Origin of the sequence: Streptomyces sp. NPDC002680 (assembly GCF_042889145.1) — a bacterium.
GTDB classification, from domain to species: Bacteria; Actinomycetota; Actinomycetes; order Streptomycetales; family Streptomycetaceae; genus Streptomyces; species Streptomyces adonidis.
Genome location: NZ_JBIAQP010000006.1, coordinates 169293 through 226297, shown reverse-complemented (window position 1 = coordinate 226297; position 57005 = coordinate 169293). Strand labels below are relative to the sequence as shown.

Here is a 57005-nt window from a genome sequence, read left to right as displayed (position 1 = left end):
CCGCGTAGGGACCGGCCAGTGCCTCGGTGAACAGCCGGGCACGGGCGCCCAGACCGACCACGGCGGCGCGGCGGCGTGCGGTGTCGGACATCATGCGGGTCTCCATTCGGTGGGGCGAACGAGGAGGCGTACTCGGCTACACAGCTGCCCACATGCGTGTACTGACCAACCGGTAACCTGCCGGACATGACTTCTGCCGCCCTTGAGCCGCTCGCCGTCCGACGCTGCAACGGTCCGCTCAACTCCCTGCACGGGGCGCACTACTTCTCTCCCGATCTGGGCCGGGAGCTGGGCACTCTCGGGATCACCCATCCCCATGCCGTCAATCTCGCCGCACGGTCGGCGGCGCTGGGGCCGGTCGGGGCCGGCGCGGTGACGGCGGCTTTCTACAACTACAAGCACGACCTCGTGTCCCGGCACGTGCCCGCGGTGTGGTCGATCGCCGCCCCCGCCGACGTCCTCGCGGCACGCGCGCGTGCCGTCGACGCGACGCTTCGGCGGCTGCTGGGCGAGGAGGCCGTGGCGTCCGCGGAGATGGCGGAGGCCGCTCAACTCGCGCTGCGCGCCGCCGAGGCCTGCGGGCGCGGCGCCCGGCCGCTCTACTCGGCCCACGCCGACCTCGCGGTCCCGGACGAGCCGCACCTGGCGTTCTGGCACGCGGCGACCCTGCTGCGCGAGCACCGGGGCGACGGGCACCTGGCCGCGCTGATGTCCGCGGGCCTCGACGGCCTGGAGGCGATGGTGACCCACACCGCCACGGGCAAGGGTCTGACACCGAAGTGGGCGACGACCACCCGTGGCTGGACCCAGGACGACTGGAACGCGGCGACGACCCGTCTGCGGGAGCGCGGGCTGCTGGACGGCGCCACCGGCGAACTCACCGAGCGGGGCGTCGCGCTCCGCGAGGACATCGAGCAGGCGACCGACCGCCTGGACCGGGCCCCGTACGAACACCTGGGCGCGGAGGGCGTGGCACGCCTGACGATCCTGGGGGTGACGTTCGCCAAGGCCGCGGTCGTCGCGGGGGCGTTTCCGAGGGATCTGCTCGGCAAGGGGTGACGCGACCGGCCGTCCTCTCCCTGGGTACCTTGCGCAGGCCCGCACTCGGCTGAGCCCCGGACTGATGCCAGTCCGGCGCCCACGAAATCCCGTCGCGCCGGTCACCAGGCACTGGTCAAGGGCGTCTCAGCCGGGCGCCGGGCCCTTCTCGACGGCGGCGGGAAAGAGGCGCTGTACGGCGGCGACGACAGCGGCCCGCCGGGCTGCCAGGGAGGGGTCGCGGACCCGGTCGCCGGCCGCCTCGACAAGATCGAGCTGGCTGGGCCAGGCCATGGCGATCTGGTTGACGAAGACGAGGATGTCGATGGGCTCCCAGGAGGGATCCAGCTGGCCGGCCTCCTGAGCCCTGTGGAGTTGTTCGACCTTGCGGCGGACGGTCTCCCGGGTGGCGAGGTCGGCGGGGTCGCCCGCCATCTCCATCCGGCCCCAGCTCATGAGCCGGAAGCGGTCGGGGTGTCGGATGAAGTAGTCGTGCACCCGCCCGGCGTACTCGGGCAGGTCGGTGGGGTCGAGGCGGGTCGCCTCGGCCACCGCCGCCATCTCCTGCTCGGAGACGAACCCGTACAGCTCCTCCTTGCTGCGGAAGTACGCGTAGAGGCGTTCCGAACTGGTCCTCGCGGCCTTGGCGATACGGGTGATCCGCGCACCGGCGATCCCGTACCGGGCGAACTCGGCCCTCGCCGCGGTGACGATGCGGTCGCGGGTCGAGTCCGCGCTGGTCGAAGGGCTCATGTCTGAAGAGTACCCACCCAAAAAGGTTTGTTTGGCAAGGGTCACCGCGAAGGCGTACAGTCAAAACGAAAGTTTTGGTTTGGATTGGGGAGTGGTACGTCATGCAGCACCGCACACTCGGCAGCGAGGGTCTGACCGTCTCGGAGATCGGCTACGGCGCGATGGGCCTGACGATGGCCTACGGCCCCGGCGACGAGCAGGAGGGCGTCGCCGCCATCCGGCGCGCCCACGAGCTGGGCGTCACCTTCATCGACACCGCCGAGCTCTACGGCTGGGGCACCGGCTCCAACGAGATCCTGGTCGGCAAGGCGGTCAAGGACTTCCGCGACGACGTGGTCCTGGCCACCAAGTTCGGCTTCGACCTGACCGACCTGTCCAAGGGCTTCGGCCTCAACAGCCGCCCCGACAACATCCGCAAGGTCGCCGACGACAGCCTGCGCCACCTCGGCGTCGACCGCATCGACGTCTTCTACCAGCACCGCGTCGACCCGGACGTGCCGATCGAGGACGTCGCGGGCACCGTCAAGGAGCTGGTCGACGCGGGCAAGGTGAAGTACTTCGGTCTGAGCGAGGCGGGCCCGGAGACGATCCGCAGGGCCCACGCCGTACAGCCGGTCTCCGTCCTCCAGACCGAGTACAGCCTCTTCGAGCGCGACGTCGAGCAGCTCTTCCCGGTCCTCGACGAACTCGGCATCGGCTTCGTCGCCTACTCACCGCTCGGCCGGGGCTTCATCACCGGCACAGCCAAGCCGGCCGGCGAATACGACGCCAGCGACATGCGCAACAGCGACCCGCGCTGGCAGCCCGGCAACTTCGAGAAGAACGTCGACGCCGTCACCCGGCTCGGCGAACTGGCCGCCGCCAAGGGCATCACCGTCTCCCAACTGGCCCTGGCCTGGCTGCTCACCCGCGGCGAGCACATCGTGCCCATCCCCGGCACCCGCAGCTCGAAGCGCATCGAGGAGAACGCGGGCGCCGCCGACGTCACCCTGACGAAGGCCGACCTGGCCGCCATCGACGAGATCCTGCCCCACGGCGGCTTCGGCGCCCGCTACGCGGAGGAGCACGTGCCCACCTGGATCTGACGCCTTCCCGCGCCGCAAGTGGTGCGTATCACGGAGGCGGGCGGCGGCTGGTGCGTAGGCTGGTCGTACTCGACTCGCGAGTCCTCACCAGGGTGAGGAAACAGCCCTTGACCTGCATATACGCAGGCAGGGAGCCTAGCTTTCGGGAGTACCTCCATGCTGCGCACCATGTTCCGGTCCAAGATCCACCGAGCCACCGTCACCCAGGCCGACCTGCACTACGTCGGCTCCGTGACCATCGACGCCGACCTCCTCGACGCCGCCGACCTGCTGCCCGGCGAACTCGTGCACATCGTCGACATCACCAACGGCGCCCGGCTGGAGACGTACGTCATCGAGGGTGAGCGGGGGTCGGGCGTCGTCGGGATCAACGGGGCGGCGGCCCACCTCGTCCATCCCGGAGATCTGGTGATCATCATCGGATACGCTCAGGTGACCGACGCCGAGGCGCGGGCGCTGCGGCCGAAGGTGGTCCATGTGGACCACGGCAACCGTGTTGTGGCGCTAGGCGCCGACCCGGCCGAGCCGGTGCCGGGCTCGGACCAGGAACGCAGCCCACAGGCGGCCACGGCCTGACGATCCGGTGAATCGGCGTATCGGTGAACCTTCGAGGGGAGTGTCCATGAGCAGCGACATCGAGATCCGTGACGAACGGGCGGCAGGCCGCCTGGAGGCGGTGGCGGCGGGTGAAGTCGTGGGTCATATCGAGTATTTCGTGCTGGCTGCGCGCGGACGCGCGCTGGTCCCCGTCCACACGATCGTCGAGCCCGCGCACGAGGGAAAGGGCATTGCGGGCTCACTCGCCCGCGAGCTGTACGCCATGGCCGCCCGCGAGGGCATCGTCGTCGCCCCCCTCTGCCCGTACGTCGTGAAGTGGGCCGAGCGTCACCCTGCCGAGGCCCCGGCAGCGGACCCCGGGCTCATCCAGGCCGCCAAGGAGTGGCTGGTGGCGCACCCCGACCGCTTCTGACGTCCGACAAGGGGACTCGCCTCACCATGCTCGTCCTGCTGCACACCTCACCCGTGCACGTCCCAGTGTTCGACGCCCTGGGCGACGAGGACCACCAGGGCCTGGAACTCGCCCACGTCGTCCACGAGGACCTGCTGACCAGGGCGCGGGCGGCAGGGCCCGAGTCCGTGGCCGACGACGTACGGGCGGTCCTGGAACAGGCGGTCGCCGACGGCGCCGTCGCCGTCCTCTGTACCTGCTCCTCGATCGGGGGCGTCGCGGAGGCCGCCGCCGAGGAGGTCGGGGTGCCCGTGCTGCGGGTCGACCGTCCGATGGCCGCCGCCGCGGTGGCCATCGGCCCGAGGGTGGTCGTCGTCGCGACCTCCGAGAGCACGTTCGGACCGACGGTGGCCCTCGTCGAGGAGGAGGCCCGGAGCGCAGGGCTCCCCGCCGACGTACGGACACTGTTCGTCGACGGAGCCTGGGCCCAGTTCCAGGCGGGCGACACGGAGGCCTACGTCCGGACGGTGGCCGACGCGCTGGACTCGATCCCGGGCGACAGCGCCGACGCGATCGTTCTCGCCCAGGCCTCCATGACCCCGGCCCAGTCGCTGACGACGACGTCGGTACCGGTGCTGTCCAGCCCCCGCCTGGGCCTGGCGGCGGCCGTGACCCACCTGGAGTGAGTGAGGGCGCGTGCGTCGGGTACGCGGGGAAGAAGTCCAGAGCCGAAGCACCGACTGGCTGGAGGACACCGTGACCCACCCGGACCCACACCCCGTACCACCGAGCCCCACTCCGGGCCCCTTCCCGGACCCCACCCCACCCCCGACACCCCCGGACCCGGTCCCACAGCCCCCGGGTCCCGAACCAACCCCAGCCCCGGAACCGGGCCCACCACTGTCCTGAAACACGGGGTGCGCAGTCGCGCCCCTTAAGGGGCGCGGGGAACTGCGCGACAAGCCCCCACCGGGCGGGCAGCCAAAAAACCACCCACCCCGCGGAGCGACGACCCTCAGCCAGTAACCTCGGACCGATCCCCACCCCACAGCGTGTGGAACGACCCCTCCCGATCGGTACGCCGATACGTGTGCGCCCCGAAGAAGTCCCGCTGCCCCTGCGTAAGCGCCGCAGGCAACCGCTCCGCACGCAACGCGTCGTAGTACGCGAGCGCCGCCGCGAACCCCGGCGTCGGCACCCCCTGCCGAGTCGCCGCGACCAGCACCTCGCGCCAGTCGTCCTGCGCCCCCGCGATCTCCCGCGCGAACGTCTCGTCGGACAGCAGGCTCGGCAGATCCGCCCGCGTGTCGTACGCGGCGCGGATCCGGTCCAGGAACGCCGCCCGGATGATGCACCCGCCGCGCCAGAGCGCGGACACCGCACCGAGGTCGATGTTCCAGTCGTACTCGTCGCTGCCCGCCGCGATCTCGTGGAAGCCCTGCGTGTACGACACGATCTTCGACGCGTACAGCGCCTGCTCCACGCGGTCGGCGAAGGCCGCCGCCTCCGATTCGCTCAGCGGGGTCGCCTTCGGGCCCGCCAGCTCGCGCGAGGCCTCGCGCAGCGCCGCGTGGCCGGACAGCGAGCGGGCGAAGACCGCCTCGGCGATGCCCGACACCGGCACGCCCAGGTCGAGGGCGATCTGCACGGTCCAGCGGCCGGTGCCCTTCTGCTCGGCCTGGTCCACGACGACGTCCACGAACGGCTTGCCCGTCGCCGCGTCCACGTGCGACAGCACCTCGGCGGTGATCTCGATCAGGTAGGAGTCGAGACGGCCCGTGTTCCAGGTGCGGAAGATGTCGGCGATCTGCGCGGGGGAGTACCCGGCGACATCGCGCAGCAGCTGGTACGCCTCGCCGATCAGCTGCATGTCGGCGTACTCGATGCCGTTGTGGACCATCTTCACGAAGTGGCCGGCGCCGTCCGGACCCACGTGCGACACACACGGGGTGCCGTCCGCCGCCTTCGCGGAGATCTTCTCCAGCATCGGACCGAGGGAGTCGTACGACTCGACCGGGCCGCCCGGCATGATGCTCGGGCCGAGCAGCGCGCCCTCCTCGCCGCCCGAGACGCCCATGCCGACGAAGTGGATGCCCTGCTCACGCAGGTCGCGCTCGCGGCGCCGGGTGTCCGCGAAGTGCGCGTTGCCGCCGTCGATGATCATGTCGCCGGGCTCCAGGAGCGGGGCGAACTCCTGGATCACCGCGTCGGTCGGCTCACCGGCCTTCACCATGACGACCAGGCGGCGCGGGCGCTCCAGCGCCTCCACGAACTCCTTGGCGGTGTCGGCCGCGACGAAGTCGCCCTCGGTCCCGAACTCCTCGACCAGAGCGTGCGTACGCGCCGCCGTCCGGTTGTGCAGCGCGACCGTGTAGCCGTTGCGCGCGAAGTTGCGGGCGAGGTTGCGGCCCATCACCGCGAGTCCCGTGACGCCGATCTGGGCTGAGTTGCTCATGCGGATGGCTCCTAGTGGGTCCTGGAAAACGGTGGTGCCGGCAGGTCCTGGAAGCGGTGGTGCAGTTCGTACCCGCTCGCCAGTATTGCCCTTCGGGCCATCCTGACGTGCCGGTACGCCGACCGCACATCCGGGTCCGCCGTTCCTGCGTACGCCAATACGCACCAGAACCCCCACCTGCCTCAGCGTTTACGCAACAGACCCGTATTCCCGGCCACTTCGATGTCTCAACAGGCGTACTTCGGCCGTACGGAGGCTGATTTGCCGTCTTGTCATGGCCTGTTCGCAGCGCTTACTTTTGCGACTCCTGGTATTGGGTGAGGGTGAGGGGGGCTCTTCCATGGCCGTACGCGGCAAGCACCGCCGGTACCAGCCGAACCGGATCAACCGGGCCTCTCTCACCGTCACCGCGGGCAGCGCCGGTATCGCGCTGCCGTTCGTCGGGGCCGGTGCGGCGGACGCGGCGGATGTGTCGACCTGGAACAAGGTCGCGGCCTGCGAGTCCACCAACGACTGGAACATCAACACCGGCAACGGCTACTACGGCGGGCTCCAGTTCAGCCAGTCCACCTGGGAGGCGTACGGCGGCACGGTCTACGCGGGGCGCGCGGATCTGGCCACCAAGGACCAGCAGATCGCCGTGGCCGAGAAGGTGCTCAAGGGGCAGGGCCCCGGCGCCTGGCCCGTCTGCTCGGTCCGCGCGGGACTCACGCGTGGCGGCGACACCCCCGACATCAACCCCTCGGGCAACTCCGGCAACTCGGGCACCTCTGAGCGGAAGTCCCAGGCCAAGAGTCAGCGCACCGTCCGTGACGTCAAGCCGCAGACCACGCCCCAGTCCCAGGCGGGCACCGCCCAGATGTACACCGTCGTGCACGGCGACACCCTCTCCGGCATCGCCGACGAACGCGACGTCCGGGGCGGCTGGCAGCGCCTGTACGCCGCCAACCGCACGACGGTCGGCACCGATCCGGACCTGATCGTCCCCGGCCAGCGGCTGAACCTCCGTACGAAGGCCGCGCCCGCCGCACCCGCCACCGCCGAGCCCGCGCGCAAGGCCAGGACCAAAACCAAGCCCAGGACGGAGCAGGCCCCTTCGCGCGCCGTCGAGAAGGTCGCCGCGACCAAGGCCCCCACGACCACCACCACGCTCAGCGCGCCCGTGAGCGCCGCGACCGGGACGCCGTACCACAAGGCGGGTTCCTCCTGGTCGAAGGGCTACCACACCGGCGTCGACTTCCCGGTGCCCACCGGCACCTCGGTGAAGGCGGTCGGGGCGGGCGAGGTCGTCGACGCGGGCTGGGGCGGGTCGTTCGGGTACCAGGTGGTGATCCGGCACGCCGACGGCCGCTACTCGCAGTACGCCCATCTCTCGGCGATCTCCGTGAAGGCGGGCCAGTCCGTGTCGGGCGGGCAGCGCATCGGGCGCTCGGGGTCCACGGGCAACAGCACGGGCCCGCATCTGCACTTCGAGGTGCGGACGGGGCCCGGCTTCGGTACCGACATCGACCCGGTGGCCTATCTCCGGGCCGGCGGCGTCAGGATTTGACCCTCGTGCGGTGCCGGTCGAGGGCGGGTATCGGGATCGGCACGTACGGGACGCCGTAGAAGGGCCCGAAGTGGATGGGCGGGCCCTCGTCGGGCGCGTCCTGCTCGGGCGCCGGCACCGCCGCGTTGGCCGGCACCAGGTCGTCCTCGTGGGCGGGCGCGTCGGGCTGCGGGGGAAGGCCCGTGAGCGTCGGCAGACCGGCCGACAGGACCTCGGCCGGGACCGGCCCGGGAGTCCGCTCGTCGCTCACTTCCGCCGTTTCCTCGTCGTGCCCGGCTTCTGTCCGCTCCGGGGCCGAGTGCGTTGAAACAGCGGGAACAGGGGATGCAGGGTCAGGAAACACAGGCAGCGCCTCGGCGTGCGTGCTGTGCTGCAGCCGTTCCGTCGTGAGCAGGATCAGACCGCCGGCGGCGACCACACCGCAGCTCAGCGCGAGGATCGTGCCCGTCGTGCCGTACCGGAAGGTCTCGCCGAACATCGTGATGCCGACCGCCGCCGCCACCACCGGGTTCACGACCGTCAGCGTCGCGAGCGGGGCCGCGAGGCCACCGCCCCGGTAGGCCGCCTGCGAGAGCAGCAGACCGGCGACACCGAGCACGGCGATCAGGGCCAGCGTGGGCAGATCCGCGGCCGTGATGCCGCCGGACCAGTCCACGGCGACGACCTTCGTGAACACCGACGACATACCGAAGGCGATACCGGAAGCGATCGCGAGCAGCGTGCTGCGCACCGCCGGGTGCCGGTGTGCCGCGCGGCCCGCCACCATCAGCGTCACCACCGCGGAGCCGGTGACCACGGCCAGCAGCACCCGCTGGGTCGTGCCCAGGGACTGCGCCTCGGACGCGCCGACCAGGGACAGCAGACCCGCGAGTCCCAGCGTCGCCATGATCGCGCCCCGCCAGGCGGTCGCCCCGGCCTTGCGCCGCACGAACAGGGCCGCCATCGGCAGCGCGAACACGATCGTCAGGGCGCCCATGGGCTGGACGACGCTCAGCGGCCCGTAGGCCAGCGCCACCACGTGCAGCACGCCGCCGAAGCCGTTCAGCGCCACGGCGGCCCACCAGACCGGCCTGCGCATCGGCGCGTAGGACTGGCCGTGTTCGGAATCAGCGACACGTTCCTGCACGATCGCTCCGCCCGCGTAGGCGACAGCGGAGACGAGCGACAGCAGGATGGACAACGCGAGGGCGCTCATGAGCAACTCCTCTGCGTGCGGCGCGGGCCAGGGGCCCGGCGCGGCGAACGGTCGGCTTCCATAGTGACTACGATCCCCCCTCGCGCGCGCCACGTCGTCGTACCAGAGCATCCATTGGGTCCTACTGCCGATGGAGTACATGGAGCGCAACGTCCTCCCCAGGGTGGGTGACGCGGAGGTGAAGCCGCTGCGCACGACTACGGCCCTCCTTGGTACTACTGCTCCCCGTGGACCTCGACCCGGATCTCACGGCCCTCGCACCCCTCGGCGGCTTCTTCGTACTACGCACGGCCGGAGCACCCGCCGTACGGCCGCCGACGCTCGCGCAGACCTACGCACATCGTGGAGAGGACGTTTACGCGGATTCCATAACTTTCCGTGTCCAGACGGTCGCGGACCGTCTCCATACCTCTGAGCTGCGGGTTTCCGCATCGATCGCCCAACAGGCGCTCGCGGCCAGACTGTGGTCCATCGCGCTGGGCTGTGCGGTCCTGTACGGCGGCGTCCCCGACCTCGACCCCCGCCTCCTCCTCTGGGACGCCACCGCGAGCGCCCCCGACGACCTGTGGCTGACGGAGGTACGCCCCCGGCCTGCCGACGCGGCGACGGTCGCGGACATCGTCGTACGAGGGCACCTGGAGCCCCTCACGGCCGCCTTGCACGCCCGGTACGGCGTCGCCGAGGGCCTGCTGTGGGGCAACGCGGGCTCCGCGCTGGCCGGAGCGGCCCGCGAGCTCGACCGCTGGGCGCACGGGAGGGACCCGGACGCCGGCGCACGCGCCCGCACCCTCGCCGCCGAACTGTTCACCCACCCCCGCCTCGCCCCGACCGGCACCCTCACCGGCACCGCCTTCCGACGGCGCAGCTGCTGCCTCTACTACCGGGTGCCCGGCGGCGGGGTCTGCGGAGACTGCTGCTTCACCAGGCCCCCACGGTCTTCCCCGGGAGACGCATCTGGGTGACCATGTGGGAACCAGCCGCCGAGACAGGGAGTTTTGGGTGCGTGTGGGCCTGCTGACCCGGGAGTACCCGCCGGATGTGTACGGCGGCGCGGGCGTCCATGTCGAGTTCCTGGCCCGGGAGTTGGGCGCCCTCACCGACCTGGAGGTGCACTGCTGGGGCGAGGGCCGAGGAGTCGGAGTCATCCGCCACCGGTCCTGGCCGTCGCTCGACACCGCCAACGACGCCCTGCGCACCTTCTCCACGGACCTCTCCATCGCCGCCGCCCTCGAAGGCCGCGAACTGGTCCACTCCCACACCTGGTACGCCAACCTGGCCGGCCACTTCGCCAAGCTCCTGTACGGCGTCCCGCACGTGATGACCGCACATTCCCTGGAGCCCCTGCGCCCCTGGAAGGCCGAGCAACTCGGCGGCGGCTACGCCCTGTCGAGCTGGGCCGAGCGCACCGCCATCGAGGCCGCCGACGCCGTGATCGCCGTGTCCGGGGCCATGCGCGAGGACATCCTGGCCTGCTACCCGGCCCTCGACCCGGCCACCGTCCATGTCGTGCACAACGGCATCGACACCACCCTCTACCGCCCCGACCACGGCACCGACGCCCTCACCCGCATCGGCGTCGACCCGGACCGCCCGTACGTCCTGTTCGTCGGCCGCATCACCCGGCAGAAGGGCGTCCCCCATCTGCTGCGCGCGGTCCGGGACATCGACCCGGCGGCCCAGGTCGTGCTGTGCGCGGGCGCGCCCGACACCCCGGAGATCGACCGGGAGTTCCGCGAACTCTTCCAGGAGCTGAGCGCCGTACGCGAGGGTGTCTTCTGGATCCCGCAGATGCTGCCGCGCCCGGATGTCATCCAACTCCTCACGCACGCCGCCGTGTTCGTCTGTCCCTCGGTGTACGAGCCGTTGGGCATCGTCAACCTGGAGGCGATGGCCTGCGGAACTCCCGTCGTGGCCTCGCGGGTCGGGGGCATCCCCGAGGTGGTCGACGACGGGAAGACCGGCGTGCTCGTGTCCCTGGACGAGGACCCGGGGGCCTTCGAGGCGGACCTCGCGCGGGCCCTGGACTCTGTGCTCGGTGATCCGGAGGGCGCCCGGCGCATGGGGGAGGCCGGACGGGAGCGTGCGGTGGGCGAGTTCGGCTGGGACGCGGTGGCCCGGCGGACCGTGCGGCTCTACGAGGAGATCCTCAAAAAAGGTCAACAGGCTTAGCGCGACCGGCGTACGGGCAAGCAACCTGCACAACCACGGTGAGGGGAGCGGCGATGCGTCGTGGTGGACCTTCTGTGCTCGGGATCGTACTGGCGGGCGGAGAGGGCAAACGCCTGATGCCCCTGACCGCGGACCGCGCGAAACCGGCGGTCACTTTTGGCGGAACGTATCGCCTGGTCGACTTCGTCCTGTCCAACCTCGTCAACGGTGACATCATGCGCATCTGCGTGCTCACGCAGTACAAGTCGCACTCGCTGGACCGCCACATCACCACCACCTGGCGGATGTCCAGCCTGCTCGGCAACTACGTCACCCCGGTCCCCGCCCAGCAGCGCCTCGGCCCGCGCTGGTACCTGGGCAGTGCGGACGCGATCCTCCAGTCCCTGAACCTCGTGCACGACGAACAGCCCGACTACGTCGCCGTGTTCGGCGCCGACCACGTCTACCGCATGGACCCCCGCCAGATGATCAACCAGCACATCGACAGCGGCGCCGGGGTCACGGTCGCGGGCATCCGGGTGCCGCGCACCGAGTCGTCGTCCTTCGGCGTGATCACGCCCGGCACCGACAACCAGACCGTGCAGGGCTTCCTGGAGAAGCCCGCCGACCCGCCCGGGCTGGCCGACGACCCCGAGTCGGTGTTCGCCTCCATGGGCAACTACATCTTCACCACGAAGGCCCTGATAGAGGCCCTTCAACGGGACGCCGAGGACGGCGACTCCGTGCACGACATGGGCGGTTCGATACTGCCCGCGCTCACCGAGCGCGGCGAGGCCCAGCTGTACGACTTCAGCGAGAACCACGTGCCCGGCGAGACGACACGCGACCAGGGCTACTGGCGGGACGTCGGCACGCTCGACGCGTACTACGACGCCCATATGGACCTGATCGCCGAGCGCCCCGCGTTCAACCTCTACAACCGCAGCTGGCCTGTCTACACCCACTCCGGCCAGCTGTCGCCCGCCCGTTTCAACTCCGGCGGCATCGCCAGCGAGTCGATCATCAGCGCGGGGTGCCTGATACGCGGGCAGGTGACGCGCTCGGTGCTCTCGCCCGGGGTGCGCGTCGATCCGGGCGCGGTGGTGCAGGGGTCGATCCTGCACGACAACGTGCGCATCGGGCGGGGCGCGATCGTGCGCGGGGCCGTCCTCGACAAGAACGTCGAGGTCCCGCCGGGCGCGACGATCGGCGTCAACCCGGAGCGCGACTCCGACCTGTACACCGTCTCCAAGGGCGGAGTGATCGCCCTCGGGAAGGGCCAGCACGTGTCATAGGCGGTACGCCCACGCCCCGACGGCCCCGGTGAGTCCGTGCTCACCGGGGCCGTCGGCATGTCCGGGCCCCGGGCAGTGAGCCGAACGGGCTGTTGCCGTACGGCCCCGAGGTGACCGTGCCGTCGGCGGCGCGGATCGGGACGGCCGGCGAGGAACGGATGCGGGACACGGCCGCCATCCGGCCCGAGCCCACGGAGGACCGCCCTGTGAGATGGACGCTGCGCACCGCCGGGGCGGTGACGGCCGCCGCCCTGTTCGCGGGCGCGCTCTCCGCACCCGCCGCCCATGCCCGTGACGAGCGGCTCACCGAGCTCGTCAACCCGTTCATCGGCACCGAGAACGAGGGCAACACCTTCCCCGGCGCGACCGTGCCCTTCGGCATGGTGCAACTGTCTCCCGACACCGGGCACAAGACCGGCTACCGCTACTCCCAGAACCGCATCCGTGGCTTCTCCCTGGTCCACCTCTCCGGCGTCGGCTGCCGGATCGGCGGCGACCTGCCGGTCCTCCCGACGACCGGCGACATCACGAGCACCGACCACGCGACCTACGCCACCGAGTACGGTCACGACCAGGAGCGCGCCACTCCCGGCTACTACAGGGTGGGCCTGGACTCGGGCATCGACGCCGAACTGACGGCGACCGCCCGCACCGGCGTCCAGCGCTACACCTTCCCGGCGACCACCAAGGCCAACGTGCTCCTCAACGCGGGCCAGTCGCTGCACACCAAGGTGGCGAACCGGGTCGAGATCCTCGACGACCGCACCGTCCGTACGACGATCACCGGCTCCGGCTTCTGCCGGGGCACCAAGCCGTACACCGTCCACACGGTCACCCGCTTCGACCGGCCCTTCACGGCGTACGGCACCTGGGACGGGTCCGCCGTCACCGACGGGTCCCGGACCGGGGGCGACGGCGCCTACGTCCGCTTCGACACGACCGACGGCGACCGCACCGTCGAGGCGACCACCGCACTCTCGTACGTCGACGCGGAGGGCGCCGCCGGCAACCTGAGCGCCGAGGGCGGACGTTCGTTCGACGCCGTACGGGAGGCGGCCCGGGCGGCCTGGGAGGCGCGGCTCGACGACGTGCGCGTCACAGGCGGCTCGGAGACCCTCCGGCGGACCTTCTACTCGTCCCTGTACCGCAGCTTCCTCGCCCCCAACATCGGCAGCGACGCCGACGGCCGCTACACCGGCTGGGACCTGAAGGTCCATCGCGCGCGGGACTTCACGTACTACCAGAACTGGTCCCTCTGGGACACCTACCGCACCCAGGCCCAGCTCCTGTCGCTGCTCGCGCCCCGCGAGGCCCGTGACATGGCGCTCTCGGTGCTGAAGATCGACGAGGAGGGCGGCTGGCTGCCCAAGTGGGGCTACGGCACCGTCGAGACCAACATCATGACCGGCGACCCGGTCACCCCGTTCCTCACCCACGCCTACCAGCAGGGCCTGCTGCACGGCCACGAGGAGCGGACGTATCGCGCCCTCAAGAAGAACGCCGACGGCGTGCCGCCCGCCGCTCTGCCGATGCTGGGGCGCGAGGCGAACAAGGAGTACATCGCGAACGGCTTCGCGCCCTATCTCAAGGGCCGCCCGCGCACCAAGCTCGGCGACTCGGACTACCACTGGGGCGCCTCCGTCACCCTCGAATACGCCCTGTCCGACGCGATGCTGGCCCAGATGGCCCGCGACCTGGGCCACAAGGCCGACGCCGACCGATACGCCCGCCGGGCGCAGAACTACCGTGCCGTCTTCGACCCCGCGACCGGCTTCTTCCGCCCCCGGGACGGCTCGGGAGCCTTCACCGGCGACCCCGATCCGGCCATCGGCGAGGGGTTCCACGAGGGCACGGCCTGGCAGTACCAGTGGCTGGTTCCGCAGGATCTGCCGGGCCTGGTGGACCTGCTCGGGGGGAGGGAGGCGGCCAACAAGCGGCTCGACACCTTCTTCGCGTATGACGAGCTGAAGGCGGACCCAGCCCGGACGGCCCGCGAGGTGTGGGTGAACGGCCCGTACGCCTACTACAACGCGGACAAGTACAACCCGCAGAACGAGGTCGACCTCACCGCCCCGTACACCTACCTCTCCACCGGACAGCCCTGGAAGACCACCGAGGTCGTGCACACCGCGCTGACCCTCTACACGGACGGTCCGACCGGCATGACCGGCAACGACGACATGGGCACCATGTCCGCCTGGCACGTCCTGTCCGCGATCGGGATCTTCCCGGTCCAGCCCGGCTACGACACCTGGGGCCTGTCCACCCCGGTCTTCGACCGCACCGACCTCACCCTCGACACCCGCTACTACCCGCTCGGCGCCCTCACGGTGACGGCACCCGGTACGGCGGACAGCCGACGGTACGTCCAGTCGGTGGCCGTCGACGGGACTTCGTACAGCCGTACGTATGTGACGAGTGCGTTGCTGCGGGGCGCGCGTGCGCTGGAGTTCACGGTCGGCCCGGAGCCGTCCGGGTGGGGTACGGGCGCGGAGGATGCGCCGCCCGCCCTGAAATAGGGGCCTGTGTGTGCTGACGTAACCTCACGTGTCACTTAAGTCCCGCTGCTCGCGGAGCAGCGGGACTTAATCCGTTGTTAACTGTGCGTAGCTTGATCGTACTTGACCGTAATCGGCTGCAGGCGATTGACTGCTGGCTCACCCTCCGTCGACGCGAGAGCGATCCCTTGACCTCTGAGACCTCGGACCTGCTCGCCCCCCTCGACCTGGCGTTCTGGAACATGGATTCCGACCTGCACCCCATGCACCTGGGCGCCCTCGGTGTGTTCTCGTCCCACTCGCCCACCGCCGGAGCCCACGCGGCCGATCTGCTCGCCGCCCGCGCCCCGGCCGTACCCGGACTGCGGATGCGCATCCGGGACGTCTGGCAGCCGCTGCTCCCGCTGGCCTTTGGGGGCGCCACCCGCGAGACCGCACCGGACTTCGACCCGCTCGACCACGTACGGCTGCACGCCCCGACCGCCGACTTCCACGCCGAGGCCGGACGGCTCATGGAACGCTCGCTGGAGCGCGGTCGGCCGCCGTGGGAGGCGCATGTCCTGCCCGGCGAGGACGGGACCTCCTTCGCCGTGCTCTTCAAGTTCCACCACGCCCTCGCCGACGGCCTGCGCGCGCTGACCCTCGCCGCCGGTGTCATGGACCCCCTCGACCTGCCGGGGCCCCGCCCGCGCCCCGAAACGCCGGCCACGGGTCTCTTCCCGGATGTGCGCAAGCTGCCCGGGATGGTGCGCGGTGCCTTCTCCGACGTGGGGCGCGCCCTGGACATCGGCGCCTCCGTCGCCCGGTCCAGCCTGGACACCCTGGGCGTCCGTTCCTCCGCCGCGCTCGTCGCCGAACCGAGCGGCACCCGCCGTACCGCCGGAGTCCTTCTCGACCTCGACGACATCCACCGGGTGCGCAAGACGGTCGGCGGTACCGTCAACGATGTCCTCATCGCCGTCGTCGCCGGGGCGCTGCGGCGCTGGCTCGACGAGCGCGGCGACGGCAGCGAGGGAGTCGCGCCGCGCGCGCTCATCCCCGTCTCCAAACGGCGTCCGCGCACCGCCCATCCGCAGGGCAACCGGCTCTCCGGGTATCTGATGCGGCTGCCCGTCGACGATCCGGATCCGCTGCGGCGCCTCGACTCCGTGCGCTGGGCCATGGACCGCAACAAGGACGCGGGGCCCGGGCGGGGCGCGGGCGCGGTCGCGCTGCTCGCCGACCATGTGCCGCCGCTCGGGCACCGGCTCGGCGGGCCGCTGGTGAAGCAGGCGGCTCGGCTGTGGTTCGACATCCTCGTCACCAGCGTGCCGCTGCCCAGCCTCGGGCTCCGGCTCGGTGGCAACCCGCTCACCGAGGTGTATCCCTTCGCTCCGCTCGCCCAGGGACAGTCGTTGGCGGTCGCCATCTCGACGTATCGGGGGCAGGTTCATTTCGGGCTCGTCGCGGACGCGGAAGCCGTGCCGGACCTTGATCGGTTCGCCGCTGCGGTCACGGCCGAGGTGGAGGCGCTGGTCGCCGTCTGCGCCCCCTGAGCAGGGGCATGATCGTCGCGGGTTTGGTGACTGGGGTCGGGCTTCCGTAAAATCGCCTGTTCGAGAGCGGGCGCGGTCAAGGCGCCGCGACGGCGACCCAGGGAACGGCAGCGCGATGACGGTGACAGAGGACGGCCCGACGGCCGTGGACGGCCAGGACGACATGTCCTATGGTCCCGGCATCGACCCCGAGCGCATGGCCGTCTGCCTCAGCGTGCTCGAAGAGCTGGACAAGCTGGACGTCGACCACCCCGACGCCATCGCCGTGCGCCGCGCCACCGCAGGCGTCTACCGCACGGTCAAGCAGCGCCGCCGGCAGGAGCGCCGGGCCGCCAAGACCGCCCACGACAAGGCGGTCACCGAGTCCACGGCGACCGGCTCCGCCCAGCGCATCGACGACGAGACCGAGGGCATCCTCCCGTCGTCGGTGACCGAGGAGGGGCAGATCGCGGGGATACTCCAGCGCCCGCGCTCCTGCTACACCTGCAAGACCCGGTACATCGAGGTCGACTACTTCTACCACCAGCTCTGCCAGGACTGCGCCGCCCTCAACCGCTCCCGCCGCGACGCCCGTACCGACCTCACCGGCAAGCGCGCGCTGCTCACCGGCGGCCGGGCCAAGATCGGTATGTACATCGCGCTGCGGCTGCTGCGCGACGGCGCGCACACCACGATCACCACCCGGTTCCCCAAGGACGCCATCCGCCGCTTCAAGGCCATGAACGACTCGGCCGACTGGCTGCACCGGCTGGAGGTCGTCGGCACCGACCTGCGCGACCCGGCCCAGGTCGTGGCCCTGGCCGACCAGATCGCCGAGCAGGGACCGCTCGACATCCTGATCAACAACGCGACCCAGACGGTACGCCGGCTGCCCTCCGCGTACGCCGCCCTGGTCGAGGGCGAGAGCGCGCCGCTGCCCGCCGGGGAACTGCCCGCCCACCGGGTGATCGGCGCCTTCGGGTCCGGTGCGGTCGACGGACTGGCCGCGCTGCCCGTCGGCATCAGCGGTCTCGACGCCCAGCAGGTCGCCGACCTCGCCCTCGTCGCGGGCAACGCCAGCGTCGCCCGGCATCTCGACGGCACCGCCATCGACGCGGGCGGGCTCGTCCCCGACGTCGTCGACACCAACACGTGGGTGCAGACGATCGAGCAGATCTCCCCGGTGGAGCTGCTGGAGACCCAGCTGTGCAACTACACGGCGCCGTTCATCCTGATCAGCAAGTTGCGGCCGGCGATGGCAGCGGCTGCGCGGGACGCGGTGAGCAAGCGGGCGTATGTCGTCAATGTGTCGGCGATGGAGGGGGTGTTCGGGCGTGGGTACAAGGGTGCGGGGCATCCGAACACGAATGCGGCGAAGGCCGCGATGAACATGGTGACGCGGACCAGTGCGCAGGAGATGTTCCAGGCCGACGGTATTTTGATGACCTCGGTGGACACGGGGTGGATCACTGACGAGCGGCCTCACTACGACAAGCTGCGCTTGGCCGATGAGGGGTTCCATGCGCCGCTTGATCTTGTGGATGGGGCGGCTCGTGTATACGACCCGGTCGTGCGGGGGGAGTTGGGCGAGGATCTTTACGGGGTGTTCTTGAAGGACTACGCGCCTGGTAAGTGGTAGGCGGGGGTTGTGGGGCGTGTGCCGGCCGGTGGGGGCTGGTCGCGCAGTTCCCCGCGCCCCTAGGTGGGTGTTGGCTTTGCCGGTTTTACCCGTGTACCGCCGTCTACCAGTAGGTCGGCTCCAGTCACCCACTCTGCTGCGTCTGACGCCAGCCACAGGACCGCCTGGGCCACGTCCTTCGGCTCTCCGATTCGGGCCAGGGGTAGGCCGGTTGCGATCTCCTGCTCACTCGGCTCCCATACGAAGCGGGCCATTTCTGTGCGGACCAGGCCCGGGGAGACCGAGTTGACCCGGACCTTCGGGGCCAGTTCGCCTGCGAGTTGTTGGGTGAGGTGGAGGAGGGCCGCCTTCGTGGTGCCGTAGGCGCCTACGTTGGGGCCGACGTGCGTGGCGCCCTCCGTGCAGATGTTGATGACCGTGCCGCCGTGTTCGCGCATCCAGGCCCGCCATGCGTACTGCGTCAGGCGTAGTGGAGCCTCGACGTTGGTGGTGAACGCCTCGCGCCAGGTGTCCGGGTTCGCGTCCATCAACGGGCCGTAGGGCTGGTTCGTGGCCGCGTTGTTCACGACGATGTCGATGCGGCCGAAGGTGTCGAGTGTGAACTCGGTCAACAGGGACAGGTGTGCGGGATCGGCGACACTGCCCGCCATGCCGATGCCGCCGAGCGTCTTGGCGGCCCGCGCAACCCCGTCCGGATCACGGGCCGTTACGCACACCCGCGCTCCCGCCCGCACGAACGCCTCCGCGACGGCCAGCCCGATGCCGCGCGTGCCCCCGGTGACCAGGGCGACCCGCCCGTCGAGTCCGTACGGCGATGTCATCCGCGTACCGTCTCATGACGGACCGTCAGTCAACAGCCCCCAGGCGGGAGTGCTGTTCCGCGACCAGTTCCAGCAGGGTGCGCCAGTCCTCCAGGACGCCCGCGTCGAAGCCCGGCGCCCGGCCGGCCTCGTCCGCCTGGCGCAGGGTCAGGGTGTCGGCGTCGACGTGCGGGTCCAGGTCCGTGGCGTGCGGGCTGTCGTGTACGAGGCGGGCGACCCGTTCGCCGAGCAGGTGCCGTACGGCGTCCGCCGCCGTACGGGCGTGGCGGGTGGGGTCGCCGGGGGCCAGGAGCCGGCCTATGACGTGGACCAGGCCCGCGATCTGGAGTTCCTTGTCGGCCGGGCGACTTCGGCGCAGCAGGGCGGCCGTCTGGAGCGCGTGCTGATGCAGGTCGACGGGGTCGGTGCCGTGCTCGGGGGTGCCCCGGCAGGCGTGCAGCAGATCCATCAGCTCCTCGACGCCGCGCAGCTCCATGCGTCAGTCCTCCCGAGTCCTACCGCGGGACCAGCCGTTGCCTTCGGGCAGCAGATCATGGGCGACTTGCGCGCGGACCAACGGGAGCTGAACTGCTGGACGTGTTCCGGCAATGCCGTACGAGGGTCCGTCGGTTGAGCCGTACGGGTGATGCTCAAACCGTGCTCCAGGTAACAAACAACCCCAGATTATGGCTGAATGAACACTGAGCGACGTGAGATCTTTACCGCTTGTTTTCACCCCATCGAGCGGGCATGCGCTCATTTGGTTAATACTGGAGCGGACGGGCAGCACGACTGGGTTCCACCCACACCCACGGTCCGTTACCGGCGCCACCGCGTCCTGACTGCTCTTGACCAAGACCCGAGTGGATGTGGAGCGACCGGCAGCAGACTGGTCCCGATTGTCCTGAGGGTGACCCGACACATAAGGAGTGCGCGGTGACACCGGAGAAGACGAATCTCGAACAAGGCCCTGAGGAACGCACAGCGGCCCCTGTCGACCGGAGCGACCGGCTCGGCAGCCTCGACGTGTGGGCCAGGTCGGCCCCGATCCGCCTGGCGGGCTACGAGGACGACCTCGCCGAGCCGCACATCCTGCCCAGCGTCGACTAGCACCCGTCGAGATTGACGTCGGCATGGGCGTGCCACACTCACGTCCATGCTGATCATCAGGGAAGCCGCGGCTGCTGACTGGCCGCGGATCTGGCCGTTCTGGCACCGCATCGTCGCCGCCGCGGAGACCTACACCTGGGACCCGGACACCTCCGAGGAAGCGGCCCGCGCCCTGTGGATGAGCCCGGCCAAGCGCGTGTACGTCGCCGAGGACGGCGCGGGGGCTGTCGTCGGCTCCGCCTTTCTCACCCCCAACTACGGTGGCCCCGCGGCCCGTGTCGCCAACGCCGGTTTCATGGTCGACCCCGACTGCGGGGGTCGTGGTATCGGACGCGCCCTCGCCGAACACGTGTTGAACGAGGCCGAGACCCACGGCTATCGGGGCATGGTCTTCAACGCGGTCGTCGAGACCAACCCGGCGGTCAGGCTTTGGACTTCGCTCGGATTCGCGATCCTCGCCACCGTCCCGGACGCGTTCGACCATCCCCGGGACGGCCGGGTGGGCCTGCACGTCATGTACAAGGCCCTCGGGGTGGACTGACCGCCACCTGGCTCGGTGCTCGCCGGGCTCTCTAGGCGAGCGGAGCCGTCCGCTGCCAGGGGTGCAGCTCCTCCAACTGCTGCGCCACGTCGAGGAGTACGGCCTCCGAGCCCGGACGGCCCACCAACTGGACGGCACAGGGCGCGCCCGAGGGCAGGGTGCCGAAGGGTACGGCCATCGCCGGCCAGCCCGTCAGGTTCCACGGGGGCGTCATCGGCGAGTAGTTGGTGTTCGCGAGGATGTTGCGCAGCCAGCCCCGCTCGTGCCAGGCGGCTGCTGCGGGGGAGCGCCGGGCGAGTGCAGGGGTGAGCAGGACGTCGTGCTCGGCGAAGAACGGCTCCAGGCGGCGGCGCAGTTGCTCTTTGTGCTGTCCCCGCTCGACGTAGCCGACGAACCTGCGCCCGATGGCCGCGTGGACCCGGGTGCGCCGGGTCAGCCCGCTCTTGTCGAAGCCCTCCGCGTCCCGCGCCGTGCCCGCCGTCCAGTGCGTGAACGAGGTGACGCCGATCGACAGTGGGTAGGGCGGGTCGGCGGGACGCACCTGGTGACCGGCGCCGTCGAGCAGGGCGGCGGCCTCGCGCGCGGCGGACACGTACGGCTTGCTGATGGTGACGCCGGTGATGGGGCTGCGGACCGAGAGGGCGACCTTGCGGCCGGCGTGCGCGTCCGACCGTACGAACTCGGTGTCCGCGAGGATCGACAGCATCAGACGTGCGTCCTCGACCGTCGTCGCCAGCGGGCCGTTCTCGGACATGCCGAACCAGTCGCCGTTGCCGATGCCCGCCGGGACGACCCCGAGGCCCGGCTTGATGGTGACGACACCGCAGTTGGCGGCGGGGATGCGCAGTGAGCCCATGCCGTCGTTGCCCAGCGCGATCGGCACCATCCCGGCGCCGACGGCCGCCGCACTGCCGCCCGACGAACCGCCCGCCGTACGGGTGGTGTCCCACGGGTTGCGGGCCGTGCCGAGGACGCCTTCCGTCGTGCCCCAGATGCACAGCTCGGGCACATTGGTGACCCCGACGACGATCGCGCCCGCCGCGCGGAGCCGGGCCACGGTGACATGGTCGTGGTCGGCGGGGGTGTCCGGCGTCGCCGTGGTGCCGTGCCGGGTCGACTCGCCGCGCACGCCCAGGTTGTCCTTCACGGCGATCGGTACGCCCGCGAGCGGGAGGTCGGCCAGATCGGCGCGGGCGGCCACCTCGTCCGCCTCGGCCAGCGCCTCCTGCGCTCTCAGCCGGCGGAACGCTCCGACGCGGGCGTCCAGCAGTTCGATGCGCGCCAGATGTTCGGCCACGACTTCACGGGGCGTGACGCGCTTCTCGCGTACGGCGGCGGCGATCTCGGTGGCGGTACGGCCGGCCCAGCTGGTCACGGGGGCTCCTCGGGGTGGATGCGACACATCGTGCTACGCGTGAGGCGATGAGGCTACTCGTGAGTACAAGTGGCGTCGAGGGTCGCCGGGCCCGGGGGTGTCGGGCCTGAGGACCTGCGCTGTCGGGCATGGGGATCCCGGGGTGTCGGGCCCGGAGATCCTGGGGTGTCCAAGGCGTCGAGCTTGGACATTCGGGCCGGGCCGCTTGGACTTTTTGCCCGCCGGGGCACCCGGTTCCGGCCATAGAGCCGCTGGTCATCCGATCACTGGCCGAACTTCCCTGACTCCGGACCCCATTGACAGCACCTGAGGTGCGCTCAATCATCACACCTCCGATGAATGGGAGCTTCCAGATGAGTAGGTATCCAAGACGTCGGCTTCTGGGTGTGCTGGTGGCTTTCCTGCTGCTCGCCGCCCCGGTTCCGGCCGTCGCGCGAACGGTGGCCGCGAGCGCCCCGGTCACCCTGCCAGCGCTCGCCAACTGGACCCCGGAGCAGGGGAGTTACAAGTTCGATGCCTCTGCCCGGCTGGTAGCCGACTCCGCGCCAGAGCGCAGGGTCGCGGACACCCTCGCCGACGATCTGCGCGACGCGGGGCATGGCAACGTACCCGTCGTCAGCGGTGGCGCGCGTACCGGTGACATCGTTATCGATGTCCAGCCGGGCCGGGCCGCGTTGGGCGCCGAGGGGTACGAACTCCGGGCGGGCGCACGGCTGTCGGTGACCGGCGCGACCGAGCGCGGCGCCTTCTACGGCACCCGGACCGTCCTTCAACTCCTCGCCCAGGGCGACCGGATCCCCGCAGGACGCACGGTCGACGTGCCCCGGTACGCGGAGCGTGGCGTCGGTGTCTGCGCCTGCTACATCCACATCTCGACCGAGTGGCTGGAGAACCTCGTACGCGACATGGCGTACCACAAGCTCAACCAGCTGCTCCTGGAACTCAAGGTGAAGAGCGACGCCCACCCCGAGGCCAACACCTGGGGCTACTACACCAAGGACGAGATCCGGCGGCTCGTCGCCCTCGGCGACAAGTACCACGTCGAGATCATTCCGGAGATCAACTCCCCGGGCCACATGGACCCCTGGATCGAGAACCGTCCCGATCTCCAGCTCACGGACTCCGACGGCAACAAGCAGCCCAGCAGGCTCGACATCACCCAGCCGGCCGCCTTCGACTACTACACGAGCCTGATCGACGAGTACGCCCAGGTGTTCACCGGCGGCTCCTGGCACATGGGCGCCGACGAGTACATGCTCGGCTCCGACTTCGCCAAGTACCCGCAGGTGCTGCGGTACGCGCGGGAGAAGTACGGGGCGAACGCCACACCCCAGGACGCCTTCATCGACTTCGTCAACCGCGTCCAGGCCTATGTGGCCGCCAAGGGCAAGAAGCTGCGCATCTGGAACGACGGGCTCACCGGCGCCAACACCGTGCCGGTGACCGCGGGCACCACGGTCGAGCACTGGCTGAACGTGGCCGTGAAGCCGAGCCAAATCCTGGCCCAGGGCTACCCGTTGATGAACGCGGCCTATGCGCTGTACCTCGTCCGGGGCGGCTTCCACACCGACACCAAGGGCCTGTACGACCAGAGTTGGGACCCGCGCAGCTTCGAGGGCGAGAAGGTCGCCTCCAGCCAGGGGATCACCGGCGCGAAGATCAGCCTCTGGCCCGACAACGGGCGCGGCGAGACCGAGAACGAGGTCGCCGTCGACACCGACCCCGCGCTGCGGCACGTCGCACAGGCCACCTGGGGCGATCCGCATCCCGACGCCACGTACGCCCAGTTCACCGCGCGGGGGACGGCTGTTGGGCACGCACCCGGCTGGCGGGACCTGACCCGGGTGCCGGTGGCGGACGGGACGTACACGTTGACGGCCGGCGCCGCTTCCCTTGTCGCCGAGGTGCGGCGCACGGCGGACGGTTATGTGACGCTGCGTACGTCGGCGGGCTGCCTGGCGATCAGTGGCGGCAAGCTCACTCTCAACGTGCCGTTGCAGCCCGGCGTCCAGGCGACCTGGGACAGCTGTGACGCCACGAGCACCCTGCAGCGCTGGCAGCCGGCGCCGGTGGCGGGCGGCTACCTGCTCGTCAACGCGATCACGCAGATGGCGCTGACCGTCTCGGACGACGGCCGGATCGTGCAGTACCCCACCGACCAACGCCCGCCCGCTGTCTGGCACCTGAGCTGAGGAGACACCCCATGACCATCTCCAGACGCATCTTCGTCACCGCAGCCACCACGCTTGCCGTGACCGGACTCCCCTCGGTCACGTCGGTCGCGGCAGCCGCCGAGGCGGCGGAAGACCCCCTCTACCGCATCCCCGTGTCCCCGGCCGACACCGCGGCCGATCTCGTCCGCAAGGCCTCCCAAGTCCGGCCCACCGCACGGCAGATCGCCTGGCAGCGGCTGGAGCGGACCGCGTTCCTGCACTTCGGCGTGAACACCTTCACCGGTCTCGAATGGGGTACCGGCGACGAGGACCCGAACGTCTTCCAGCCGGCCGGGCTCGACACCGACCAGTGGGCGCGGGCTCTGCGAGACGGCGGCTTCAAGCTCGCCATCCTCACCGTCAAGCACCACGACGGCTTCGTCCTCTACCCCTCCCGGTACACCAACCACTCGGTGGCATCGAGCAGTTGGCGAGGTGGGCAGGGTGATGTGCTGCGCTCGTTCGCCGATTCCATGCGCCGGTACGGGCTGAAGGTCGGCGTGTACATCTCCCCGGCCGACGAGAACCAGTACCTCCACGGCGTCTACGCCAACGGCAGCGTCCGTTCCCCGCACACCGTCCCGACGCTCCTGGCGGGCGACGACCGGTCGCCGGAGCGCTTCTACACGCTCGACGCGACCGACTACGGCGCCCACATGCTCAACACGCTGTACGAGGTGCTCACCGAGTACGGGACCGTCGACGAGGTGTGGTTCGACGGCGCCCAGGGCCACATCCCGCCGGACAAGGTGGAGAGCTACGACTGGGACAGCTGGTACACCCTGGTGCGGACCCTCGCCCCGGACGCCGCGATCGCCGTCACCGGCCCCGATCTGCGCTGGGTCGGCAACGAGGGCGGAACCGCGCGCGAGGACGAGTGGAGCGTCATCCCGGTCAAGGAGAACCAGTACGGCCGGACCGACTGGGCCCTGTCCTACGACACCCCGGACGAGGGCAGCCGCGACGCCCTGGTGAGGGCTCAGCCCGTGACGGACTACCTCCAGTGGTGGCCCGCCGAGTGCGACGTGTCCATCCGGGACGGCTGGTTCTACCACGCCGACCAACAGCCCAAGACGGTCGACCAGTTGACCGAGATCTACTTCGGCTCGGTCGGCCGCAACGCCGTCCTCCTCCTCAACGTCCCGCCGGATACAGACGGTCTCCTCGCCGCCTCCGACGTCACGCGGCTGCGGGAGTTCCGGGAGCGCGTCGACCGGGAACTGCCCGCCGACCTGACGATCGGTGCCTCGGTCACCCGGACTCCGAGTGTCGTGACCGTCGACCTCGGCAGGGAGCTGGCGGCGGACCGGATCCGCCTCGCGGAGGACATCGCTCACGGGCAGCAGGTCGAGGCCTTCGTCGTCGAGGCGTTCGTCCGAGGTGGCTGGACCCGGGTGGCGGGGGCCGGGACGGTCGGCGCGAGTCGAATTCTCCTGCTGGCGGCGCCTGTTCGGGCGCGACGGTGGCGGGTCCGGGTCACCCAGGCGCGGGCGGAGGTGCGGATCGCTGAGTTCGGGCTGTATCAATCCCGGGTCTGAGGACTCATGTCTACGGGGTGCGGGGCGGACACCGTACGAGGGTACGGGGGTACACGGGGGTACGGCGTCCGCCCCGCGCAGTTCAGAGGGCCCCTGCGTCGCAGGGGCCCGTGCTGTCCCGCTCGATCAGGCGTGGGACCGGCACGCGTACGGTTCGCGCCGGGCCGCCGTCCAGCAGTGCCGTCAGCTCCTGGGCCGCCGTACGGCCGAACTCCACCGTGTCCCGCGACAGCGCCGACAGCCACGGCTTGACCATCCGGCACAGCGCCGAGTCCTCCCAGGACACCACCGACACGTCCGCCGGCACCGAGAAACCGAGTTCCGTCGCGGCGGCGACTCCGGCGAGCGCCATCACGTCGTTGTCGTAGACCAGGGCGGTCGGGGGAGCGTCGCTCTCCAGGACCCGTCGGGTGACGGCGGCGCCCTGCGCGTCCGAGTAGTCCGTGGTCACCGAGCGGACCTCCGTCAGACCGCGCCGCCCGGCCTCGGCGCGCAGCGTACGGATCCGGCGCTCGGTGTGCGCGAGGCCCGGGAGCCCGGCGATGTGCGTGATCCGCCGGTGGCCCAGCGCGTACAGCCGGTCCACGACCGAGGCCATCGCGCCCGCGTCGTCCGCCCACACCGTCGACCAGCCGGGGTGCCGCTCGTCCGGGGCGCCGCCGATCACCACGGCGGGCAGGCCCAGTTCGTCGAGGAGGCCGGGGCGCGGGTCGTCCGTGCGCGGGTCGACCACCAGCACACCGTCGACCCGGTGCTCGGCCCACCAGCGGCGGTACACCGCACACTCGTCGTCGACGCCCTCCAACACCTGGAAGAGCAGGCCGAGATGACGCTCCGCCAGCACCTCTTGGATGCCCGAGATGAGCTGGAGGAAGAAGGAGTCGACGCCCAGGGTCTCGGCCGGGCGCGCCACCACCAGCCCCACCGTGGCCGCACCCTCACCGGACAGTGCGCGTGCGGCGGTGCTGGGTCGCCAGCCCAACTGCTCGGCGACCCGCCGCACTCGGTCCCGGGTGACCTCGGAGACTCCCGGGCGGCCGTTGAGCGCGAACGAGACCGCGCTCTCGGAGACCCCGGCACGCTGCGCGATGTCCTTCATCGTCGGCCTGCGCGCGGGCGACCGCTTGGCCGGCATCCTTGCTCCCCAATTCCCGGTGGCCGCGCACTAATGCGCTTGAGCCCGGCAAGCCTAAAGCGCATTAGTGATCGGCCGCAATACCGCCAACTCAACTGTCTGACCTGGCATGTTGACCAACTAATGAATTTAGCTGAGCGGAATCCATTGACTTGCCCGGCGCGGGGCGTGCAGGGTCTGCCCCGGCACCATTGGCCACCGCCGCCGCAAAGGAGCCCGTCCGCCGTGCGCATCCCCCGCAGAGTTCTCGCCACCGCTGCCGTCATCGCCGTCGTCCTGCCGCTGAGCGCCTGCGGCTCCGGGAGCGGCGACAGTGGTTCCACCGACGCCTCCGGCAAGATCGAGGGCGACATCACCTTCCAGACCTGGAACCTCCGCGCCAACTTCAAGTCGTACTTCGAGGGGCTCGTCGCCGACTTCGAGAAGAAGTACCCGGGCACCGACGTGAAGTGGATCGACCAGCCCGCCGAGGGCTACGCCGACAAGATCAGCGCGGACGCGGCGGGCGGCACCCTGCCCGACGTCGTCAACGTCTCGCCGGACCTCGTCGCCCCGCTCGCCAAGGCCGGCCTCGCGCTCGACCTCGACAAGGCCGCCGCCCAGTACAAGAGCGAGTATCTGCCCGGTGCTTGGGCGAGCCACGAGATCCCGGGCATGACCGGGACGTACGCCTTCCCCTGGTATCTGAACACCGGCCCGCTCTTCTACAACAAGTCCCTCTTCAAGGAAGCGGGCCTCGACCCCGAGCAGCCGCCCAAGACGTACGACGAACTTTTCGCCGACGCCCTGGAGTTGGCGAAGAAGAGCGACGGCAAGGTCGCCACGCTCGCCAACGTGCCCACCATCGAGGACTTCGGCCGCTACGGCGTCCCCCTCATGAACGACGCCGGTACCGCCTTCGCCTTCAACGACGCCAAGGGAGTCGAACTCCTCACCAAGTACAAGGAGTTGTACGACGCCAAGGCGCTCGACCCGCAGGCGCTGACCGCGACCCCCGAGTCCTCCGGCAAGAAGTTCCTGACCGGCGCCGTCGCCATGAACCCGGGGAGTGCCCTGGACCTCGGCAACTTCAAGAAGCAGGCCCCGAACCTGTACAAGAACATCGGCATCACCGACCAGATCACCAGCACCGGCAAGGTCAACATGTACGTCATGGGCGTGATGGTGAACGCGCAGAGCAAGCGCAAGCCCGCCGCCGTCGCCTTCGCGCACTACGTCACCGACGCCGAGCACCAGATGTCGTTCGCCAAGAAGGTCGCCATCTTCCCCAGCACGGCCGGCTCGCTCGACGACCCGTACTTCACCGCGGAGGACGGTACCGACGAGACCCGGGTGCGGATCGCCGCCGCCAAGTCCCTGAAGAACGCGGTCAATTACACGCCCGTGCTGTTCAGCGAGCAGATGAAGACCGAACTGCGCAACTCCGTGGCGCGGGCGCTCCAGGGGAAGCAGAGCCCCGAGGAAGCTCTCGACAACGCTGTCAAGGCCTGTGACCGGCTCCTCCAGCAGCAGGGCTGACGCCGGTATGGCCAGTCCCGCAGTCGAACGTGCGCGACGGCAGGGGCGGTTGGTGTCCGTGCGGCGCCAACTGCCCACCAGCCCCTGGCTGTTCGCCGCCCCCGGGCTGCTGATCGTCGGCGCCTTCATCCTCTACCCGTTCGTCTCCACCCTGATCAACTCCTTCACCGACCGCCGGACCCTGATCCCCGGCGAGTTCGTGGGCCTCGCCAACTTCCGCGAACTGCTGCACGACGACATGTTCTGGATCGGACTGCGCAACAGCACGCTGTACGTCGTCGGGGTCGTCCCCGCACTCGTCCTGCTGCCGCTGCTGCTCGCGCTGCTGGTTCAGAAGAACATCCCCGGCATCGCTTTCTTCCGGTCGGCGTTCTACACCCCGGTCGTCGCGTCGATCGTCGTCGTCGGGCTCATCTGGGTGTGGCTGCTCGACGAACGCGGCCTGGTCAACTCGCTGTTGGAGGCGATCGGCGTCGGCCGGGTCGGCTTCCTCAGCGACCAGTGGCTGCTTCTGCTGAGCGCCATGGCCGTCACGGTCTGGAAGGGCCTCGGCTACTACATGATCATTTACCTGGCGGCGCTCGCCAACGTCCCACGCGAACTGCACGAGGCCGCGGCCGTGGACGGCGCGGGCGCGGTATGCCGCTTCCTCACGGTCACCGTGCCCGCCGTCCGCTCCACCATGGTCCTGGTCGGCGCGCTGTCCTCGGTCGCCGCGTTCAAGGTGTTCTCCGAGGTGTACCTGATGGCCGGCCCGGACGGCGGCCCGGCGGGCGAGGACACCACCCTCGTCATGCTGGTCCAGCGCACCGGCACCGGCCTGACCGGCCGCGTCGGCTACGCCTCCGCCCTCTCCGTCGTCGTCTTCGCCGTCACCGTCGCGCTGATGCTCCTCGTCCTGCGCGCCGACCGCAGGGAGGACACCCCGTGAGCGTGCTGGAGAAACAGTCATTGGCGGTACGTCCGACCGAGCACCCGGCGCCCGCCCGGAACCGGCGGGTCGTGGACGAGCACGGCCGACGTGTCCGCGCCTGGGAACTCGCCCTGCGCTACGCCCTGTTGCTCGGCGTCCTCGCCCTGACCGTCGGCCCGTTCCTGTGGCAGCTGTCGACATCCCTCAAGGGCCCGACCGAGGACATCTTCAGCTCACCGCCGAAGTTCCTGCCGGGCGACCCGACCCTCCACAACTACGAACGCGTCGCCGACACCATCCCCGTCTGGGACTACGCCCTCAACTCCCTGAAGGTCGCCGGCGCCAACGTCGTGACCAACTGCGTCGGTTCGGCACTCGCGGGCTACGCACTGGCCCGGCTGCGCTACCGAGGGCGCCGCGTCGCCACGCTCGCCTTCATCCTCGCGATGCTCGTGCCCGTGGAGGGCATCATCATCGCCCAGTTCACGACCATGCGGGAACTCGGCCTGAACAACACCCTCATCGGGGTCGTCCTGCCCGGCTGCGTCGGCGCCATGAACGTCCTGCTGATGCGCAACGCCTTCCTCAACCTCCCCTACGAGATCGAGGAGGCGGCCTTCGTCGACGGCGCCAACTCCTGGCAGCGGTTCCTGCGGATCGCGCTGCCGTCGGTCAAGGGCACCCTCGCCGTCGTCGCGATCTTCGCCTTCATGGGCGCCTGGGACGACTTCCTGTGGCCGCTCATCGTGCTCAGCGATCCGTCCAAGTTCACCCTGACCATCGGCCTCAACTATCTGCACGGCACCTTCGCCAACGACGAACGGCTCGTCGCCGCCGGCACCGTCATCGCCGTGGCACCGCTGATTGCCCTCTTCGCCTGTCTCCAGCGGTACTTCTTCCGCGGGGTCGGCGAGGGCGCCGTCAAGGGCTGACACGCCCTTCGAGCCGACAGCTCCTCCGAGCCGACACCTCCATCGAGCCGCACGCCCATCGAGTGCAAGGACACCGCATGCCCCCTGCCGTGCGCTTCGGCGTCAACTACACCCCGAGCGAAGGGTGGTTCCACCACTGGCTCGACTTCGACCTCGACTCCGTACGCGCCGACCTCGACTCCATCGCGGAACTCGGACTCGACCACATCCGGGTCTTCCCGCTCTGGCCCTACTTCCAGCCCAACCGCACGCTGATCCGCCCCCGGGCCGTCGAGCAGCTCGTCCAACTCGCGGACGCCGCCGCCGAGTTCGACCTCGACGTCAACGTGGACGGACTGCAGGGGCACTTGAGCAGCTTCGACTTCCTGCCGGCCTGGACCCGGACCTGGCACCGGCGGAACCTCTTCACCGACCCGGAGGTCGTCGAGGGGCAGGCAACATACCTGCGCACGCTCGCCGCCGCCCTCGCCGACCGTCCCAACTTCATCGGCATGACCCTCGGGAACGAGGTCAACCAGTTCTCGGCGGACCCCCATCCGGACCCGGACCGGGCGACCGCCGACCAGATCGACGCCTGGCTGGAGCGGATGCTCGCCGCCTGTGAGGAGGGCGCCCCGGGCAGGCTGCATCTGCACGCCGAGTACGACGCGACCTGGTACCAGGACGACCAGCCGTTCACCCCGGCCCAGGCCGCCCGGCGCGGCGCGGTCACCGCCGTGCACTCCTGGGTGTTCAACGGCACCGCCCAGCGGCACGGCCGAACCTCCGTGCCGACGGAGCAACACGCCGCGTATCTCGTCGAGTTGAGCAAGGCGTGGGCCGACGACCCGGGCCGCCCGGTCTGGCTCCAGGAGGTCGGGGCGCCCGCACCGCTGGTCCCCGCCGAGCACGCCGCCGCCTTCACCGAGGCGACCGTCGCGAACGCCCTCGACTGCCCGGACCTGTGGGGCATCACCTGGTGGTGCTCCCACGACGTCTCCCGCGACCTCGCCGACTTCCCCGAACTCGAGTACGGTCTCGGCCTGTTGACCAACGACCGGCAACCCAAGGACACCGCCCGGGTGTTGGAGCGCGCGGCCCGCGAACACACGTACGCCCCGAAGCCCCGGACCACCGCGCTCGTCGTACCGGCGGACCCAGCCGCCCGCTCGGCCTGCGCACCCGGCGGGCCGGTCTTCGACGCGTTCTTCCGGCTCACCGCCGACGGTGCCCGCCCGACCACCGTCCTCGACACACGCGCGGACGACCAGGCCCACCTCGCCGCGCGCGGCATCACCGAAGTCGTCACCCCCGACCAGGTACTCCCCACCCCACAAGGAGGCACCCGCTCGTGAACCCCACCAGACGCACCGTCCTGCTCGCCGCCACAACAGCCGCGCTGCTCCCGGCACTTCCGGCCGCTGCAGCCTCGGCGGCCGCCGCCGCGACACCGCCGTACGCCTCCTACTGGTACCCCGACTCCCTGCCCTCGGGCACCCCGGGCGCGGGCATCACCTGGCGCAGCCTGAAGACCTGGAGCGCGGCCGGTGACGCCGACCTTGCCTTCAACACGGCCTCCGTGCCGCTCGCCGCCCGCTTCGCCCCGACCCCGGCCAACGCGACCGCCCGGTCCGGCCAGGCCCGCGTCCAGTCACTCGTCTCCTTCGGCCCGACCGCCTCCAACCCCTCCCAGGGCTCGGCCACCGCCGACTACTACGCGCTCACCCACTGGTCGTACATCGACGAACTCGTCTTCTGGGGCGGCTCGTCCGGCGAGGGCCTGATCCTCGCGCCGAACGCGCCGATCGTCGACGCCGCCCACCGGCACGGCGTACCCGTCCTCGGCAACATCTTCCTGCCGCCCGTGGCCTACGGCGGACAGCTGCAGTGGACGCGCGACCTGGTGCAGAAGGACGCCGCGGGCCGCTATCCGCTGGCCGCCCAACTCGTCGCCGTCGCGGCGGCGTACGGCTTCGACGGCTGGTTCGTCAACGCCGAGACCAGCGGCGGCAACACCGCGCTCGGCACCGACATGCTCGGTTTCGTACGGGAGTTGAAGGCGCTGTCCATGGCGGCGGGGCAGCGGGTGACCTGGTACGACTCGATGACGGTGAACGGCACGGTGAGCTGGCAGGGCGCGCTCAACAGCCAGAACCAGGCCTTCTTCCAGGCCGCCGACTCCATGTTCGTCGACTTCCGCTGGACGGCGGCGCGGCTGACCGCGTCCGGTCAGACGGCCGACCAACTCGGGCGCAGCCGGTACGAGTTGTGGGCGGGCGTGGACGTGGAGGCGAACGGCTGGAACTCCTCCGTCAACTGGGACGCCATCGTGCCGGCCAACAAGGCGCACGTCGTCTCGCTGGGGTTCTACCGGCCCGAGTGGACCCGCAACCACCTGCCCGCCAGCCGCACCCCCGGCGACTTCCACGCGGCCGATGACCGCTTCTGGACCGGCCGGTCGCTGGACCCGTCCGCGCCCGACGGGACGGACAGCTGGCGGGCGCCGGCGGTGTCGGTCGCGGACCGGTCGACGGTGACGTCGGTTCCGTTCGCGAGTGTGTTCAACACCGGGCACGGGGTGAAGTGGTTCGAGGAGGGGGCGGTCACCTCGGAGGCGGCCTGGAACCACCTCGGGCTCCAGGACCGGCTGCCGTCGCGGCGGTGGGTGGTGCGGACGGAGGGGGTGCGGCCCGCTGTCTCGTTCGACTTCGCCGATGCCTGGCGCGGTGGGAGCAGTGTCCTGGTCGGTGGCTCACTGGATGAGCCAGTCACCGTCGATGTGTACGCGACTCGGCTGCCGATCGGTGTGAACACGGTTGTCGAGCTGACGTACCGCACGGACGCTGGGGGTGTGAACGTCGAGCTGGCTGTCGCCACCGCCGAGCCGAGCGGACCCGGTGCGACACCGCCGTACACGTATATCCCTGTGAACTCGGTCAACAGCGGTACGCCCGTGAACTCGGCCAACAGCAGCATGCCTGTGAACTCGGCCAACGGCTGGCAGACCGTGACCGTGCCGCTCACAGAGCTGACTGGCAACGGGACCCTTCACGCGATCGGCGTCCGGCTCACCCCGACCGGCGTTGACCCGGTTCAGTGGCGGCTCGGTGGCATCGCTGTTCACAACGGCGTCGAGACGCCCGCCGCCCCGGCCGACGCACAGATCACCGGCGCCACCGGAGGCGACCTGCGCTTCGCCTGGAGTCCCGCCCCGGGCCCGGTGCCCGTACGCCACCACACCCTCCACCGCGTGCTCCCCGACGGAACCCGGCGTTTCCTCGGCGGCACCGGACAGCGGGCGTTCTTCGTCGCAGGACTGGCACCCGAACAGGGCGAGCAGATCGCACGCTTCGAAGTGCGCGCCGTAGGGGAGCTGTACACCGCGTCGGCCCCTGTGACCGTCACGCACACCTGGTAACCGTCGAGTCGAATTCGGAGCACCCCGCATGCATGACGACCGCAACCTGGTCGAAGGCCGTCTGAAGCGTGTCCTCGACGAACGCGTCCGACCCGCCGTGTACCCCGAGTCCGTGCCGCTGGACGTGGCCGTGTGGCACGCCCCCGGAGAGCCCGTGCCCGTCGCCGAGGGGCTGGCCGGCGTGCCCGAGCCGATCGAGGTGGGCGCCCGGTGGGGCGCGCCCTGGGGCACCAGCTGGTTCCGGGTCACCGGAACCGTCCCGGAGGCGTGGGCCGGGCGGACCGTCGAGGCCCTGCTCGACCTCGGGTTCGACGAGAACATGCCCGGCTTCCAGTGCGAGGGCCTGGTGTACCGGCCCGACGGCACCCCCGTGAAGGGGCTGAACCCGCGCAACCAGTGGGTGCGGATCGGGGCGCCGGTCGAGGGCGGCGAGGAGGTGCGGCTGCACATCGAGGCCGCGTCCAACCCCGTCATCCTCGACTACCACCCCTTCCTGCCCACCCAGTTGGGCGACAAGGAGACCGCCGGCAGCGAACCGCAGTACACCCTCACCCGCATGGACCTGGCCGTCTTCGACGAGACGGTCTGGCAGCTGGTGATCGACCTGGAGGTGCTCGGCGAGCTGATGGCCGAACTGCCCGTGGAGTCGGCGCGCCGCTGGGAGATCCTGCGGGCGGTGGAGAAGGCGCTGGACGCCATCGACCTCCAGGACGTGGGCGGTACGGCGGCCCAGGCGCGGGCCCGCCTGGAGACCGTGCTGTCCGAGCCCGCCGTACCCTCCGCCCACCGCATCAGCGCCGTCGGCCACGCCCACATCGACTCGGCGTGGCTGTGGCCGCTGCGCGAGACCGTACGCAAAGTGGCCCGTACGACAGCCAACATGACAGCGCTGATCGAGGACGAGACCGAGTTCGTCTTCGCCATGTCGCAGGCCCAGCAGTGGGCGTGGGTGAAGGAGCACCGGCCCGAGGTGTGGGCCCGGGTGAAGAAGGCGGTCGCCGACGGGCGGTTCGTGCCGGCCGGGGGCATGTGGGTGGAGTCGGACACCAACATGCCGGGCTCGGAGGCGATGGCCCGTCAGTTCGTGCACGGGAAGCGGTTCTTCCTCGACGAGTTCGGCATCGAGAACGACGAGGCGTGGCTGCCCGACACCTTCGGCTTCGCCGCCGGACTCCCGCAGATCATCAAGGCGGCCGGCTCCAAGTGGCTGCTGACACAGAAGATCTCGTGGTCGCAGACCAACAAGTTCCCGCACCACACCTTCCGGTGGGAGGGCATCGACGGCACCCGGATCTTCACGCACTTCCCGCCCGTCGACACCTACAACTGCTCGATGAAGGGCAGCGAAATCGCCCACGCGGCCCGCAACTTCAAGGACAAGGGCGTCGCCCGCCACTCCCTGGCCCCGACCGGCTGGGGCGACGGAGGCGGCGGCACCACCCGCGAGATGGTCGCGAAGGCGGCACGGCTGCGCAACCTCGAAGGCTCGGCCACCGTGGAGTGGGAAACTCCCGGCGAGTTCTTCGCGAAGGCCGAGACCGAATACCCCAACGCGCCTGTCTGGGTGGGCGAGTTGTACCTCGAACTGCACCGCGCCACCCTCACCAGCCAGGCGAAGACCAAGCAGGGCAACCGCCGGAGCGAGCACCTGCTCCGCGAGGCCGAACTGTGGGCGGCGACCGCCGCCGTCCGTACCGGATTCCCTTACCCGTACGAGGAGTTGGACCGCATCTGGAAGACGGTCCTGCTCCACCAGTTCCACGACATCCTGCCCGGGTCGTCCATCGCCTGGGTGCACCGCGAGGCACGCGCCACCTACGAGCGCCTCGCCGCCGAGCTGAACGCCATCATCGACGCGGCCCAACACGCCCTGGCGGGGGAGGGATCCACGGAGTTCGTCTTCAACTCCGCGCCCCACAGCCGCGATAGCGTTCCGGCAGGCGGCGCCCGCACCCCGGAACCCACCGGCGAAACGGCCCTCGTGCCGCGCCTCGCCGGCGGCTTCACCCTCGACAACGGGCTGCTCCGGGTCGAGATCGACGCGGCGGGGCTCGTGGTGTCGGCGTACGACATCGACGCCGACCGCGAGACCGTCGCCCCCGGCCAAGCCGCCAACCTCCTCCAGCTCCACCCCGACTTCCCGAACATGTGGGACGCCTGGGACGTCGACGAGTTCTATCGCAACACGGTCACCGACCTGACCGACGTCGACGAGATCACCGCAGGTGAGGACGGCGAGTCGCTGCGGATCGTACGGTCCTTCGGCGCGTCGCGCGTCACCCAGGTGCTGACGCTGCCGCCGGGGGAGCGGAAGCTGGTGATCGACACGGAGGTCGACTGGCACGAGACCGAGAAGTTCCTGAAGCTCGCCTTCCCGCTCGACGTGCACGCCGAACGCTACGCGTCCGAGACCCAGTTCGGGCACTTCCACCGCCCCACGCACACCAACACCTCATGGGAGGCGGCCAAGTTCGAGGCGTGCAACCACCGCTTCGTCCATGTGGCGGAGCCGGACTGGGGCGTCGCGATCGTCAACGACTCGACGTACGGCCACGACGTCACCCGAAGTGTCCGTGACACCGACTCCGGTACGACCACCACGGTCCGCGTCTCCCTCCTGCGTGCCCCGCGCTTCCCCGACCCCGAGACCGACCAGGGCGTCCACAGCTTCCGGCACGCACTGGCACCGGGCGCGGGGATCGGCGACGCGGTGCGCGAGGGCTGGCGGATCAACCTGCCGGAGCGGTGGGTGACCGGCGCCCGGGACGTGGCCCCGCTGGTGAGCGTCGACCGGGACGCGGTCGTCGTCAGCGCCGTGAAGCTCGCCGACGACGGCAGCGGCGACGTCGTCGTCCGCTTCCACGAGGCCCACGGCGGACGCGCCCGCGCCACGCTCACCGCCGGCTTCGCGTTCACGTCCGTCACGGTCACCGACCTGCTGGAACGCCCGCTTCCGGAGGCGGCGGCACCTCAGCTCGACGGCGACCGGATCGCCGTACGCCTGCGTCCGTTCGAACTGGTGACGCTGAGGTTCGTACGGGCCTAGGGGGTACAGCGGACCCGCGCCCCCAAGGGGCGCGAGGAACTGCGCGACCAGCCCCCACCGGCCCGCAGCCAACTCACGACCCTCCCAACGGCGCATCCAACTGGGCTCGCAGCCATTCCTCCACCTCGCCCACATGCGCCGCAGCCGCCGCCCGCGCCGCCTCCGGATCGTGGGCGACCAGCGCACGGTGGATCGCCGCGTGCTCACGCCGCGTACGCGCGAACGCACCCTCCTCCTGGTAGCCGCGCCAGACACGCGCACGGAACGTACGTGAGGAGAGGCCCTCAAGAATCGCCGCCATCGTGTCGTTGCCCGCCGCCCCGGCGATCTCGCGATGGAAGGCGAGGTCGTGGGCGAGGATCTCCTCCGGATCGTCGGTGGCGTTCATCGCCGTGAGGTGTTTCTCCACCTCCGCGAGCTGGTCAGGGGTGATCCGCGCGGCGGCCAGCGCGGTCGCCGTCGACTCCAGGATGCGTCGGACCTCAAGGAGCTCGACCAGCCGAGGGCCCCGCGAGAGGTCCGCGACCACACCGAAGGTCTCCAGCAGGTCGCCGGCCTCCAGCTGGGTCACGTAGATGCCCGAGCCGTGCCGGGCCTCCAGTACGCCCATCACCGTGAGCGCCCGGATCGCCTCCCGCATCGAGCTGCGCGAGATGCCCAGCCGGACGGCCAGATCACGCTCGGTGGGCAGCCGCTGGCCCGGCTCCAGCCGGCCCTCGCCGATCATCGCCTTGATCTGCTCGATGGCGCGCTGCGTCACCGTGCCCTTCTGCGGGGCCGCCTCTGTGCTGCCGGCCGGGATCTCGTCCATGCCGTGTCCTCCTGTTGCCGGGTGCGCCGCAGTCTAACCAGCAGGTTGGTCGGACCACTACGGTCGGAATCGAGGAAAATTTGGCCCTGCGGGGTGTTCCAACCCCGAAGTGGTCTGATAAATATGCGGGCATCTGCTCGATCACGCTCGATGAGGAGCTGCCAGATGCTCGACAGAACAGTGGGGAAGCGGGAGATGCGGCGGGAGAAGCGGGGCAGGGCGCGGATGCTCGGTGCGGTGGCCCTGGCCGCCTGTACCGGGCTGGTGCTCAGCGCCTGCGGCAGCACCAAGGACACCGTCGCCTCGGGCGGCAGTGACGGCGACGGGACGGGCAAGGTCGGGGTGATCCTGCCGCTGCTGACCTCGCCGTTCTGGCAGTCGTACAACGACTACGTGCCGAAGATGGCCAAGTCCGAGGGTGTCGACGCGCTGAAGACCGTCAACTCCAACAGCGACCCCTCGCAGCAGATCACCGACATCAACAACCAGCTCAACCAGGGAGTGAAGGGGCTCGTCGTCGCGCCCCTCGACAGCGCCGCCATCGAGGCCGGCCTCGACCAGGCCGAGCGCAAGGGCGTGCCCGTCGTCGCCGTCGACGTGGCGCCCGAGAAGGGCAAGGTCGCCATGGTCGTACGCGCCAACAACGTCGCGTACGGCGAGAAGGCTTGCCAGTACCTCGGCGAGCACATCACGTCGGGCAAGGTCGTGCAGATCATGGGCGATCTCGCGTCGGTCAACGGGCGGGACCGGTCGGAGGCGTTCCGGGCCTGTGTGAAGGAGAAGTTCCCGAAGCTGAAGGTGCTGGAGATACCGGCCAAGTGGGAGTCCGACACGGCCGCCTCCAAGCTCGACACCCTCCTCAACGCCAACCCGGACATCAAGGGCATCTACATGCAGGCCGGCGGCGTCTATCTCGCGCCCACCCTCCAGACCCTGAAGTCCAAGGGAATGCTGAAGAAGACGGGCCAGGCCGGGCACATCGCGATCGTCTCGAACGACGGCATCCCGCAGGAGTTCGACGCCATCCGCAAGGGCGAGATCGACGCGACCGTCTCCCAGCCGGCCGACCTCTACGCCAAGTACGGCATGTACTACATCAAGGCGGCGATGGAGGGGAAGACCTTCGAGCCGGGCCCGACCGACCACGACTCCACGATCGTCAAGCTGCCCAGCGGCATCCTGGAGGACCAGCTTCCCGCACCGCTGGTCACCAAGGACAACGTCGACGACGCCGCGCTCTGGGGCAACACGGTCGGATGAGCAGCCAACCACGGGAGAACCCGGACCCCCCTCTCGTGCCGCTCGTCGAGGCGCGCGGCATCACCAAGCGGTACGGCCCCACCACCGCGCTCCAGGGCGGTCAACTGACCGTCCTGGCAGGTGAGTCGCACGCCCTCGTCGGCCGCAACGGCGCCGGAAAGTCCACCCTGGTCACCATCCTCACCGGCCTCCAGGCACCCGACGAGGGCACCGTCCGCTTCGACGGGCAGCCCTCGCCCCCGCTCGCCGACCGCGACGCCTGGCGCTCCAAAGTGGCCTGTGTCTACCAAAAGCCCACCGTGGTCCCCGAGTTGACGGTCGCCGAGAACCTCTTCATCAACCGGCAGCCGACCGGTCGGGGTGGAGTCATCAGCTGGCGCCGTCTGCGCACCGAGGCCGCCGAACTCCTCGGCACCTGGGACGTGCACGTCGACCCGGAGGCCCGCACCGCGGACCTCAAGGTCGAGGACCGCCAAATGGTGGAGATCGCACGGGCGTTGAGCTTCGGCGCGCGCTTCATCGTCCTCGACGAACCGACCGCCCAGCTCGACAGCCGGGAGATCGACCGGCTCTTCACCCGGATGCGCGCACTCCAGGACTCCGGTGTCACCTTCCTGTTCATCTCGCACCACCTCCAGGAGGTGTACGAGGTGTGCCAGACGGTGACCGTCCTGCGGGACGCCCGCTGGATCACCACCGCCCCCGTCGCCGACCTCCCGCGCACTGCCCTGGTGGAGGCCATGGCGGGGGAGACCATCGCCGAACAGGCCTTCACCCCCAAGGGAGTTGAACCGGGCGCGTCCGTGCTGCTGGCCGCCGATGGGCTCACCTCACCGGCGTACGACAACATCGACCTGACCGTGCGACGAGGTGAGGTCGTCGGACTCGCCGGGTCCAGCGGCAGCGGCAAGATCGAGCTGGCCGAGTCCTTCGCCGGGCTCCACACACCGACCGGTGGAAGTGCCCGACTCGACGGCGGACGGCTGCCGTTCGGCGATGTCCAGGCGGCGCTGACTGCGGGCGTCGCCTGCGTTCCGCGCGACCGGCACGAACAGGGGCTGGTCTCCGGCATGACCGTCGGTGACAACGCCACCATGAGCGTCCTGCGGCGCCTCGGCCGGTACGGGTTCGTCTCCAGCGACCGCAAACGCGGCTTCGCCACGGCCCTCATCGATCGGCTCGACATCCACACCGAGGGCCCCGACCAGCCGGTGTCCGACCTGTCCGGCGGCAACGCGCAGAAGGTCGTCATGGCCCGCGCCCTCGCCTCCGACCCCAAGCTGCTCGTCCTCATCAACCCCACCGCGGGCGTCGACGTGAAGTCCAAGGAGTCCCTCCTCGCCCGCATGGACAGCGCCCGCGAGGACGGCACCGCCGTCCTGGTCGTCTCCGACGAACTCGACGACCTGCGGCGCTGCGACCGCGTCCTCGTCCTCTTCCACGGCCGTGTCGTCGCGGAGCACCCGGCGGGCTGGCACGACCACGAGCTGATCGCCTCCATCGAAGGAGTGGACCATGGCTGATACGAAGGCCCCGCCGCTCGCCCCCCTACGGGCCCCGGACCCCCGCTCGGCCAAGACCGTACTGCTCCGCCGAGCCCGCGAACTCGCCCTCGTACCGGCCCTGTTGCTGCTCATGGTGCTCGGTACGGTGGTCAACGACTCGTTCCTCACCGAGCGCAACCTGATCTCGATCCTCGGTGCCTCCGCCGCCCTCGCGATGGTCGTGCTCGCCGAGTCGCTCGTCCTCATCACCGGCAAGTTCGACCTCTCCCTGGAGTCGGTCGTCGGCATCGCCCCGGCCGTCGGCGCGCTGCTCGTGCTGCCGGTCGCGCAGTCCGGGTGGGGGACCGAATTCCCCGCCGTGCTCGCCCTGTTGGCGATCCTCGTCGCCGGCGGTGTCGTCGGCGCGTTCAACGGCATCCTGGTCGTCAAGTTCAAGCTCAACGCGTTCATCGTGACGCTCGCGATGCTGATCGTGCTGCGCGGACTGCTGGTCGGCGCGACCAAGGGCAAGACCCTGTTCGGCATGCCCGACTCCTTCTACTCCCTCGCCACCACCACCTTCCTCAGCGTCCCGATGTCGGTGTGGGTGGCCGGGGCGTGCTTCGCCGTCGCCGGGCTCGTGCTCCGGTACCACCGTGTCGGACGCGCGTTGTACGCGATCGGCGGCAACGCGGACGCGGCGCGCGCCGCTGGTATCCGGGTCGAGCGGGTGATGCTCGGGGTGTTCGTCGTCGCCGGGGTTCTCGCCTCCGTCGGGGGGATCATGCAGACGGGGTACGTCGGTGCGATCAGCGCCAACCAGGGCAACAACATGATCTTCACCGTGTTCGCGGCGGCCGTCATCGGCGGCATCAGCCTCGACGGTGGCAAGGGGACGATGTTCGGGGCGTTGACCGGGGTGTTGTTGCTGGGGGTTGTGCAGAATCTGCTGACCTTGGCTCAGGTGCCTTCGTTCTGGATTCAGGCGATATATGGGGGAATCATCCTGGTTGCCCTCATGATCGCTCGTGTGACTACGGGACGGGCGCAGGACTAGTGACTAAGAGCTCGGCTGGATATGTGGTTCGTCGGCTGCGGGCCGTGGGGGCTTCTCGCGCAGTTCCCCGCGCCCCTTAAAGGCACGTCACCTCATCCGGCATCGAGCCATCCCGTACCTCTGCCCCTGACCGAAAGGCCTTCCGTGTCACCGACCCCCGCCCGCGTCATCGCGGTCGACACCTACGACATCCGGTTCCCCACCTCGCGTGAGCTGGACGGCTCCGACGCGATGAATCCCGATCCCGACTACTCGGCGGCCTATGTCGTGCTGCGTACCGACGCGGTCGACGGGCACGAGGGGCATGGGTTCACCTTCACCATCGGGCGGGGCAACGAGGTCCAGGTCGCCGCGATCGACGCGCTGCGCGGGCATGTGGTCGGCCGGTCCGTCGACGAGCTGTGCGCGGACCCGGGCACCCTGAACCGTGACCTGATCGGCGACAGCCAGCTGCGCTGGCTCGGACCCGAGAAGGGCGTGATGCACATGGCGATCGGCGCCGTCGTCAACGCCGTGTGGGATCTTGCCGCCAAACGGGCAGGTCAGCCCCTGTGGCAGCTGCTCGCCGAGGCCGAGCCCGAGTGGCTCGTCCGGCAGATCGACTTCCGGTATCTCACCGACGCGCTCACCCCCGAGGAGGCCCTCGACCTGCTGCGCCGGGGCCGGGAGGGCGCCGTCGAACGTACCGCCGACCTGCTGGCGAAGGGCTTCCCCGCCTACACCACCTCCGCCGGCTGGCTCGGCTACGACGACGAGAAACTCACCCGGCTCGCCGCCGAGGCCGTCGCCGACGGCTTCACGCAGATCAAGCTCAAGGTCGGAGCGGACCTCGACGACGACGTACGCCGTTGCCGCGTCGCCCGATCCGTCGTCGGCCCGGACATCCGCATGGCGATCGACGCCAACCAGCGCTGGGACGTCGACGAGGCGATCCGCTGGACCAAGGCGCTCGCCGAGTTCGACCCCTACTGGATCGAGGAACCCACCAGCCCCGACGACATCCTCGGCCACGCGGCGATCCGCCGGGCCGTGGCCCCCGTCAAGGTCGCCACCGGCGAACACGTCCAGAACCGGGTCGTCTTCAAGCAGCTCCTCCAGGCCGACGCCATCGACGTCGTGCAGATCGACGCGGCCCGCGTCGGCGGCGTCAACGAGAACCTCGCCATCCTGCTCCTCGCGGCCAAGTTCGGCGTCCCCGTCTGCCCGCACGCGGGCGGCGTCGGCCTGTGCGAACTCGTCCAGCACCTGTCGATGTTCGACTACGTCGCCCTGGCCGGCACGACCGAGAACCGGGTCATCGAGTACGTCGATCATCTGCACGGCCACTTCCTCGACCCCGTGGTGATCGGGCAAGGTCATTACCGGGCACCGACCGCGGCGGGCTTCTCCGCGACCATGCGGCCGGAGTCCATCGTGGAGTTCACGTTCCCCGGCGGCACCTTCTGGGCCGCCGACCTGGCGAAGGAGAAGGGGCAGGCCGCATGACCGACTTCGAGGGTCTCAAGGCGCTGGTCACGGGCGGCGCGTCCGGCATCGGCCGGGCCGCGGCGGAGCTGCTGGCGGCGCGCGGCGCGCAGGTCGCCGTCCTCGACCTGGACCCGTCGTCGGTCGAGAAGCCGCTGTTCGGCTACCGGGCCGACGTCACCGACGACACGTCCGTACGGGAGGCGGTGGCCGCCGCTGTCGCCGACCTCGGCGGCCTCGATGTGCTGGTCAACAACGCCGGGATCGGCGCCCAGGGCACCGTCGAGGACAACGACGACGAGCAGTGGCACCGCGTTTTCGACGTCAACGTGCTCGGCATGGTCCGTGTCGCCCGCGCCGCGCTGCCCCACCTGCGGAACTCGGCGCACGCCGCCATCGTGAACACCTGCTCGATCGCCGCCACGGCCGGCCTGCCGCAGCGTGCCCTGTACAGCGCCACCAAGGGCGCCGTGTACTCACTGACCCTCGCCATGGCCGCCGACCACCTCCGCGAGGGCGTCCGCGTGAACTGCGTCAACCCGGGCACGGCCGACACCCCGTGGGTCGGCCGCCTCCTCGACGCCGCCCCCGACCCCGCCGCCGAACGCGCCGCGCTGGAGGCCCGTCAGCCCAGCGGCCGACTGGTCTCGGCCGCCGAAGTCGCGGGCGCCATCGCCTACTTGGCGAGCCCCCTGTCCGGCGCCACCACCGGCACGTCCCTCGCCGTCGACGGCGGTATGCAGGGCCTGCGGCTGCGGCCGGTGGGCCAGTGAGCACGCTCGGCAGCAGCGGCGTCCAGGTCAGCGGGCTCGGCTTCGGCGGCGCCGTCATCGGCAACCTCTTCACCGAGGTGACCGATGAACAGGCGCACGCGGCCGTGACCGCCGCCTGGGAGTCCGGCATCCGCTACTTCGACACCGCCCCGCACTACGGCCTCGGCCTGTCCGAACGGCGGTTGGGCCAGGCCCTGAGCGCCTACCCCCGCGCGGAGTTCACGGTCTCCACGAAGGTCGGACGCCGCTTGGAGTCCGCACAGCAGGGAGGCGACGACCTCGCCGACGGCTTCGCGGTCCCCGCCACCCTGCGCCGCGTCTGGGACTTCAGCGCCGACGGCGTACGACGCACTCTGGAGGCGAGCCTGGAGCGGCTCGGCCTCGACCGGGTGGACGTCGTCTACCTCCACGACCCCGACGACCACGCCGAACAGGCCTTCCACGAGGGCTATCCGGCCCTGGAGAAGCTCCGCTCGGAAGGGGTGGTCGGCGCGATCGGCGCCGGGATGAACCAGACGGAGATGCTCACCCGCTTCGTCCGCGACACGGACGTCGACGTGGTCCTGTGCGCGGGCCGCTACACCCTGCTCGACCAGAGCGCCCTCACCGACCTCCTGCCCGCCGCCGTCGAACGAGGCGTCTCCGTGGTGATCGGGGGCGCCTTCAACTCCGGTCTCCTGGCGGACCCGAAGCCGGGAGCCACCTACAACTACGCCGAAGCGCCTGGGGACTTGCTGCAACGGGCCCTGCGCATACGGGAGATCGCCGAGCGGCACGGCATCACCCTGCGAGCCGCCGCCCTCGCCTTCTGCGCGGCCCACCCGTCCGTCGCGAGCGTGCTCGTGGGCGCCCGCTCGGTGGCCGAAGTCCAGGACGCCGCCGCCCAGTTCGCGACCCCGGTACCTCCCGCCTTCTGGCAGGAACTGCGCGCCACCGGTCTGCTGACCACCGAGGACCCGGCATGAGAGTCGCCCTGCACACCAAGGTCCGCGCCGACCGCGTCGCCGAGTACGACGCCGCCCACCGCGAGGTCCCCGTCGAGCTGACCGACGCGATCCGTGCCGCCGGCGCCACCTCCTGGACGATCTGGCGCAGCGGCACCGACCTCTTCCACGTCCTGGAGTGCGAGGACTACGCCCTGCTCCTCGCCGAGCTGGAGAAACTGCCGGTCAACGTGGCCTGGCAGGCCCGGATGGCCGAACTCCTCGACGTGGTGCACGACTACTCCGACGAAGGCGCGGACGCCGGCCTGCCGGTCGTGTGGGAGCTGCCGTGACGATCGTGGACGCGCACCACCATGTGTGGGATCTGTCGGTCCGGGACCAGGACTGGATCGCCGAAGGCAGCCCACTGCGGCGGGACTTCACCGTGGCGGACCTCGCACCGGAGGCCCACGCGGCCGGAGTCGACCGCACGATCCTCGTCCAGACGATCACCGTCCCCGAGGAGACCCCGGAGTTCCTGGCACTCGCGGCGGAACACGAACTGATCGCGGGCGTCGTCGGCTGGACCGACCTGACCCGAACCGACGTCACCGACGAACTGGCCCGGCTGCGTGAACTCCCCAGCGGCGTCTACCTGAAGGGCATCCGCCACCAGGTCCAGGGCGAGCCGGACCCGGAGTGGCTGCTGCGCCCTGACGTCCGCCGTGGCCTTGCCGCCGTCGCCGAAGCGGGCCTGGTGTACGACCTGGTCGTCCTTCCACACCAGCTGCCCGCGTGCGTGAAGGCGGCCGAGTCGCTGCCCCAACTCACCTTCGTCCTCGACCACTTGGGCAAGCCGCCGATCGCCTCCGGCGCCTTGGAGCCCTGGGCGTCGGACCTGCGCTCCCTGGCCGCCCTGCCCAACACGGCCGGCAAACTCTCCGGCCTGGTCACCGAGGCCGATCCCGAGGCCTGGACCCTGGACGATCTGCGCCCGTACGCCGAGACGGCCCTGGACGCCTTCGGGCCGGACCGGCTGATGTTCGGCTCGGACTGGCCGGTGTGCACGCTCGCCGCGTCGTACGGCCAAGTCGTGTCCCTGGCCGAGGAGTTGACCGCCTCCCTCGACCCGGACGAACGCGAGCAGGTCTTCACGCACACCGCGAGCCGCGTCTACGGCCTCTGAGCCGGCCCGGCGACCAGTCGCGTCGGCGGCATGAACTCCCGTACGTACACCCGCTCCCAGCACGCCCCCGTCGCCCGCAGCTCCCGCCAGGTCGTGTACCGGTAGCGGAAGAGGCGGGCGCGGACGTAACGCGGGGGCGCGTCCAGCGGGAACGGGGAGCGGCGCAGCAGGCGGAGTGTGTCGCGGTCGTTCTCCAGGAGGCGTTCGACCATCGGGCCGAACCACGATCCGGCGTACGCGGGCGACAGCGCGGCGAACCACATCATCCAGTCGATCCGCAGATGGTAGGGCGCGAACTGGCGTGGCCAGCGCCCGGGTTGACCCAGCTTGCCCTTGAACTCGTACTCCCGCCAGTCGGATTCCTCGCGCGGCACGTCGTCCGCCGTACCCTCGACGACCACCTCGTACCGGATGCGGCTGACGCTGCCGAACGCGCCGTAGGTGTTGACCAGATGGAGCGGGTCGAAGGAGCGGTTCATGACCTGGCGGCGCGAGAGCATGTTGCGGACCGGGCGGTAGCTGAGGCTCAGCAGTGCCGTGGCGACCGACAGGACCACGATCTCGTACCAGAGCGGGGTGTCCGGGACGGGTGTCGGTGCCGTGTCCGGGAGGCGTACCGCCGACAGGGCCAGCACGATCGTCAGCCAGTTCAGCCAGGCGAAGTTGCCCGACAGAACCAGCCACAGCTGGGTGACGATCATCAGGGACGCTGCCGCCGTCGCCACGGGTTGTGGGGTGAACAGGAGGACAGGGACGGCGAGTTGGGTGACGTGGTTCGCCGCTGTCTCGATGCGGTGCACCGGTCTCGGGAGGTGGTGGAAGAACCAGCTCAGCGGGCCCGGCATCGGCTGTGTCTCGTGGTGGAAGTCGAGACAGGTGAGCTTTCGCCAGCACGCGTCGCCGCGCATCTTGATCAGACCGGCGCCGAACTCCACCCGGAACAGGATCCAGCGCAGCAGGAACAGCACCACGACCGGCGGTGCGACCTCGTCGTTGCCCAGGAACACGGCGACGAAGCCGACCTCCAGGAGCAGCGACTCCCAGCCGAAGCCGTACCAGGTCTGCCCGACGTTGACGATCGACAGATACATCGCCCACGGCAGCAGCCACAGCAACATGCCGCCCCAGAGGGGGAGTTGCGCGTCCAGCCCGGCGAGCAGCGCCACCGACACCGCACACCCCGTCCAGGCCCAGACGGCGAAGAAGCGGTCGGAGTAGTGGAGTTGGAACACGCTCGGTGCCTGCCGGAACGGCACATGGGCGACCAGCCGGGGGACCGGAAGCATGCCCCGCTCGCCGATCAGCGCCCGGAACTGGAGGGCAGCGCCGAGGAACGCGACCAGATAGACGCAGGCCAGACCCCGCTGGAAGAGCACACGGCTCAGCCAGTACTCGGATGCGGTGAACCACTCCACGCGGACCCCTCTCCTCTCTCCTCCATTGTGACGCTGGGTGACCGTCTCGGCTTGCGTGCGCCGAGTGGGTGACGCAGACAATGGGGAATGCACCGAACCCTTGTCACCGCCTGTGCACTCTCCGCCGCCCTGCTCGTCGGCGGCTGGGACGGCGACCCGCCCGGCGAGGAGGTCGTGTCCCCCGACGACCTCGGCTTCGGCACGGCCCAGGACGTCTGCGACGAGATCGGCCCCGACACCGTCCCGGAGATCCCCGACCTCCCCGACGGCGGCGGCTTGATTCCCGACGAGACAAGCACCGCATACGGCGTGTTTGCCGCTTACGACCCCTGCGAGGGCGTCGGGGAGTGAACGATGCCCGGCGAAAGACGTCGGACAAGTCGAAGAATCAGCCAAACACTGGCAAGGTGGCCCCATGGCTGATCGGGGAGCGAGCGCCCTGTCACTCCCGGACGACTGGCCCGCCCACCCGGATCCGATTCTGGCGCTCAACCGTATGGGGACGTTCGACTGGGACCTGGACGCCGGTCTGTTCCACATGGACGCGCTGGCGCACGAGATCTTCGATCTGCGCCCCGACGAATACGACGGCCACCCCGAGAGCCTGGCCGTGCGAGTGCCCCGAGTGGAGGGCCTCCGGATCGACTCCGTGGTCTCCGAGGCCATGAAGGACGGCAGCGAGAACTACGGCGTCTACTTCCGCCTCCACCGCCGCGACGGCACCCTCCAGTGGACCCACACCCAGGGCTACATCCGCCGCGACGGGACGGGCCGCCCACGCCGTGTCATCGGCATCGTCCGCGACGCCACACAGGAACTGCGGGACAGCCGGACCCGTACCGAACAGGCGGCCAAGGACGAGGTCAGACGCCGCCAGACCAACGTCGTACAGGTCATCACCGCGGCCCTCGCACACGCCCGCACCGTGGAGGACGTCATCGACGTCCTCACGAACTCGCCGGGCGTCCCCCACCTCGGCGCCGCCAGCCTCGTCATGGGCCTGGTGGAGGCCGGCCGGATCCGCCTGGTCGCCGAGGGCCCGGCGGGCGCCTCCGTGCCCGGCACCCGCATCACCCGGATCGACGAGCCCTACCCGATGGGCGACGTCGTACGGACCCTCAGCCCGAGGTTCATCGAGTCGCCGGAGGAGTTCGCGGCCGGATACCCGATCCTGTGGCCGCATCTCATCGACCTGAAGGTCACCTCGGCCGCCTATCTGCCGCTCATCGCGCAGGCCCGGCCGATCGGCGCCATGGGCCTGCTCTACAACGACCGCTACGGCTTCTCGGCGGAGGACCGGGCCGTCCTCGTCGCGCTCGGCACCAGCATCGCGCAGAGCCTCCAGCGGGCCATGCTCTACGAGCAGGAGAAGGACCTCGCCCAGGGCCTCCAGCAGGCCATGCTGCCGCGCACGATCCCCAGCGTGCCAGGCGCCGACATCGCCGTCCGCTACCGCGCCGCCTCCTCCGGTGGCCAGCTCGGCCGGGACATCGGCGGCGACTGGTACGACGTGATCCCGCTGCCGGGCGGCCGGGTCGGCGCGGTCATCGGGGACGTCCAGGGGCACGACACGCATGCCGCGGCCGTCATGGGCCAGCTGCGGATCGTCCTGAAGGCCTACGCGGCCGAGGGGCACCCGCCCGCCACGGTGATGGCCCGCGCCTCCGTCTTCCTCGACGAACTCGACACCGACCGCTTCGCTACCTGTCTGTACGCGGAGGCCGACCTGGCCACCGGTGTGGTCCAGGTGGTCCGGGCCGGCCATCTCGACCCGCTGGTGCGACGCGTCGACGGCACCTGCCGGCGCGTCCCGGTCGACGGCGGGCTGCCGCTCGGCCTCTCCGCCGAGTTCGGGCGCCTCACCTACCCGGTGGCCATCCTCGAACTGGAGCCCGGCGAGACCCTGGTGTTGTGCACCGACGGGCTCATCGAGGAGCCCGGCGCCGACCTCGACGACGGGATGCGGACTCTCAAGGCGCTCATCGCCGCGGGCCCCGAGAGCGCCTGGGAACTGGCCGATCGCCTCATCGAGGTGGCCGACGAGCGGGGCGGGGACGACGACGTGGCCCTGCTGCTCCTGCGCCGCCGGGGCCTGGCCGCCGTACAGTCCGGCGGGCGGCTCCAGCAGCACGTCGCGCAGGCCGACCCCGACGCGCTGAGCGAGGCCCGGCACATGATCGGCGCCGCCGTCCGGGCCTGGGGCGCCCGTGAGCGCGCCGACGAGGTCGAACTGGTCGCCGACGAGCTGATCACCAACGCCCTGATGCACACCGAGGGCCCGGCGATCGTCACCCTGCGCGTGCTGACCGGCCCCGAGCGCCGGCTGCGCGTCGAGGTCGAGGACTCCTCCAGCGCCCTGCCGCGCCGCCGGGACGCGGGCGAGTCCGGGGTCTCCGGGCGCGGGCTGCTCCTGGTCGACCTCCTGTCCGACAGCTGGGGCGTGGAGGCGCGCGGCGGCGGCAAGGTCGTGTGGTGCGAGTTCGCGGTGCCACCCAGAAGCTGAGCACCAGGGCGGGCGGTGGCACCCTGGACCCATGCCGGAACTTCCCGAGGTCGAGGCGCTCAGGGACTTCCTGACCGAACGGCTAGTGGGCCACGAGGTGGTCCGTGTGCTGCCCGTCGCGATCAGCGTCCTGAAGACGTACGACCCCCCGCTCACCGCCTTCGAGGGCCGCGAGGTCACCGCCGTGCACCGGCACGGCAAGTTCCTCGACCTCGCCACCGACGGCGGCCCGCACTTCGTGACCCACCTGGCCCGCGCGGGCTGGCTGCACTGGCGCGACCGCCTCCCGGACGGCCCGCCGAAACCCGGAAAGGGCCCGCTCGCGATGCGTGTCGCCCTGGAGACGGGGGAGGGCTTCGACCTCACCGAGGCCGGCACCCAGAAACGGCTCGCGGTGTACCTCGTACACGATCCCCAGGAGGTGCCGGGCGTGGCCCGCCTCGGCCCCGACCCGCTGGCCGACGACTTCGACGAGGCGCGTCTCGCCGGTCTGCTTGCAGGGGAGCGGCGCCAGCTGAAGGGCGCGCTGCGCGACCAGAGCCTGATCGCGGGAGTGGGCAACGCCTACAGCGACGAGATCCTGCACGCCGCACGAATGTCCCCGTTCAAACTGGCCGCCTCGCTCACCCCCGAGGAGAACGGACGACTGTACGAGGCTCTGCGCACGACACTGACCGAGGCGATCGAACGTTCCCGGGGCCTGGCGGCCGGCCGCCTGAAGGCGGAGAAGAAAAGCGGCCTCAAAGTCCACGGCCGAACCGGCGAACCCTGCCCGATCTGCGGAGACACAGTACGAGAGGTCTCCTTCAGCGACTCATCACTCCAGTACTGCCCAACCTGCCAAACAGGCGGCAAACCCTTGGCGGACAGACGAATGTCCCGCTTGCTCAAGTAGCCCTTGAAGTAGAGCCCCGAAGGGGCTCACTGAAGGGGCGCGGGGAACTGCGCGACCAGCCCCAACGGCGCCGCACCCGAGGAACGAGACCTCACGGCGCGTCAAGCGTAACCAGATGCAACCCATCGGTCGTACGCAACTCATACCGATCGATCTGGTCAGGATGAAAAGTGGACGCCCCCATCATGGTGCTGGCGCGAGCGTCATGCTCAGGCACGTTCCAGTTCGTCAGCGTCTCCTCCGTGCCATCCTCCGAAACAGCCACGAGATGACACGCCCGGGGCCCGGCCCCATCCTTCACCTTCAACTCGATCTGGCTCCCCCAGACCGTGTTCTCACTGGTGACCTGCGCCCAGACACCCGACCGCTCGTCGGTCGCGGCGACCGTCTGTGTCCGGTCCGCGTCACCGCCGCCCGCGATGATGGCGATACCGGGCCCGGCCACGGCGAAGACCACCGCGGCGGCCACGGCGAACAGCCAGCGCCGCCGCCCGGCCCGCTGCCGGGTCGCGACCTCACCGAGCAGCCGGTCCAGAAGCCTGGGACCGGGTTGGGCCATGGGGTGCACGGAGCGCGGTGTGGCCCGCTTGTACAGCAGCAACTGCCGTGTGGCGGAGCCGAATTCGGTCACTTGGACCGCGCACTGGGGGCACTCCATGAGGTGGTCCTCGAAGCGGAAGGCCTCCGCCTCGTCGAGCACGCCGAGCGCGTATGCGCCGACGTCGCGATGCCGTTCCAGGGACCTCATGCCGAATCCTCGTGCCGATGGTACGGGTGGGGTGGTGTTGCTCCCACCGATACGCAGCGCAACGCGGAATCACTCAAGCCCCATACCGAATCGAGACCTTAGGTGTTCGGAGCGGTGGGGCCCGCGGATTGGTGTGATTTAAAAAAGATGGATCGCCAGATGCCCCAGCGGCAGTCCGAGCCGCCAGGCCGGGGTCCACACCTTCGGTCCGTCGTCCTCACCGAGTACGGGCCCACCTCCTGGAACGGCGTCCAGGTCCGGGGCGAGCAGCTCGGTCTCCTCCAGCCAGCGCCATGCGGCGGCGGCAAGGTCCAAGTCCGGTGCCGGCGCCCCCGAGTCGAGCGCGTCGGCCGCCAACCTGGAAATACGTTCGCGGACCCAGTCCTGCCAGGGCTGGTCGTACGCCGTGAGCGAAAGCCACTTCTCCAGTTGCGTGATGACCCGGATGCCCGAGAGTTCCCCGCTGGTGTCGGAGAGGAAGATGGTGAGTGCCAGCGCGTCCCGACCCGCGCGGAACTCGAAGGACGTGGGCGGCATCAGGTCGCCCGTCCGCAGCAGCTCGTCGGCGATGTACTCGGCGTACAACCAGGCCATGGGGACGGTGAGTTCGTCCCCGCCGGCGCCGTCCGTGCTCTCTTGACCTCTGTGCAGCATCCCTTCCTGCCTTCCTCCGGTGCGTGCGCGTCGCCCGACCCCGGGCATCCGGGACTGGTGCCAGTCCGGAACACGGATGAAGACAGCTGATGGCTCAACCATGGTCCTCAGCAAGGCGCTTTACCGAGGTTTGACTCGACCATTGGTTTCACCGCAGGTCGGCCGCATACCCCGGAAGGACTCGGCGCAGGGCGCGCAGCGCGTAATACGCGCGAGACTTCACCGTACCGGGAGGAATCCCGAGGGCTGTGGCGGCCTCCGCCACACTCGCCCCCTGGAAGTACACGAGCACCAGGACTTCACGATGCTCGGGAGTGAGTGTCTTCACAGCCTCCCGCACATCGAGGGTCGCCGCGGACCGTTCCGCGTGATCGGCACACACCCGCGCGTTCTCCAGGATCGCGTCCCCGACCTCGGCGGGCCGCGCCTGCCGGGCCCGCCGCGCGTCGATGGCGAGCCGTCGCCCCACGGTCATCAGCCATGGCCGTACGGACTCGAAGTCGTCGGCGCGCAGCGCCTCGGGGTGCTGCCAGGCGCGTACGAGGGTCTCCTGCACCAGGTCCTCGGCGCGCTGCCGGTCGCCGTCGCACAGGCGCAGCAGCAGGGCGAAGAGCGGTCGGCCGTGCTCGCGCTGCAGCGCGGCCAGCTCGTGCTCGGCGGTCGTCGTCCCGTGGGTGATGGTGGTTCCGGCCGTCATGGCCGTATGGCATCGCAAGGTCCCGATTCGGGACAGAGCGCGGACCGGAGTGTGCGGCGGACGGTCGGACCCGTCGACGAACGGTGCGACGAACGGTCTGAACGGTGGATTCCTCATCCGCCCGGCCGTCGGCCGGGCCGACGGCGGGTCAGTAGCGCCCCGGGTGGCGCCGCTACGGCACGACCGTCACCGGCCAGCGGCCCGCCTTCACCAGCCGGATCGCGACCGAGCCGATGATCCGGTGGCCCGCCTGCTCGGACGCGCCGACCACCACCGCGTCGGCCTTGAGATCGTCGGCGGCCTTCACCATCCCGGCGTACGGGTCCCCGCGGAAGGTGTGGAACTCCCAGCGGACGACGAAGATCCCCTTGACCTGGTCGGTGCCCTCCCGGATCTGCGCGATCAGATCCTCGGCGATACGGTCCGTCGCCTCCGCCACCGGCGCCCCGAACGCGGTGCCCGCCGCCATCACCGGCTGGACGTACACCAGGGCGAGCAGGGCGTGCTGGCGCCGGGCCAGTCCCGCGGCGTAGGCGGCGGCACGGAGCGAGGAGTCGGAGCCGTCGACGCCGACCACGATGACCTTCGGACCGTCCGTGCCCCGCTCGAACTGGTGCCCGGACCGGGGTGAGTGCTGCTCTTCCGTCACACCGCGAGGCTATCGGGCGCCCGGGCTCCGCAGGAGACGCGGGGGAGGGCCTGATCGGCGCGTACTGGTCCAGGCGGGTGCTTTCCTGCCGCCGCACCGGTGTCGATGCGGGGCGTCGGGACCGTACCGGGCGACTCATGAGTCATGACGAAGGATCAGTTGATCACACGGCGCCGGGTGTTGACGATCGGCGGGGTCGCCGCCGTGGGAGCGGCCGGTACGGCCGCGCTGCTCACCGCGGGCCCGGACGGGACCCCGGCCGCCAAGCCCGCCGCCCCCGCCGCCGGCCCCCCGGCGCACCGCGCGCTCAAGCCCTCCGCGTACCGCCTGGAGCCCCTCACCGGTTACGGCCCGCCGCCCGCCGCCGCCCACGGGCGCACCCTGGTCCGTCACGAGCCCCTGCTGCGGGTGTCCGGACGTGGCCGCACCATGGTGCTGACCTTCGACGACGGCCCCGACCCCCGCTACACCCCGGACATCCTGCGGATCCTGCGCGAGCACGACGTCCGTGCGATGTTCTTCGTGTGCGGGGAGATGGCCGTCCACAACAAGGACCTGCTCGCCGAGATGACCGAGGACGGACACGTCGTCGGCAACCACACATGGTCCCACCCGCTGCTCACCCGCCTCACGCGCGGCAAGATCCGCTGGCAGATGGAGCGCACCAGCGAGGTCGTCCAGGACGCCTGCGGCGAGGCGCCCGTCTGGTTCCGCGCCCCCTACGGCGCCTGGAACCGGGCCGCCTTCCAGATCGGCGCAGACCTCGGCATGGAGCCCCTCGCCTGGACCGTCGACACCCTCGACTGGATGACCCCGGGCACCGGCACCATCGTCGACCGGGTCGAGCGCGGCGCCGCCCCGGGGGTCGTGGTGCTCTCGCACGACGCGGGCGGCGACCGCTCGCAGAGCGTCCGGGCACTGCGCGACTATCTGCCGGAACTGCTGGATTCCGGGTACCACATCACCGTACCGACACGGCATTACACGTAACGGAATTACCGGAGTCACCGGATACGGGCTTTCGCCCGCCCGGTCGGGGAACGTTCAGCGAACCTCGACCAGGCGGGCGAAAACGACGACGTTTCCGTTGTAGCCGTTCTGCTTGGAGAAACCGCCCCCGCAGGTGATGACCCGCAGTTCCGGGGTGTTCCTGCTGCCGTAGACACGGTCGCCGGGGAAGTTGTCCTTCTCGAAGACCTCGATGCCGTAGATCTCGAAGACGGCCACTTTTCCGTCCTGGCGCTGGACCTCGACGCGATGTCCCTTCTTCAGGGCCCCGAGTCCGTAGAACACGGCGGGGCCCTGTTTGTTGTCGACATGGCCGACGACCACCGCGGTGCCCTTCTCGCCGGGCGACACGGCACCGGTGAACCAGCCCGCCAGATTCGGGTCCTCCGGCGGCGGGGCGTCCACCCACCCGGCCGCGTCCAGACCCACCGGCAGCACCGGTGCGTCGACCTGGATCGCGGGGATCCGCACCCGGTCGACCACGGAGTACGGCAGTGCGGCCGGGATGTTGGAGAAGGTGCCGCCCGGGAGGCGGCTGTCCGCTGCCGCCGCCGACGCGGGCTGCGGCGGACCCACGTCGAACTCTCCCGAACCGTTCCGAATGAGAGCGAGGCCGGTCAGCAGAACAAGCGCTATCACGCCCCACGGAGCGCGCTTCTTCCGCCGCTCCTCCTCTTCCGCCAGCTCGGACGCAGACATTCGCCATCCCCTCTCGACCCGGCCGTCGCCGGGTCAATCGCGCATACGAGAACGCTAAGTGCCCGGCGGGAAACCGGCGACGGGGCAGCAGCGAACGGGTGGCGCACGTGTCGGTCACGACTGGTCATGAGCCATCCGGGTCGCCGCGAAAAGTATTTTTCTGACGGTCCGTGACCTGCGGCAATATCTGATTGTGCGGTCATTGGTCGGCGTGTCCCCTCACCAGGACGGACCATTCCCGAAATGCGGCTGCGCGCACGGCATCTGAGGGTTCGTCTGGGAGGCGTTTTCTCGCCGATCGACCGGGGACGGGTCCCGGGGCGCCTTCCGCGGAGGTTCAACATGCGTACTACTCGTGCCCTGGTGGTGTCTGCCGCCACGGCTGCCGCGGTGGGGCTCGCTGCCCCGGCTGCCTCGGCCTGGGACCAGCCGACCAGCGTCACGGCCGCACCGAGCGTCATCGCTCCGGGCGGCCAGCTGGTCCTCACGGTCAACGGTTCCGCCTGCACCATGAACGGCAGCACCGTCAGCTCGAACGCCTTCCCGGCGACCAAGCTGACGTCGATGGGCGGCAACACGGCGACGGCGACGGTGACCGTCAACTCGAACGCCACCGCGGGTTCGTACAGCGTCACCACCAACTGTGAGAACAGGTCGAAGACCTTCACCAGTGTCTTCACGGTCATCGGCGGTGTCCGGGGCGGTCTCGGCGGCAGCAGCTCCACCGGGGCCACCCCGACCGACATGGCGATCGGCGGCGGTCTGGTGGCCGCCGCGCTCGTCGGCGGTGGTGTGTTCTGGATGCGCCGCCGGTCCGAGAACCGGATCTGACGCTCCCCCCTTCGGAGCGCGGACCGCACGTCGACAGCCCTTCGCCCCGGACCCTGACGGGTATCCGGGGCGAAGGGCTGTGCGGGTGCCGGCGGGTCGTCAGGCGCTGTCGCCGCCCGTACCGCGGCGGGAGAAGTGGTACGCCACCGCCAGCGACACCGCGATGAGCGCCGCGCCGAGGCCGATCTCCTTGAGGTCGAAGCCGGCGACACTGCCGCCCTCGCCCGCGTGCACACCCCGCTGGATCGGTACGGGGTAGTGCGTCGGGTTGCCGGAGCCGCCCGCGATGGTGAGGTCGGTGTGGCCGTTCTCGCCGCCGCAGGTGAACGTCACCCGGTACGCGGCCCCCGGTTCGGCGTCCCAGTCGACCTTCGCCGTCGTCGACGAGTGCCCCTTCGGGATGGTGACCGGATCGAACACGCCGGAGGACACCCGGGTGTCGTCGTTGCAGTTGTCCACGCGCAGGGTGACCTGTCCGCCCGCCGCGACGGTCGAGGGCACGACACTGAACCCGAACGACGTGACGCTGTTCTCCGAGACGGCCGCGTGGGCGGCGGGCGAGGCGAGGGTGAGGGCGGTGACGCCCAGCAGTGCGGCCGAGGCGACGCGTATCGCGTGCATGTGAGTCCTCCGGGTCCCCGAGGAGCAGCTGCGGACCTTTTCCGCTCGCGCCATACCGTTCGCGCCAGAAATGCACCTCGATGACCGAAACGCTAGGAACACGTGTGCGTACGCGCGATCGGTGTCGTGCGAATGGGGCACGGATGTGGGCCGGTCAGGGGACCCCGTTGAGCGAGTCGGGGGACACACGCGCGTGGCGGGTGTCCCCCATGGCCGCGGCCGGTGAGGAACCGTCAGCCGGTCGTCGGTGGTCGTCCGACGGTTCTAGTGGTCCGCGCCCGGAAAGAGCGTCAGGAACGGATCGGCCGTGGCGGTGATGCCACGGCTGTAGGGCGCGTCGAAGTCCCAGATGAGGAAGAGCAGGAACGCGATCAGGGTGGAGAACAGCCCGGCGAGGATCATCTCGCGGGGTGTGCGGCGGATCTGGAGGGCGAAGATCATCCCGACCGTGATCAGGCCCCCCGAGATCAGGCCGAACCACACGACGCCCGGCATGGTTGGCCCGGTCGAGTCGGCGCGGGCCGTACGGGCCTGGTCGGCGATGGTCACCTGGTCCAGGAGCGGCTGGTAGGCCTGTGCCTGGAAGTCCGTCTTCGGCTCGTAGTCGGTGACGTCGGCGCGGATCCGGTCCAGCAACTGGTCGCCGCGCTCGGTCACCTTGCCGGTGTCGGACATCTCCTTCCACTCGGTC

General features: G+C 70.3%; 52 protein-coding genes (2 of these 52 cut by a window edge). 35 read left to right on the top strand and 17 right to left on the bottom strand.

Going from position 1 to position 57005, the window contains the following annotated elements; genetic code table 11:
• Nucleotides 1–91, bottom strand: partial view of a Gfo/Idh/MocA family protein gene (locus tag ACFYXF_RS18085; protein WP_389350760.1) — the beginning only. 1232 nt of this gene lie to the left of the window's left edge; 91 of the gene's 1323 nt are visible here — the first part of the coding sequence; its start codon is at nucleotides 89–91; the stop codon falls past the left edge of the window.
• Nucleotides 92–186: 95 nt separating this feature from the next.
• On the opposite strand from ACFYXF_RS18085, the gene ACFYXF_RS18080 reads away from it, so the two are divergent.
• A complete protein-coding gene (locus tag ACFYXF_RS18080) occupies nucleotides 187–1059 on the top strand; it encodes a hypothetical protein (RefSeq protein WP_389350570.1) in 873 nt (290 codons plus the stop codon).
• 126 nt (nucleotides 1060–1185) lie between these two features.
• Here ACFYXF_RS18080 and ACFYXF_RS18075 read toward each other — a convergent pair whose 3' ends face one another.
• Nucleotides 1186–1791 (bottom strand): TetR family transcriptional regulator, encoded by a 606-nt coding sequence (locus tag ACFYXF_RS18075; RefSeq protein ID WP_389350569.1) that lies wholly within the window; start codon nucleotides 1789–1791, stop codon nucleotides 1186–1188.
• A gap of 101 nt (nucleotides 1792–1892) precedes the next feature.
• Here ACFYXF_RS18075 and ACFYXF_RS18070 point away from each other — a divergent pair, with 101 nt between their 5' ends.
• The 4 genes from ACFYXF_RS18070 to ACFYXF_RS18055 all read left to right on the top strand — a co-directional run bounded on the left by ACFYXF_RS18070 (nucleotide 1893) and on the right by ACFYXF_RS18055 (nucleotide 4511).
• A complete protein-coding gene (locus ACFYXF_RS18070) occupies nucleotides 1893–2876 on the top strand; it encodes an aldo/keto reductase (protein ID WP_389350568.1) in 984 nt (327 codons plus the stop codon).
• Between the two features lie 156 nt (nucleotides 2877–3032).
• Nucleotides 3033–3452 carry an aspartate 1-decarboxylase gene (gene panD, locus ACFYXF_RS18065; protein WP_389350567.1) on the top strand — a complete coding sequence of 140 codons (420 nt, stop codon included), beginning with the start codon at nucleotides 3033–3035 and terminating at the stop codon, nucleotides 3450–3452.
• Between the two features lie 46 nt (nucleotides 3453–3498).
• Nucleotides 3499–3846, top strand: a complete 348-nt coding sequence (locus ACFYXF_RS18060; RefSeq protein ID WP_389350566.1) for a GNAT family N-acetyltransferase — start codon at nucleotides 3499–3501, stop codon at nucleotides 3844–3846.
• A 26-nt stretch (nucleotides 3847–3872) separates the two neighbouring features.
• Nucleotides 3873–4511 carry an aspartate/glutamate racemase family protein gene (locus ACFYXF_RS18055; protein WP_389350565.1) on the top strand — a complete coding sequence of 213 codons (639 nt, stop codon included), beginning with the start codon at nucleotides 3873–3875 and terminating at the stop codon, nucleotides 4509–4511.
• A gap of 329 nt (nucleotides 4512–4840) precedes the next feature.
• Here the strand turns inward: ACFYXF_RS18055 and gndA are convergent, their stop codons facing one another.
• Complete coding sequence (gndA, locus tag ACFYXF_RS18050) at nucleotides 4841–6280, bottom strand: NADP-dependent phosphogluconate dehydrogenase (protein WP_389350564.1); 1440 nt, start codon at nucleotides 6278–6280, stop codon at nucleotides 4841–4843.
• Nucleotides 6281–6620: 340 nt separating this feature from the next.
• On the opposite strand from gndA, the gene ACFYXF_RS18045 reads away from it, so the two are divergent.
• The gene (locus ACFYXF_RS18045; protein ID WP_389350563.1) at nucleotides 6621–7829 is read left to right on the top strand and encodes a transglycosylase family protein; all 1209 of its coding nucleotides are present in this window, start codon (nucleotides 6621–6623) and stop codon (nucleotides 7827–7829) included.
• Here ACFYXF_RS18045 and ACFYXF_RS18040 read toward each other — a convergent pair.
• Nucleotides 7819–9024: a DMT family transporter gene (locus ACFYXF_RS18040; protein WP_389350562.1), complete on the bottom strand. Its 1206-nt coding sequence runs from the start codon at nucleotides 9022–9024 to the stop codon at nucleotides 7819–7821. The two genes, ACFYXF_RS18045 and ACFYXF_RS18040, sit on opposite strands and share 11 nt — an antisense overlap.
• A 227-nt stretch (nucleotides 9025–9251) precedes the next feature.
• Between ACFYXF_RS18040 and ACFYXF_RS18035 the strand changes: the two genes are divergently transcribed.
• The 6 genes from ACFYXF_RS18035 to ACFYXF_RS18010 all read left to right on the top strand — a co-directional run bounded on the left by ACFYXF_RS18035 (nucleotide 9252) and on the right by ACFYXF_RS18010 (nucleotide 18118).
• Nucleotides 9252–9986, top strand: a complete 735-nt coding sequence (locus ACFYXF_RS18035) for a (2Fe-2S)-binding protein (protein WP_389350561.1) — start codon at nucleotides 9252–9254, stop codon at nucleotides 9984–9986.
• Between the two features lie 37 nt (nucleotides 9987–10023).
• Complete coding sequence (gene glgA / locus ACFYXF_RS18030; RefSeq protein WP_389350560.1) at nucleotides 10024–11193, top strand: glycogen synthase; 1170 nt, start codon at nucleotides 10024–10026, stop codon at nucleotides 11191–11193.
• A gap of 53 nt (nucleotides 11194–11246) precedes the next feature.
• A complete protein-coding gene (gene glgC / locus ACFYXF_RS18025) occupies nucleotides 11247–12467 on the top strand; it encodes a glucose-1-phosphate adenylyltransferase (RefSeq protein ID WP_389350559.1) in 1221 nt (406 codons plus the stop codon).
• Between the two features lie 158 nt (nucleotides 12468–12625).
• Nucleotides 12626–14986 (top strand): GH92 family glycosyl hydrolase, encoded by a 2361-nt coding sequence (locus tag ACFYXF_RS18020; protein ID WP_389350759.1) that lies wholly within the window; start codon nucleotides 12626–12628, stop codon nucleotides 14984–14986.
• A 167-nt stretch (nucleotides 14987–15153) separates the two neighbouring features.
• The gene (locus tag ACFYXF_RS18015) at nucleotides 15154–16500 is read left to right on the top strand and encodes a wax ester/triacylglycerol synthase family O-acyltransferase (RefSeq protein ID WP_389350558.1); all 1347 of its coding nucleotides are present in this window, start codon (nucleotides 15154–15156) and stop codon (nucleotides 16498–16500) included.
• 115 nt (nucleotides 16501–16615) lie between these two features.
• Nucleotides 16616–18118: an SDR family NAD(P)-dependent oxidoreductase gene (locus tag ACFYXF_RS18010; protein WP_389350557.1), complete on the top strand. Its 1503-nt coding sequence runs from the start codon at nucleotides 16616–16618 to the stop codon at nucleotides 18116–18118.
• A gap of 59 nt (nucleotides 18119–18177) precedes the next feature.
• On the opposite strand, the gene ACFYXF_RS18005 is transcribed toward ACFYXF_RS18010, so the two are convergent.
• Nucleotides 18178–18939 (bottom strand): SDR family oxidoreductase, encoded by a 762-nt coding sequence (locus ACFYXF_RS18005; RefSeq protein ID WP_389350556.1) that lies wholly within the window; start codon nucleotides 18937–18939, stop codon nucleotides 18178–18180.
• A 25-nt stretch (nucleotides 18940–18964) separates the two neighbouring features.
• A complete protein-coding gene (locus ACFYXF_RS18000; RefSeq protein ID WP_389350555.1) occupies nucleotides 18965–19414 on the bottom strand; it encodes a hypothetical protein in 450 nt (149 codons plus the stop codon).
• A gap of 440 nt (nucleotides 19415–19854) precedes the next feature.
• Between ACFYXF_RS18000 and ACFYXF_RS17995 the strand changes: the two genes are divergently transcribed.
• Nucleotides 19855–20028, top strand: a complete 174-nt coding sequence (locus ACFYXF_RS17995) for a hypothetical protein (protein ID WP_329268070.1) — start codon at nucleotides 19855–19857, stop codon at nucleotides 20026–20028.
• 49 nt (nucleotides 20029–20077) lie between these two features.
• A complete protein-coding gene (locus ACFYXF_RS17990; RefSeq protein ID WP_389350758.1) occupies nucleotides 20078–20569 on the top strand; it encodes a GNAT family N-acetyltransferase in 492 nt (163 codons plus the stop codon).
• Nucleotides 20570–20600: 31 nt separating this feature from the next.
• Here the strand turns inward: ACFYXF_RS17990 and ACFYXF_RS17985 are convergent, their stop codons facing one another.
• Nucleotides 20601–21944, bottom strand: a complete 1344-nt coding sequence (locus ACFYXF_RS17985; RefSeq protein WP_389350554.1) for an amidase — start codon at nucleotides 21942–21944, stop codon at nucleotides 20601–20603.
• Nucleotides 21945–22297: 353 nt separating this feature from the next.
• Here ACFYXF_RS17985 and ACFYXF_RS17980 point away from each other — a divergent pair, with 353 nt between their 5' ends.
• Nucleotides 22298–24136, top strand: coding sequence for a family 20 glycosylhydrolase (locus ACFYXF_RS17980; RefSeq protein WP_389350553.1), 1839 nt, complete (start codon nucleotides 22298–22300; stop codon nucleotides 24134–24136).
• Between the two features lie 11 nt (nucleotides 24137–24147).
• Nucleotides 24148–25695, top strand: coding sequence for an alpha-L-fucosidase (locus ACFYXF_RS17975; protein WP_389350552.1), 1548 nt, complete (start codon nucleotides 24148–24150; stop codon nucleotides 25693–25695).
• 82 nt (nucleotides 25696–25777) lie between these two features.
• Here the strand turns inward: ACFYXF_RS17975 and ACFYXF_RS17970 are convergent, their stop codons facing one another.
• Nucleotides 25778–26830 (bottom strand): LacI family DNA-binding transcriptional regulator, encoded by a 1053-nt coding sequence (locus ACFYXF_RS17970; protein WP_389350551.1) that lies wholly within the window; start codon nucleotides 26828–26830, stop codon nucleotides 25778–25780.
• Between the two features lie 225 nt (nucleotides 26831–27055).
• On the opposite strand from ACFYXF_RS17970, the gene ACFYXF_RS17965 reads away from it, so the two are divergent.
• From ACFYXF_RS17965 to ACFYXF_RS17940, 6 genes are all read left to right on the top strand, one after another.
• Nucleotides 27056–28348, top strand: a complete 1293-nt coding sequence (locus ACFYXF_RS17965) for an ABC transporter substrate-binding protein (protein WP_389350550.1) — start codon at nucleotides 27056–27058, stop codon at nucleotides 28346–28348.
• 7 nt (nucleotides 28349–28355) lie between these two features.
• Complete coding sequence (locus ACFYXF_RS17960; protein WP_389350549.1) at nucleotides 28356–29279, top strand: carbohydrate ABC transporter permease; 924 nt, start codon at nucleotides 28356–28358, stop codon at nucleotides 29277–29279.
• On the top strand, nucleotides 29276–30193 hold the full coding sequence (locus tag ACFYXF_RS17955) for a carbohydrate ABC transporter permease (RefSeq protein ID WP_389350548.1): 918 nt from the start codon (nucleotides 29276–29278) through the stop codon (nucleotides 30191–30193). The genes ACFYXF_RS17960 and ACFYXF_RS17955 overlap by 4 nt, the downstream gene beginning before the upstream one ends.
• 77 nt (nucleotides 30194–30270) lie before the next feature.
• Nucleotides 30271–31527 (top strand): glycosyl hydrolase, encoded by a 1257-nt coding sequence (locus ACFYXF_RS17950; RefSeq protein ID WP_389350547.1) that lies wholly within the window; start codon nucleotides 30271–30273, stop codon nucleotides 31525–31527.
• Nucleotides 31524–33590, top strand: coding sequence for an endo-beta-N-acetylglucosaminidase (locus tag ACFYXF_RS17945; RefSeq protein ID WP_389350546.1), 2067 nt, complete (start codon nucleotides 31524–31526; stop codon nucleotides 33588–33590). Before ACFYXF_RS17950 ends, ACFYXF_RS17945 begins: the two co-directional genes overlap by 4 nt.
• Nucleotides 33591–33618: 28 nt before the next feature.
• Entirely contained in the window at nucleotides 33619–36636 is a 3018-nt protein-coding gene (locus ACFYXF_RS17940; RefSeq protein WP_389350545.1) for an alpha-mannosidase, read from the top strand.
• Nucleotides 36637–36709: 73 nt separating this feature from the next.
• Here the strand turns inward: ACFYXF_RS17940 and ACFYXF_RS17935 are convergent, their stop codons facing one another.
• The gene (locus ACFYXF_RS17935; RefSeq protein WP_389350544.1) at nucleotides 36710–37447 is read right to left on the bottom strand and encodes a FadR/GntR family transcriptional regulator; all 738 of its coding nucleotides are present in this window, start codon (nucleotides 37445–37447) and stop codon (nucleotides 36710–36712) included.
• 165 nt (nucleotides 37448–37612) lie between these two features.
• On the opposite strand from ACFYXF_RS17935, the gene ACFYXF_RS17930 reads away from it, so the two are divergent.
• From ACFYXF_RS17930 to ACFYXF_RS17895, 8 genes are all read left to right on the top strand, one after another.
• Nucleotides 37613–38707, top strand: a complete 1095-nt coding sequence (locus ACFYXF_RS17930; RefSeq protein ID WP_389350543.1) for a sugar ABC transporter substrate-binding protein — start codon at nucleotides 37613–37615, stop codon at nucleotides 38705–38707.
• The gene (locus tag ACFYXF_RS17925) at nucleotides 38704–40230 is read left to right on the top strand and encodes a sugar ABC transporter ATP-binding protein (RefSeq protein WP_389350542.1); all 1527 of its coding nucleotides are present in this window, start codon (nucleotides 38704–38706) and stop codon (nucleotides 40228–40230) included. The genes ACFYXF_RS17930 and ACFYXF_RS17925 overlap by 4 nt, the downstream gene beginning before the upstream one ends.
• Nucleotides 40223–41248 (top strand): ABC transporter permease, encoded by a 1026-nt coding sequence (locus tag ACFYXF_RS17920; protein WP_389350541.1) that lies wholly within the window; start codon nucleotides 40223–40225, stop codon nucleotides 41246–41248. Before ACFYXF_RS17925 ends, ACFYXF_RS17920 begins: the two co-directional genes overlap by 8 nt.
• Nucleotides 41249–41392: 144 nt before the next feature.
• Complete coding sequence (locus ACFYXF_RS17915) at nucleotides 41393–42733, top strand: L-fuconate dehydratase (protein ID WP_389350540.1); 1341 nt, start codon at nucleotides 41393–41395, stop codon at nucleotides 42731–42733.
• Complete coding sequence (locus tag ACFYXF_RS17910; RefSeq protein WP_389350539.1) at nucleotides 42730–43485, top strand: SDR family NAD(P)-dependent oxidoreductase; 756 nt, start codon at nucleotides 42730–42732, stop codon at nucleotides 43483–43485. Before ACFYXF_RS17915 ends, ACFYXF_RS17910 begins: the two co-directional genes overlap by 4 nt.
• A complete protein-coding gene (locus ACFYXF_RS17905; protein ID WP_389350538.1) occupies nucleotides 43482–44450 on the top strand; it encodes an aldo/keto reductase in 969 nt (322 codons plus the stop codon). The genes ACFYXF_RS17910 and ACFYXF_RS17905 overlap by 4 nt, the downstream gene beginning before the upstream one ends.
• On the top strand, nucleotides 44447–44761 hold the full coding sequence (locus ACFYXF_RS17900) for an L-rhamnose mutarotase (RefSeq protein ID WP_389350537.1): 315 nt from the start codon (nucleotides 44447–44449) through the stop codon (nucleotides 44759–44761). Before ACFYXF_RS17905 ends, ACFYXF_RS17900 begins: the two co-directional genes overlap by 4 nt.
• On the top strand, nucleotides 44758–45594 hold the full coding sequence (locus tag ACFYXF_RS17895) for an amidohydrolase family protein (protein WP_389350536.1): 837 nt from the start codon (nucleotides 44758–44760) through the stop codon (nucleotides 45592–45594). The genes ACFYXF_RS17900 and ACFYXF_RS17895 overlap by 4 nt, the downstream gene beginning before the upstream one ends.
• Here ACFYXF_RS17895 and ACFYXF_RS17890 read toward each other — a convergent pair.
• The gene (locus ACFYXF_RS17890; protein WP_389350535.1) at nucleotides 45582–47009 is read right to left on the bottom strand and encodes a lipase maturation factor family protein; all 1428 of its coding nucleotides are present in this window, start codon (nucleotides 47007–47009) and stop codon (nucleotides 45582–45584) included. The two genes, ACFYXF_RS17895 and ACFYXF_RS17890, sit on opposite strands and share 13 nt — an antisense overlap.
• Before the next feature lie 87 nt (nucleotides 47010–47096).
• Between ACFYXF_RS17890 and ACFYXF_RS17885 the strand changes: the two genes are divergently transcribed.
• From ACFYXF_RS17885 to ACFYXF_RS17875, 3 genes are all read left to right on the top strand, one after another.
• Nucleotides 47097–47360, top strand: coding sequence for a hypothetical protein (locus tag ACFYXF_RS17885; RefSeq protein ID WP_389350534.1), 264 nt, complete (start codon nucleotides 47097–47099; stop codon nucleotides 47358–47360).
• A 64-nt stretch (nucleotides 47361–47424) separates the two neighbouring features.
• Nucleotides 47425–49512, top strand: coding sequence for a SpoIIE family protein phosphatase (locus ACFYXF_RS17880; protein ID WP_389350533.1), 2088 nt, complete (start codon nucleotides 47425–47427; stop codon nucleotides 49510–49512).
• A 31-nt stretch (nucleotides 49513–49543) separates the two neighbouring features.
• A complete protein-coding gene (locus ACFYXF_RS17875) occupies nucleotides 49544–50407 on the top strand; it encodes an Fpg/Nei family DNA glycosylase (RefSeq protein ID WP_389350532.1) in 864 nt (287 codons plus the stop codon).
• Between the two features lie 91 nt (nucleotides 50408–50498).
• Here the strand turns inward: ACFYXF_RS17875 and ACFYXF_RS17870 are convergent, their stop codons facing one another.
• From ACFYXF_RS17870 to ACFYXF_RS17855, 4 genes are all read right to left on the bottom strand, one after another.
• Nucleotides 50499–51155 carry a zf-HC2 domain-containing protein gene (locus ACFYXF_RS17870; RefSeq protein WP_389350531.1) on the bottom strand — a complete coding sequence of 219 codons (657 nt, stop codon included), beginning with the start codon at nucleotides 51153–51155 and terminating at the stop codon, nucleotides 50499–50501.
• A 138-nt stretch (nucleotides 51156–51293) separates the two neighbouring features.
• Nucleotides 51294–51809 carry a hypothetical protein gene (locus ACFYXF_RS17865; protein WP_389350530.1) on the bottom strand — a complete coding sequence of 172 codons (516 nt, stop codon included), beginning with the start codon at nucleotides 51807–51809 and terminating at the stop codon, nucleotides 51294–51296.
• Between the two features lie 148 nt (nucleotides 51810–51957).
• Complete coding sequence (locus ACFYXF_RS17860; protein WP_369032198.1) at nucleotides 51958–52506, bottom strand: sigma-70 family RNA polymerase sigma factor; 549 nt, start codon at nucleotides 52504–52506, stop codon at nucleotides 51958–51960.
• A 172-nt stretch (nucleotides 52507–52678) separates the two neighbouring features.
• Nucleotides 52679–53155: a universal stress protein gene (locus ACFYXF_RS17855; RefSeq protein ID WP_389350529.1), complete on the bottom strand. Its 477-nt coding sequence runs from the start codon at nucleotides 53153–53155 to the stop codon at nucleotides 52679–52681.
• Between the two features lie 144 nt (nucleotides 53156–53299).
• On the opposite strand from ACFYXF_RS17855, the gene ACFYXF_RS17850 reads away from it, so the two are divergent.
• Nucleotides 53300–54145 carry a polysaccharide deacetylase family protein gene (locus ACFYXF_RS17850; protein ID WP_389350528.1) on the top strand — a complete coding sequence of 282 codons (846 nt, stop codon included), beginning with the start codon at nucleotides 53300–53302 and terminating at the stop codon, nucleotides 54143–54145.
• A 54-nt stretch (nucleotides 54146–54199) separates the two neighbouring features.
• On the opposite strand, the gene ACFYXF_RS17845 is transcribed toward ACFYXF_RS17850, so the two are convergent.
• Nucleotides 54200–54862, bottom strand: coding sequence for a class F sortase (locus ACFYXF_RS17845; RefSeq protein ID WP_389350527.1), 663 nt, complete (start codon nucleotides 54860–54862; stop codon nucleotides 54200–54202).
• Nucleotides 54863–55204: 342 nt separating this feature from the next.
• On the opposite strand from ACFYXF_RS17845, the gene ACFYXF_RS17840 reads away from it, so the two are divergent.
• A complete protein-coding gene (locus ACFYXF_RS17840; RefSeq protein ID WP_389350526.1) occupies nucleotides 55205–55693 on the top strand; it encodes a hypothetical protein in 489 nt (162 codons plus the stop codon).
• 99 nt (nucleotides 55694–55792) lie between these two features.
• Here the strand turns inward: ACFYXF_RS17840 and ACFYXF_RS17835 are convergent, their stop codons facing one another.
• On the bottom strand, nucleotides 55793–56314 hold the full coding sequence (locus tag ACFYXF_RS17835) for a hypothetical protein (RefSeq protein ID WP_389350525.1): 522 nt from the start codon (nucleotides 56312–56314) through the stop codon (nucleotides 55793–55795).
• Between the two features lie 264 nt (nucleotides 56315–56578).
• Nucleotides 56579–57005: the 3' portion of a hypothetical protein gene (locus ACFYXF_RS17830; RefSeq protein ID WP_389350524.1), read on the bottom strand. Its footprint extends 338 nt past the window's final position; 427 of the gene's 765 nt are visible here — the last part of the coding sequence; its start codon lies off the right edge, out of view; the stop codon is at nucleotides 56579–56581.

Excerpts from the sequence above, each read along its gene's own strand:
- ACFYXF_RS18080 (WP_389350570.1), top strand. The coding sequence starts at position 187 with ATGACTTCTGCCGCCCTTGAGCCGCTCGCCGTCCGACGCTGCAACGGT.
- ACFYXF_RS18075 (WP_389350569.1), bottom strand. The coding sequence starts at position 1,791 with ATGAGCCCTTCGACCAGCGCGGACTCGACCCGCGACCGCATCGTCACC.
- ACFYXF_RS18070 (WP_389350568.1), top strand. The coding sequence starts at position 1,893 with ATGCAGCACCGCACACTCGGCAGCGAGGGTCTGACCGTCTCGGAGATC.
- panD (WP_389350567.1), top strand. The coding sequence starts at position 3,033 with ATGCTGCGCACCATGTTCCGGTCCAAGATCCACCGAGCCACCGTCACC.
- ACFYXF_RS18060 (WP_389350566.1), top strand. The coding sequence starts at position 3,499 with ATGAGCAGCGACATCGAGATCCGTGACGAACGGGCGGCAGGCCGCCTG.
- ACFYXF_RS18055 (WP_389350565.1), top strand. The coding sequence starts at position 3,873 with ATGCTCGTCCTGCTGCACACCTCACCCGTGCACGTCCCAGTGTTCGAC.
- gndA (WP_389350564.1), bottom strand. The coding sequence starts at position 6,280 with ATGAGCAACTCAGCCCAGATCGGCGTCACGGGACTCGCGGTGATGGGC.
- ACFYXF_RS18045 (WP_389350563.1), top strand. The coding sequence starts at position 6,621 with ATGGCCGTACGCGGCAAGCACCGCCGGTACCAGCCGAACCGGATCAAC.
- ACFYXF_RS18040 (WP_389350562.1), bottom strand. The coding sequence starts at position 9,024 with ATGAGCGCCCTCGCGTTGTCCATCCTGCTGTCGCTCGTCTCCGCTGTC.
- glgC (WP_389350559.1), top strand. The coding sequence starts at position 11,247 with ATGCGTCGTGGTGGACCTTCTGTGCTCGGGATCGTACTGGCGGGCGGA.
- ACFYXF_RS18020 (WP_389350759.1), top strand. The coding sequence starts at position 12,626 with ATGCGGGACACGGCCGCCATCCGGCCCGAGCCCACGGAGGACCGCCCT.
- ACFYXF_RS18010 (WP_389350557.1), top strand. The coding sequence starts at position 16,616 with ATGACGGTGACAGAGGACGGCCCGACGGCCGTGGACGGCCAGGACGAC.
- ACFYXF_RS18005 (WP_389350556.1), bottom strand. The coding sequence starts at position 18,939 with ATGACATCGCCGTACGGACTCGACGGGCGGGTCGCCCTGGTCACCGGG.
- ACFYXF_RS18000 (WP_389350555.1), bottom strand. The coding sequence starts at position 19,414 with ATGGAGCTGCGCGGCGTCGAGGAGCTGATGGATCTGCTGCACGCCTGC.
- ACFYXF_RS17980 (WP_389350553.1), top strand. The coding sequence starts at position 22,298 with ATGAGTAGGTATCCAAGACGTCGGCTTCTGGGTGTGCTGGTGGCTTTC.
- ACFYXF_RS17975 (WP_389350552.1), top strand. The coding sequence starts at position 24,148 with ATGACCATCTCCAGACGCATCTTCGTCACCGCAGCCACCACGCTTGCC.
- ACFYXF_RS17970 (WP_389350551.1), bottom strand. The coding sequence starts at position 26,830 with ATGCCGGCCAAGCGGTCGCCCGCGCGCAGGCCGACGATGAAGGACATC.
- ACFYXF_RS17960 (WP_389350549.1), top strand. The coding sequence starts at position 28,356 with ATGGCCAGTCCCGCAGTCGAACGTGCGCGACGGCAGGGGCGGTTGGTG.
- ACFYXF_RS17950 (WP_389350547.1), top strand. The coding sequence starts at position 30,271 with ATGCCCCCTGCCGTGCGCTTCGGCGTCAACTACACCCCGAGCGAAGGG.
- ACFYXF_RS17940 (WP_389350545.1), top strand. The coding sequence starts at position 33,619 with ATGCATGACGACCGCAACCTGGTCGAAGGCCGTCTGAAGCGTGTCCTC.
- ACFYXF_RS17935 (WP_389350544.1), bottom strand. The coding sequence starts at position 37,447 with ATGGACGAGATCCCGGCCGGCAGCACAGAGGCGGCCCCGCAGAAGGGC.
- ACFYXF_RS17930 (WP_389350543.1), top strand. The coding sequence starts at position 37,613 with ATGCTCGACAGAACAGTGGGGAAGCGGGAGATGCGGCGGGAGAAGCGG.
- ACFYXF_RS17925 (WP_389350542.1), top strand. The coding sequence starts at position 38,704 with ATGAGCAGCCAACCACGGGAGAACCCGGACCCCCCTCTCGTGCCGCTC.
- ACFYXF_RS17920 (WP_389350541.1), top strand. The coding sequence starts at position 40,223 with ATGGCTGATACGAAGGCCCCGCCGCTCGCCCCCCTACGGGCCCCGGAC.
- ACFYXF_RS17910 (WP_389350539.1), top strand. The coding sequence starts at position 42,730 with ATGACCGACTTCGAGGGTCTCAAGGCGCTGGTCACGGGCGGCGCGTCC.
- ACFYXF_RS17900 (WP_389350537.1), top strand. The coding sequence starts at position 44,447 with ATGAGAGTCGCCCTGCACACCAAGGTCCGCGCCGACCGCGTCGCCGAG.
- ACFYXF_RS17885 (WP_389350534.1), top strand. The coding sequence starts at position 47,097 with ATGCACCGAACCCTTGTCACCGCCTGTGCACTCTCCGCCGCCCTGCTC.
- ACFYXF_RS17880 (WP_389350533.1), top strand. The coding sequence starts at position 47,425 with ATGGCTGATCGGGGAGCGAGCGCCCTGTCACTCCCGGACGACTGGCCC.
- ACFYXF_RS17875 (WP_389350532.1), top strand. The coding sequence starts at position 49,544 with ATGCCGGAACTTCCCGAGGTCGAGGCGCTCAGGGACTTCCTGACCGAA.
- ACFYXF_RS17870 (WP_389350531.1), bottom strand. The coding sequence starts at position 51,155 with ATGAGGTCCCTGGAACGGCATCGCGACGTCGGCGCATACGCGCTCGGC.
- ACFYXF_RS17865 (WP_389350530.1), bottom strand. The coding sequence starts at position 51,809 with ATGCTGCACAGAGGTCAAGAGAGCACGGACGGCGCCGGCGGGGACGAA.
- ACFYXF_RS17860 (WP_369032198.1), bottom strand. The coding sequence starts at position 52,506 with ATGACGGCCGGAACCACCATCACCCACGGGACGACGACCGCCGAGCAC.
- ACFYXF_RS17850 (WP_389350528.1), top strand. The coding sequence starts at position 53,300 with ATGACGAAGGATCAGTTGATCACACGGCGCCGGGTGTTGACGATCGGC.
- ACFYXF_RS17845 (WP_389350527.1), bottom strand. The coding sequence starts at position 54,862 with ATGTCTGCGTCCGAGCTGGCGGAAGAGGAGGAGCGGCGGAAGAAGCGC.
- ACFYXF_RS17840 (WP_389350526.1), top strand. The coding sequence starts at position 55,205 with ATGCGTACTACTCGTGCCCTGGTGGTGTCTGCCGCCACGGCTGCCGCG.
- ACFYXF_RS17835 (WP_389350525.1), bottom strand. The coding sequence starts at position 56,314 with ATGCACGCGATACGCGTCGCCTCGGCCGCACTGCTGGGCGTCACCGCC.